Here is a 56,052-nt window from a genome sequence, read left to right on the forward strand (position 1 = left end):
TGGATGAATCAGAAAAACAGGTACAGGTTCTTTCTGCCTGATTTTAAAAGTTACTCTTAAGAACAGGCTCTATCTCTTATGGGGGTAGGGCCTGTTTGTTATTTGGGCAGGTTTTTCCAGCTCTCCAAGGCACGCAGGCGGCCCAGTTTAAGGTCCACAATCGGGGCCGGATACTTTAAGTGCTGCGTGCTTTTCCACGGTGTGTGAATGGTTTTGTTATCCAGCGCCGCCAGTTCCGGCACCCATGTGCGAATATACTGGCCTGCTGGATCATATTTTTCAGATTGCCCCACCGGGTTGAAAATACGAAACCACGGTGCGGCATCAATGCCCGTGCCAGCGCCCCATTGCCAGTTCATGGCGTTTACGGCGGCATCTGCATCCAAAAGCTGGGCGTAAAACCAGCGTTCGCCTTCTCGCCAGTCTGTTAGCAGATGTTTGGTTAAAAAGGAGGCCACAACCATGCGCACGCGGTTGTGCATCCAGCCCGTGCGGGCCAGTTGGCGCATTCCGGCATCCACCAGCGGAAACCCCGTTTGCCCTTGCTGCCACGCAGCCAGGTCTGCGGCATCTGCGCGCCACGGCATGTGGTCAAATTCCGCACGCAGGTTGCGGGTGGCAAGGTCGGGCGTGGTGAACATCTGCATCCACGCAAAATCACGCCAGCCCAGTTCTGCCAAAAACTTTTCGGCAGCGGTGGCTAGGTGTGGGTTTTGGTGTTCAGCATGGCGTATGGCGTGCCAGATCTGCCGTACAGAAATCTGCCCCACCCGAATATAAGGTGAAAGCAGAGATGTACCATGCGGGGCATCTGCTCTATCGCGCTGTGTTTCGTAATCTGCCAGTGCATTTTCTATAAACCGGTGCAGGTTGGCGTGGGCGGCTTTTTCTCCACTTGTCCAGCCGGGAGGCAGAGCAGGGGGCTTTGTGCCAACACGGTGCAGGCGCATACCATCGGGCAGCGTAAGGGTGCGGGCGGGCGCATAGTTTTTGCCGCGCATATCTGGAGCAGGCAGTGGGGGCGGCGGTTCTGGCAAATTCCGCGCTGCGCGCCACCATGCTGTAAACACACGGTAAGGCTGGCCGGCCTGTGTGCGTATGGCCCAGGGTTCAAACAACAGGCGGCCCGTGCAGGAATGTACGGTCACGCCCTGTTTTTTCAGGCTGGCATGCACATCCGTATCTGCGGCAATGCCGGGAGCATCGTACCGGCGGTTCCAGAACACATCTGTGGCATGTACGGCCTGCGCCAATGTGGGAACAGAAAGCCGCGTTGGCCCGGAGAGCATAAACAGGGTTTGCCCCTGTTCGTGCAAACTGGCGGCCAGTTGGGCACAGGCCGCCTGTGCCCAATCTGCAATGCGGGTGCCAAAGGCATCCTGTAAAGCGGCATCCTGCACATATGCGCACAATACGGGTTGCCCGGTGGCACAGGCTGCGTGCAGGGCGGGGTTATCGGCCACGCGGTAATCATCTCGCAGCAGAACCAGAACAGGGGCGGGGGAGTGTGCATCAACCATATGTCATGTGGTGCCGGTATAGAGGGGCACATGCAATGGGGTGGGCTCTATTTTTGTAACGGTGCGGGTTCTGATGGTCGCTAGAGTGTGAAGGTACCAAGCTATAGCCATGCGCGTTGTTGGTGCCATAATGTATAACTGTAAACACGGCAGGAAAGGCGATTAGCCATGTCAGATTCTTTATCAGGCAGCTGCGGTGCCGGTGGGTGCGGCCCGCGTGGCCCGCTTACGCCAGAGCAGGAGCAGATTCTGTTTGGCCACGGAACGGAGTATCCCGGCTCCAGCCCGCTGAACCATGAAAAGCGCGAGGGTGCGTATCATTGCGCGGCCTGTGGGTCTTTGCTGTTCCGTTCTGCCACCAAGTATGAAAGCGGCAGCGGCTGGCCTTCCTTCTGGGCGGCAGAACCCAATGCCGTTGCTACGCATAAGGATACCAGCCACGGCATGGTGCGCACAGAAGCCCATTGCGCACAGTGTGAAGGGCATCTGGGCCATGTCTTTCCCGATGGTCCGCCCCCAACAGGCCAGCGCTATTGCATGAACGGTCTGGCGCTGGATTTCAGGCCAGATCCGCAGCGGGCAACATCTGCTGGTGGCGCCACTGCTATGGACCATACAAGCGGCTGGGCATCTTGAAAGCGTTATGCTCCCTGCTTACGTAAAGGGGCATGACAACACACGCTCTGGCTCATACCGGGTTTTCCTCTTTTCATAGTGGGCAGTCTACTAACGGGCAGCCCTCTGCGGATGCATTGCGCCGCCTTAAAAGGGTGCGGCGTTTTGCGTGGCTGCTGGATGCCGCCATCAGGCTGCCCGGCACCCGCGTGCGCGTAGGGGCAGATGCCATTGTGGGGCTGGTGCCCGGCGGTGGCAGCACGGTTATGGGCCTGCTTTCCTTTTATGTGGTGTGGGAGGCCTGGCGCATGGGCCTCCCACTCAAACTTCTGCTGCGCATGGTGGGCAATATTGCCATAGAAGCCGCAGTGGATGTGGTGCCCGTGGCGGGTGATTTGCTGGACATTGCCTTTAAGGCCAACATGCGCAACGTGGCCGTTATGGAAAACTGGCTGGGCGTGCCGCCCTCTGCCGCGACACGTAAGAAGAAATAAGCATCATTTTATAAAAATATGATTGTTTATAATAAGGGCTGCCCAGTGGGTGGCCCTTTTATGTATCTGGCACGTTAACAGGTAAAACAGGCAGGGTGGGCCGCCACGTTTAGCCTGCGTTGCAAGAAAAAAGGGTGTGGGCGGCGCCATTTTGCAGCACAACGGCACAAATGCCGGTGGTAGGCAGAAGGTGCAATGCGCCCTCCGTTCTTCCGCCCCGCAGGCAGGAGAAAACACGCCGTGCAACCGCCAGATAGCAGCGCCCCAACCCCATCCACCATAACGCCAGCCGCTTCTGCGCCCCATGTGCCAGAGGCACCGCAGCTTGCGGGGCTGGAGGCATCTGTTCACAAGCTGGAAAACACGGTGCGCCGTTTTTACCGGCTGGCAGTTATGGTGGTTACGGTTACGGCGGCAGGGCTGTTTGTAAGCTCCGGCGGTGCGGTGGTGATGGTGGTGTTTGCCTCTGCCCTTGTGGCGGTGGTGCTGCATGCCGCGGCGCGTGTTCTCTCGCGCTTGCTGCATATTCCGCAGTGGCTTTCCGTCATGCTGTTTGTGCTGGTGCTTGTGGGCGCGCTTTCCCTTGTGGTGCATGTGTCCGGCCCGGAACTGATGGTGCAGCTTTCGCACCTGCATGAGGCCTTAACCAGCGAGCGCGATGCCCTGCACAACATGCTGGACAGCAATCCGCTGGGCCATGCCGTGCTAGACCACTTTCCGCGTTTTCTGGGTGGCAACATGGTGCCCGATGGCCATGCGGGCACAGATAACGGCATGGATTTTGCAGGCTCCATGACCAACGTGCTCACCTCCACCTTTGGTTCGGTAGGGACCATGGTGGTGATTATTATTGCCGGGGTGTATTTTGCGCTTTCCCCCCACCTGTATGCCAATGGCATTTTGCGCATAACGCCTGTGGCTTACCGCAGCACCATGCGCACCGTGCTGCTCACAACCGGCCACGCCCTTACCGCCTGGGTGGCAGGGCAGATGCTGGATATGACGGTTGTGGGGTGTTTGACATGGAGCGGCCTTTCCCTGCTGGGTATGCCGCTGGCGCTGCCTTTGGGGCTGGTGGCGGGGCTGGCCAATTTTGTGCCGTATCTGGGCACGTTTATCGGGGCCGTGCCCGCGCTGCTGATTGCACTTTCCGTCGGCCCGCGTGAGGCCATGATGGTGGCGGGGCTGTATGCCGCCATCCAGACGTTTGAAGGGTATGTAATGTCTCCCTTCATTCAAAAACGCGCGGTGCGGATGCCGCCTGCGCTTACCATTCTTTCGCAAACAATTTTTGGTGCGTTTTTGGGCATGTGGGGCTTTATTTTTGCCTCCCCCATTACGGCAGTGCTTCTGGCTGTGGCCAGCCGCCTTTCCGCACCACTTCCGCCGAATGAAGAAGTGTAACTTTACCCCATGCGCGGGGCAAAACCGCTGTTTTTTACACTTTCCCACTGGTCATAACAGAACAGGACATGCAAGCTGATGGTGGCAAGAAGTTCCGCAGGAAGGAAACCCCGCATGTCTACCACGCCGGATGCGTATCAAAAATTTCGTCATCTCAGCCCGTTTGAATTGAAAGATGAACTCATAAAACTGGCCTCTGGCCGTGCCCAGCGCGCCATGCTGGATGCCGGGCGTGGCAACCCCAATTTTCTGGCAACGCTACCCCGGCAAGGGTTTTTTCAGCTTGGCATGTTTGCTGCGGCAGATTCTGCACTTACCTTTTCCTACATGGCTGAAGGCGTGGGCGGCGTGCCCCGGCGTGAGGGCATAGAGGCACGGTTTGAGGCCTTTTTGGCAGATAACCAGAACGTGCCGGGCATTTCCTTTTTGCGCCGTGCCGTATCCTATGTGCGAGACCAGCTTGGCCTGCCGGCAGATGAGTTTTTGCTGGAAATTACATCCGGTATCTTGGGGTGTGATTACCCCACACCGCCGCGCATGCTGCGTTATACGGAAAAAGTGGTACGCCATTATCTGCTGCACGAAATGGCAGGCGGTACCATGCCAGAAAGCACAACAAACCTGTTTGCGCTGGAAGGTGGCACGGCGGCCATTAGCTACATTTTTGCATCATTGCGTGAAAACGGGCTGATCAAGCCGGGTGATAAAGCGGCCATTGGTATGCCGGTGTTTACCCCGTATGTGGAAATTCCCGAACTGCGTGATTACCAGTTGCAGGAAGTGGCCATTAACGCCAGCCCGGAACAGGGGTGGCAATACCCGGATGAAGAGCTGGACAAGCTGCTTGATCCCTCCGTTAAGATCTTTCTGGTGGTCAACCCCAGCAATCCGCCATCCGTGCGCATAAGTGATGAAGGGCTGGCCCGCATTGCCGAGATTGTTAAAAAACGGCCAGACCTCATTATTGTAACAGATGATGTGTACGGCACGTTTGCAGATGATTTCCGCTCCATTTACGCCATCTGCCCACACAACACTATTCTGGTGTATTCCTTCTCCAAGTATTTTGGTTCTACGGGCTGGCGTTTGGGCGTTATTGCCATGCACGAGCAAAACGTGCTGGACGAGGCCTTGGCCGCATTGCCAGAAGCCGAAAAGGTGGAGCTGGACAAACGCTATGCCTCGCTTACGCCAGATGTGCGCGGCCTGAAGTTTTTGGATAGGCTGGTGGCAGATAGCCGCACCGTGGCCCTCAACCACACGGCTGGGCTTTCCACCCCGCAGCAGGTGCAAATGGTGCTGTTTGCCCTGTTTGCGCTGATAGACGGGCGCGATGCGTATAAAAATGCTCTCAAACGCCTGCTGCACCGGCGCGAACTGGCCCTGTATCGAGACTTGGGCGTAAAAGCCCCGGATGATGCTGGCAGCACGCATTATTACACGCTGATTGATCTGGTAAATGTGGTGACCCAGCTTTACGGCACGCGCTTTGCCCGCTGGTTGATGACGCGCATGGATTACCAGACAATCCTGTTCCGTATTGCAGAGGAAACAGGCGTTGTGCTGCTGCCGGGTGATGGTTTTGCCGTGAAACGCCCCTCGGCCCGTGCCTCGCTAGCCAATCTGAACGAGTATCAATACGCAGCCATAGGGGCCGCCCTACGCCGCATGGCCGGTGAGTATTATGACCGCTATCGGCAGGAAAAAGGGCTGAACAGCAAAGGCGAGTAACTTTTAGGGCCGCAGGAAAAAAGCTATTTTTACTGTGCAGCTCTAGAAAGATGACAAAATAAAAGAGGCCCTGCTTTTATAAACAGGGCCTCTTTTTGTATCTGAAAGGTTTAAGAACCTATCAGGCAGAATGTCTCTGCACGTTTTCCTGCACTTCTGCCGCAAGCGGATAGGAACCCGTTGCCTGAAGGGTGATGGAAAGCATGGCAATGTCGTTATGCTCTGTTTGTGCATCTAGCGGCAGGGTGGCGTTGCCGTTTGTCCATGCACATTCGGCCCAACCCGTATTATGCCAACCAGCCGGTTTGTTAGGCTGAAGATGCGCCGTAATAGGGGTTGCACGCTTGCGGGCAGTTACAAGCTGAATATCGGCTACAGCAACACCCAACTGGCGGCGATCATCCACAAAAGGCCCAATGACATCTGCCGGGCGGCTTGCGCGTGAAACAATCTGAACAGACCGTGTGCCCGGTGGCAGCATAAAGCTGTAATGCTGGTTGGCGCAGCGCACAGGCCGAATAATCGCACCTGTTTGCGTAACCAAGTGCAGGTTGGGGTCTGTGGTTAGTGTGCCGGGTGCGGCGGGTGTCTGGCTGCCAGCTACATGGCTTGCACGGTTTTTGAAGTTATCAAAAAGCGGTTTTACAAAATCAACATCCACACCCAATGGGGCAGTGGCATCTTCTTCCCATGTGCGTGTTTTGCTGTGCAACTGCACAACCTTGCTGTTCTGGCGGAAGCTGCGGTGGTTGCCTGTATCCAGATAGCTTTCTGTCAGCACACCATCAACAGAGATAACGGCATGTTCTGCTGTTTCCACATGGTAATATGGATAAGAGGTGATGGACTTATCGTAAAAGATGGAAGCACCGTTTACCAGCATACGCGCAGGCACAAACCGCCCGTTAAAGAACAGGCAATGTTCTGCCGTTACCAGCATATCCTTGTAAGGCGTGCCGTCTGCCAAAGCATCTTTTAGAATGCGTACGGGGTATCCGGCTTCATCATCCGGCAGGCTGGAATTTACAACCGTAAAAGCTTGCCCGGCCCACGTAACCTGCTGTGTGGTTTCTGTGTTGCTTTTCCAGTCATATACAAAAATATCTGTACCTGCCTGAATGTTTTCTACAGCAACAGAACCCTGCGGGGTGCGCACCATGCTGCCTGCCAGAAAACATGCGCCAGTATCGCTTTGTTCACCAAACAGAATGTAGCCATCGCTGTAGGTTACGGTAGGGGCGGGCTCTACATTGGCGGCGGAAGATGTTGCATAGCCTTTAATGGTCACAACCGTGGTGGTTTTACCATCAACGGTGGACTGGATAAGCAGATCATCTCCACTCACGGCAGTGGACAACGTATCATCATTATAAGATGTGCTGGAGGCAATCTTGATCTGGTCTCCATACACAAAGTTTTCGACATTCAGGGAATCCCCTGAAAGATCGCTTAAAGATGTGCTGCCAATAACAAGTTGCCCACCGGGGATGTTGTGGAAATCAATCTTGTTGCCACCATCAATATTGGCAATGCCGGAGAATATAACCGTGCCGCCTTCAATATTATAGCGCCCGGCATTGATGTTGGAATAATTGGTGCCGGCATCTAGCACGCCACCTTTGTAAATATTGTAAACAGCCTGATTGCCGTTGAAATCATGGCCAACGGATAATGTACCGTTGGTAATATTATAAACAGACTGGTTGCCATTGAATTCATTGCTGATGGTGAGCGTACCGCCATCAATGTTTACGGTGCCGCCTCCTGCGTTGGTAAGATCAGTTCCAACAGAAACAGTTGAATCACCCGTAATGTTAATGGTTGCGGCATTCAGATTGAGATAAGCTCCAATTTTCAGCAAAGCCCCATTGGTAACATTCAGAGTTGGGCCTGTGCCTAAACCAGATGTGGCGTTATCTGGCGGAGTGTCAAAATCTTGAGTGCCGCCGCCATTATAATTGAGCCAGCTTGTGTCGGAGGAAATGGTTGTTACGTCATCTGCCATGTTTTTAAGCCTTCTAATATGCTGGTGGCTTAAAACCAGCCAATTTGGATAAGAAGTTCCTAATTATTTTTGCACCAATACATTAATATTTTCTAAACAACAAAAGTTATATAAAAATTCACAAAAGTTAGGAATTTTCCTCTTTTTACTTAAGGTGTTTGTTAATCTTAAATAAATTTATGAAAGATACTTAAAATCTATCCGAATATTAGATATGTGATAAATGTGAATCAGGCATGATTTTTATAAAAACCCATATATCACAACGCGTTATAAAATATATATACACTTGTTTTATTGGTCTTATACATATGGTGTTGTCTGTATATTGCAAAATATAAAAAGCGGCCCAGATGATGGACCGCTTTTCTGAAAAGTTCTTTTTTAAAACTTTTAGATACTACCCTGAGTATTTACTCGTTATGGCCAAAAACCGGGCGCGTGCTTTCAAACAGGAACCACGTGCGGCGTTCGGTTTCATCAATCCAGTTTTCAATCAGGCTGGTTGTGGCCACATCTCCGGCATCGGATGCAATGGCATGCACGGCGCGCAGGCGCTTGGTAAGGGTAAGGTTATCTTCCCGCAGTTCTGCCAGCATGTCCTCTGGGGTCACGTACAGGGCATCGTTATCAGAAATTTTGGTTTTGCGGGCAATTTCCCCAACCGAGTGCAGGGTGGTGCCACCAATCTTGCGGGCGCGCTCGGCCATGGGGTCTGTCATGGCAAAAATCTGCTGGCTCTGTTCATCCAAAAGCAGGTGGTAATCCCGAAAATGGCGGCCGCTCATATGCCAGTGAAAGTTCTTGGTTTTAATATACAGGGCAAATACATCGGCCAGAACTTCAGACAAGCCACCTGCTACGGCCTTTACCTTATCGGCCTTCAGGTCTGTTGGCGTGCCAAGATATTCCTTGATATGGGCTTCTTTAGCTGCGGCTGCTTTTGCTGTGGTTGTGCTCATGGTCTGAACGAACCTCCTGTTTTCACTTTTTGGCAACACCACACTGGTTGCTGCCAAGTGCTGCCTTTACACGTGGTACGATAAAGGCATGGTGCAAGGCCTGACATGGAAAGATCACAATTCTCACATCCATGTGAATGTCAGGGTGCAACGTGTTCAGGGGTATCAAGTTCCGTGCGCAGGGGGCGGGTTAAAAGCTGCTCCTGCGCTTGTGGCAGCGTGATCCTGCCTTCCAGAAAAGCGGCAATGCAGGCGGTAATGGGCACATCCACCTTGCGCTGGTGGGCCAGCGCCAGAAGGGCATCTGCTGTGGTTACACCTTCTGCCACGCCGGGCAGGGTGGCCAGTGCGGTTTGGGTGGCGTTACCGCGGCCAAGGGCCAAACCCATCTGATAATTGCGCGATGCCTCACCCGTGCAGGTCAGCAGCAGGTCTCCCAACCCGGCAAGGCCAGCCAGTGTGGCGGGTTGTGCACCCAAGGCCACGCCAAGGCGGGTTATTTCTGCCAACCCACGGGTAATAAGGGCCGCGCGGGCGTTTTCTCCCAACCCGGCGCCAATGGTAATGCCCGCCGCCACGGCAATTACGTTTTTGGCCGCGCCCCCAAGCTGCACGCCGGTAATATCTGCGCTGGCATAAAGGCGCAGGCGCGGGGTGGAGAGCAGATCCACCAGTTTGCGCGCCAGCTCCATATTGGCGGAGGCCACAACCGATGCTGCCGGAAGGTCTGCCGCAACCTCGCGCGCAAAGTTGGGGCCAGAAAGCACAGCCCCCGGCACATCTGGCCGCAGCCGGTGCAGCACATCCAGCGGAAAAGCCAGCGTGCTGCGTTCTATGCCTTTGCAGCACAGCACAGCAGGCACGCCCGCAGGCACCAGCGGCAGAACAGAGGCCATGTGTTGGGTGGGAATAACCATAAGCGCGCAGGCCACATCTGCCGGTGGCGGCGCAGAGGAAACGGTTATGGAATCTGGTAGCGGAAAATCTGGCAGGCGCGGCATGGCGCCAGAGGGCAGGCGGGCAGGGTTACGCGCCCACAAATAAACCTGCGCCCCGGTGCGGGCGGCGTGCAGGGCCAGCGCAGTACCCCATGCGCCAGCGCCCATAACCAGAATACGGTGTTTCATTCTTTAAGCGGTGCCAGAACCCTAACCAGGGCGCAAGCACGATATAAGGCCGTAGCCTGTGCGCCTTAGGCAGACAGCGCCACACCAGCATTAGCCGGCACCATGTGGGCCGGAACTTCGGCCTTTTTCATGTGTTTCAGGCGGGCTTCACGCAGCAGGCAGACAACGCCTTTTACGCAGTTCCCACACTGGGCCTTGCAGTTGCGTGCGGCATAAATTTCACGCGGGCGGGTGGCCCCATCCGCCACGGCAGCTTCAACGTCTTTGTGAGTGAGACGATTGCAAGAGCAGACAACCATACGCAGCACCTTTGTGGTGGGTGATCGATTCTGTGTAAGACCTGATCACAAATAAGAATGAATCGCAATTATTTTTTTGCAAGAGGTTCTCATTTGCTTGTGTTCTGCCTGTGCATATGGGGATGGGGTGCGCCTATTTGGTGTGTGATTTTTGCAATGTTCGTATCAAATTTATGCATATGCACAAAAAAATAATAAATTTCATTCATATTAAAAATATAAGGAGCGCATCTTAAAAAAGCCTTTATTTAAAAAGCGAGGATGCGTGGATAAAAATATAACAAGAACATCGTATGTTCTCTTCCTGCTGTGCACGTTCTTTTTTATTTACAGAAACATGGAAGGCCTTGGGTATCTGCCCTTTGGTGATGAATCTGGCCATTTTTTAGGTGCCATTGCGCTGCACCGTGGGGATAGACTTTACCAGGACTATATAGATGCCCACGGCCCGCTGGTTTTTACGCTTTCATGGGTGGCGGGCCATTTTGTGGGGTGGTCTCAGGTCTGGTTGATGCGCCTGGTTTCCACCGCATGTGCGGCAGCGGCTGGGGCTGCGGTCTTTTTCTCTCCGCTGTTGCAGTTGAAATGGCAGCGTTATCTGGCTTCTGCCTTGTGGTTGGGGGCAGTGGGCAGCGTATGGGTGGTGCAGGGCCTTAATCTGGATGATTACTGGACAATAGGCGGGGCGCTGGCTGTTATTGCGCTGGCCATGCTGGCAGTGCCGCTTGCATGTGCTGCTCCTGTTTCGCGCATGCAGGCTTTTATGGGCGGGGCTGCCTTGGGGCTGCTGCCTTTTGCGGCTTATCCGTTCGGCCTGTTTTCCGCCGCGCTGGCTCTGGCTGTCTTGTGCGTGTTTCTTTCCGCCCCCCGGCAATATCAGGCCCCCGTTGTGGGTATGATGTTAGGGGGTGTGGCTGCTGTTGCCATCATGCTGCTCTGGCTGCTGGTATATGGTGATATTGGCGGCATGGTTGCGTTCCATTTTATCGCCAATCAGCAGTGGTACGCGCATTATATTCCAATGGACGTGAACCAGTTCTGGCAAAGCCTGCGTTTTTCTTTGGCTCCAGATCGTATTGTTCAAACAATAGCTGTGTGCATGTTGGCTGTGGGTGGCGCGTTGCTGCTGTTATACGGGCGGCATAGGGTGGCGGCGCTGTTTATCCTGCTTGGCATACTTAGCCTGCAGGCGCGTGGCAGTGTCGGGTTCCAGAACGGCTCATTCCTTATGGCGGCCTTGGGCCTTGGGGCTTTGCTGCTTGTGCGCGTGTTGGCATCCAAACCCAAAGTGATGGTTTTTGTGGCCGTTGCCTGTGTGGCATTAACGGTTGTTGGCGCGCGCCATGCGGTTTCATCCCCATTTGGGCAAACGGCGGCGCAAAGGCATGCGGTAGGCTGGCACCGCTTTAGGGAAAACCCCACCGTGGGCTTTGCAACACTTATTCGTAAATATGCGGCCCCGGATGAGCGTATTCTTGTTTTGCCGTATAATCCCGATGTTTATATTTACGCCAACCGCCTTTCCATGAAGAAATATCACGCCTACCTGCCGTGGGAGGCCGATTATGCGGCCCATCCGTGGCATGGATATACGCGCGATATTTGCGTGGATCTGTCAAAGGATGAACCCCCGGTTATCTATTATGATCACTGGGTTGTCTGGGGTGCGTATCCGGCAGAAAAGTTTATGCCCTGTTTTTTACAGGTGCTGGAAAAAGACTATACGCAGATGCCGGATGATAAGTTTGTATATGTCAGAAAAGATCGGCTGGCCGCGCAGCAGCCGTAAAGGCATGCGTTATTGTGCATGAGTCTTACCCCCTATCTCTGCCATGCAGGGTAGGGGGTATTTTTTGGCCGGTTCGGCTTACCCGTTGGCCTTGCCCGTTGCCGGGTGATCTGCCGGAACGGGGAAGATCCGGTCATACGCCATGTTAAATACAAACGCATACACCAGATAGAACACGGCAATGGACATGCTGAGCGAAAACGCTGTCAGCACGCTTTCCTGCAGGTACCATGCAATGGCGGGCAGCAGCACAACCTGCAATCCGGCTTCAAACAGCAGTGTGTGCACAATGCGTATGCGCACTGTTTTGTGCGTGGTGGCATAAAGCCGCGCCATTACGCGGTCGAACACCACGTTATAAAGGTAGTTCCATATTGTGGCGGTTATGGCGCTGCCAATGCCAATAACCCCCATGGAGGATTCGTGCAGCCCAAACAGTGTGCTGCCGGTGGGGATAACAATGGCCAGCGCGATAAGCTCAAACAGCAATACGTGGCGCACACGGTCTGCCGTGCCGCGCGTGCCCACAGCCGGGGCTGTTTGTGCGGTGTGATGATCTGCCATGGCAGAGGAGGCCGAAGCGGCCTGAAGGGAAGTGAATGTTTGCGTTGACATGCGGCGCAATCTATCGTCACCCCGGTTAAAGGAAAGATAAGAACCATCAGGAAAACAGATGGATGAATGTCTCGCTCGAACAGCTTGAAGCCTTTGTTGCCACAGCAGATGCGGGCTCATTTTCCGCAGCAGCCCGCCGTTTGGGGCGTGCGCAATCTGCTATCAGCACGCATGTGGCCAACCTGGAAGTAGATCTGGGGCTGGAATTGTTCCTACGCACCGGGCGCACACCTGTATTGACACAAGAAGGTGAACGCCTGCTGCGTGAGGCCCGGGTGGTGCTGGACCGGCGCGAACATCTGATAGGCGTGGCCCGCTCTTTAGAAAATCAGGTCGAAAACCGGCTGGTCGTGGCTATAGATGAACTGTACCCCGAATACGCCCTCGGCCCAGTTTTTGCCGAGTTTGCCGAGCACTTCCCCTACGTGGAAATGGAAATCCTTTTCCCGCTGATGGAGGATGTCGGCCAGCTTGTGCAGGAAGGGGCCGCGCATCTGGGGGTGATGTGGCAGCAAACACGTATGCCGCCAGATCTGGCGTTCCGCACCATCGGGCGGGTGCCGCTTAAACTGGTATGTGGGCGCAACCACCCCTTAGCCAAATGCGGCCCCGTAGCGTGGGAAGATCTTAAGCGGTATCGGCAGATCATGGTGGCCGCCCGTGGGCAGGAGCGTGAGCGCCAACATCTGCGCGTGGCAGGTGAGGTCTGGTGGGTGGAAAGCCACTGGGTGATTCTGGAACTGGTGAAGCACAATATCGGCTGGTCATTTATCTCAGACCATATTTTGGCGGCCTCTCCCGCAGCGCCAGATATTGTTACGCCGCCCCTGGCGTTTGATGCCGGAGACAGGCCCGTACCCCTGGCTGTGGTGTGGCATCACAAACGCCCGCAGGGCGCGGCAGCGCGCTGGTTACGGCAACGTCTATGTGCCTCGGAGTCTGTTTTATATAAAGGGCCAAAGGGCGGTTGATGAATATACGATCAATGGTAATGGATTGATATTTAATAAAATATGGAGCCGTTGTAACAAAACAACACTCCCACTTTAAACCACATGTTTTGTCTTGCGGACGAAATGAGAAACGCTATGATACCGAAACATTCCGGTATCGAGAGAAACAGTTCGCATGTCTCTTCAAAAAGTCCCTCCCTCCCTGCTGCGCGCTCTTCTGGGCAGTGCAGCCATTCTGACCATGGGAGGAACCGCCGCCAAGGCAGCGGAACCCGTATTACAGACCGAGCAGAGTGACGTTATTACCCTGCCACCTTATTCTCCCCACACCATTTTGGTGGAAGATGCGGTTTACACCCACAACAAGGATGGCCGCGTTTATGTAGTGGATGCCGATTCCGGCAAACTGCTGGGCATGGTGCAGGCCGCCTATAACGGCAACATGGCCCTTACGCCCGATGCCAAGCGCATTTACGTGGCAGAAACCACGTGGGAACGCGGCAACCGCGGCGCACGGAACGATCTGCTGGCCGAATATGATGCCAGCACGCTCAAGCTCACATCCGATGAAAAACTGCCCGCCCGCGCGCTGGTCACCCCTAAAAAGAACGACTTCGCGCTGAATGCCGATGGTTCACGTGCCTACGTGTATCAGATGAGCCCAAGCAACGCGGTGGAAGTGGTGGACAATACCGCCCATAAAGTTACGCAGACGGTAGAAATTCCCGGTTGCGCGCTGGTGTATCCGTGGGGCAATTCCGGCTTCTCCTCCCTGTGTGCAGATGGCACGCTGGCCAATGTCAGCCTTGGGGCAGACGGCAAGGTGGGCATGACGCACACTGCACCGTTCTTTGAACCCGACAAGGACGGCATTTTTGAACAAAGCCCCACTGTTGCGGCAGATGGTACGGCTTACTTCATCAGCTACAGCGGCATGGTGTACCCCACCAAAATGGGCGAAAACAGCACGGTAGAAAAACCGTGGTCCTTGCAGGAAGGTGCGGGGCTGAAAGCTGCGCCCGATTCCTCCAAGCCGTTTGAAGTGACATGGCGCCCCGGTGGCTGGCAGATTGCTGCCCTGCACAAGGCATCTCATCAGATGTATGTGCTGATGCACAAAGGCACGTTCTGGACACATAAAGATAACGGCACGGAAGTGTGGGTGTATGATACGCAAACCCACAAGCGCATCCGCCGCTATCCGCTTAAAGTGGCTAGCAACCTTGTAGGTGTCACGCAGGATGAACACCCGCTGATGTTCACCGCCAATGAAGATAACGGTGATTTCTTTGTGTCCGATGCGCTTACGGGCAAGCCCCTGCGCACCATGAAGGCCCTTGGCACATCCCTTATCTTTACGGTTGCGCCGGGTGAAGGATGAGCCTGCTGGCTGAAACAGCCCCGCTTGCTGCCCTGTGCGCAGGGGGCATTGGCACCATGTTTTTGGTGGCTGGTGTTTCCAAACTGCGTGGGCATGATGCGTTTTTAGGCACGCTGGCCTCTTACCGGCTTTTGCCCTCATGGTCATACGAAGGTGTGGCATGGGGCTTGGCCGGGGCAGAGGTTCTGGCAGGTCTGGCGCTGTTTTCCGGCTTTGCCGCCGGGTTTGGCGGTTTGGCTGCTGCGGCCATGCTGGTGGTGTTTGCGCTGGCCATGGGCATTAACGTAGCCCGTGGGCGCACCAGCCTGTCTTGCAGGTGCACACCCGGTTTGGTGTCTGAAACCCTGTCATGGAAGCTGGTCGCCCGCACCGTGCTGTGCGTGCCGCTGGCGCTGGCCCCATGCTTTGCATCTGGCGTTTCTGCCTTTGTATGGGGGCAGGGCGTTATGGCGGGTGTGGCGCTGTATCTGGTGTGGCTGGCACTGGTGGCCCTGCCGCCAGAACGCGTGCCCGGATCTGGCGGAGGGCAGGAAGCATGATGCTGTTTCTGTACATCTGGCAGGGGCTGCTAACGGTTCTGGCCCTTGGGCTTGCCGTTATGCTGGTGGCCTTGGCCCGCCAGATTGGTGTGCTGCACGAACGCCTTGCACCGCTGGGGAATCAGGAAGCCAAGCCGGGGCTGGATGTGGGGCAGATTGTGCCGCGTCTGGTTTTGCATACGCTACAGGGCCAGCCTTTTGTGGTGGGGGATACCCTGCCCGTAGGTGCCAAGCAGCTTTTGCTGTTTGTAGCGGCGGAATGCCCGGTGTGTAAGCGCGTTATCCCCATTGCACGGCAGGTGGCTGCCGAACGTGGGCTGGAGCTTATTTTTGTGGGCGATGGCCCCGAACCTGAACTGAAAAGCATGGTGGCGGCCCGCCCGGAAATGCAGGGTGTTCCCCTGATAACCGGCGTGGAGCTGGCCCTTGTGCTGCAAATTAACCGTATGCCAGCCATGGTACTGCTTGATGAACGCGGCACCATTCTGGCCAAAGACCTCGTGAATACCCGGCGTCAGATCGAAGGGCTGCTTGGCAACATTACCGCCACACCCCCGCAGGGTCTGACCGATACAGGAGCAATGTCTCATGCTGCCGTCTGAAAACAAGAACTCCGCAGAACAGGGCACCCTGTTTGACCGGTTGACCGAATCTCTGCTCCGCCGTTTTGCGGGCAAAACATCCCGCCGCGGCGTGGTGGCAAAGCTGGGCGGCGTGGCCGCTGCCGTGCCGCTGTTTCCGCTGCTGCCGGTAAGCCGCGCCAATGCGGCTTCTTCCTCCGCAGCCAAGGCTGTGGCCAAGGCTACAACGCCGTTTGGCTCCAAGGCGCAGGCCAAAGATGCCAATGCGTGCGATTACTGGCGGTATTGCGCCATTGATGGCAACTTGTGCTCCACCTGTGGTGGTGGCGTACATAGCTGCCCGCCGGGCACAGCGCCTTCTCCCACATCCTGGATTGGCAGCTGCTACAACCCGCAGGATGGCAACTCCTACATGATTGCCTATCGTGATTGCTGTGGTCAGGATTCCTGTAACGAAGTTACCTGCCTGAACACGGATGGAGACCAGCCTTCCTACCGCCCCATGGCCAATAATGACATCATCTGGTGCTTTGGCACGGGCACGTCTGAAATGTACAACTGCTCCACAGCTGCGGTGATCGGGAAAGCTTCCTGATCATGTTGCGTGCTGTTTTCCGCCTTGCCCTGCCTGCTGTTGCAGCGTGTGCAACACTGGCTTTGGCAGGCGGGGTGGCACGCGCGGCAGATGCCGTGCCGGGGGCCACAAGTTTAAACCCCACGCAGGTTGCCTATCTTTCACACTGCGGGGGGTGCCACGGTATTGCAGGCGTATCTGGCCCAACCTTTGTGCCTATGCTGCGTGATAGCGTAGGCAGCTTTGCCTGCACGGATGAAGGGCGGAAATATCTGGTGCAGGTGCCGGGTGTTTCCATGTCCCTCATTCGGGATGATCAGCAGTTAGCCGATGTCATGAACTTTGTGCTGATTGATCTGGGCGGCAAAAGCACGCCGTCGGGCTTTAAGCCCTATACAGCGGCAGAAGTGCATGAATGGCGCCAGCATCCGCTTTCCATGCCGGATTTTATGGCCAACCGCGCCCATGTGCTGGAGCGTTCTTTGGCAGCGTGTCATCGCGGCAACAATGGCGCGGCTGCAACAGTAAAGTAACACGGCAAGCCCTGTTCTGCAGGGCTGCTCTCGGCTAGATCACGGCTTAGGTGCCACAATTATTGTAAAACAGAAGCAAACCCGCCTCCTGCCGCGGTTGTTTGTGGATAATGGGAGTATCAGGGAGCATGCGTTTGCGCCACCGTTTGTCCGCCGGTATGTGTTTTGCCCTGCAACTGGCAGCACTGCCTGCATTTGCGCAGGAAAAAACCACCCCCGATGATGCCGAGCGCCCTTTGGCGGTGGAAGAAACAGCAGCAGAAAAAAAGCAGGCCCAGAAGGATGAGGTGAACCTGAAAAGCCCTTCCAGCCACTCATGGTTTGATGATGTTGAAGGCCATATTGTGGTAGAAGCCGGCGTAAACGGCAACCCATGGACCAAAACAGGCCGCAACTGGGCGCAGTCTTACGTAGATAGGGCCAACACAGCCACACTGAACCAGATTACCGGCACGCTCTCCCACCCGGTAACAGAACTGGGCGATGGCTACGGTCTGGGTTTTGTGTTCGAGGTTCTGTACGGCTCCGATGCCCGCTTTAACCCCACCATTGGTATGGGCGATGGCAACCTGACAGGCATGTACCAGTGGACGCCCACTCAGGCGCATATTGATGCCCACCTGCCGTGGCTGACCAAAGGCGGGATAGACCTGCAGATTGGCCAGCAATACGGGATTCAGGGTTTTGAAGGCACAGATGCGCTGGAACGGCCTTTTTATTCCTACAACTATTCATCCGATTACATTGTGCCGTTTGAAACCGTGGGTGTTCTGGCCACATGGCACATGACAGACCACGCAGCCCTTGTGCTGGGTGTAAACGCCGGTAACTCCACCACCTTTGGCCATGCCAAAAACAACAGCCGCCCCAAAGGGTATTTTGGCTTCCAGTTTACAGAACTTGCAGGTGGCAAGCTGGATGTTGCCGCCATTGGCTATTTTGGCCCGCAGCAGAGCGTGTACGCCATTGGGCGTGAAGCCAACCACGATATGGAATATATCGGAGACCTTCTGGCCTCCTACAAAATTAACGATAAAACCACCGTCACCCTGAACGCCACCTACTTCCATGATGATTACCTGCGTGATGATGTGTACGGTGTGACCGCCTATTTCGCGCATGATTTCAGCGATGAGCTGACGTTTAACGCGCGTGGTGAAATCTTCCGCGATAACAATGGCGGCGTGGTGGGCAACAACACATCCCCCATGTCTTACGTGAACGAACTGCGTGGCCAGAACTATCCGTATGATTACGCACCCGGCACCACCTATGGGGAACTGACGGTGGGTGTTACGTATCGCCCTGGTTTTCTTAAGCTGCCCAAAGGCTCTTTTTCCATCCGCCCGGAAGTGCGGCTTGATAAATCCCTTAACGGCACACGGCCCTTTAACCGTGTTTCCCCCACGGATGATCCAAACGTGAACTATGCCAATAACGGCATGAACAACATGTTCTGGTTCAGCTGTGATGCCATCTGGGCATTTTAAAAACCCGCTACGCCACTCCACCACCGGCACAACGCAGAGGACCAGCCCGTGCAGAACCTGATATACGCCAATGCTGCCCTTACTGTTGTGCTGCTTGCGGCCTGCATTGTTATGGGCCTGATGCTGCGCCGTATCCGCCGCCTGTTTCAGGAAATTGCGCCGGTGGGCGCGCTTACCAGCTCTCGCGGCCCGCAACCGGGAGATACCTGCCCGCCACAGCCTTTTCACACACTGGCAGGGGGCGTGTTGGCGCTGGCAGGGGGTGCCAAGCCACGGCTGGTGCTGTTTGTTTCTGCAACATGCCCGATCTCTCGCAAGGTTATTCCCATCGCACGCAACTTCTGCGGGCGTGAAAATCTGGAGCTGGTGCTGGCGGGGGATGATGCCCCAACCATTCAGCAGCACTTTGCTCAGCAAACCAACACACCTGCTGCTGCGTTTATCAATGATCCGGCGCTGGGCCGTGCCTTGCAGGTAGATAAACTGCCCGCCGCATTTTTGTTCGATCAGCAAGGCACGCTTATTGCCCGTGGGTTGGTGAACAACCGCGAGCATCTGGAAAGCCTGCTGAACGCGTGGGAGAGCGGGTTCAGCACGGTGCAAACCTACATGCAGCACACGCGCCGCAACCGCGCGTGATGTTGAATGTGTATTTGTAAAATATTTGGCGACCGTATTATAAATAATCGCAAATAGTTTTTATTGACTCTTCTGCTCATAACTTGCCAGATTTAAATTAAGTTCTGGAAAAGAGCAGGAGTGCCACCATGACCGACTCCTTTCATCTCCCCAAAATCTCTCTTGAAGGCCTGGAGAAGATTATTATCGCGTACAGCCATGTGCCCGATAACCCTACCTTGGATATACTTGCGCGCCTTACCAAAATGGGGTCTGCCGCCATTAGCAGAAACAATAAGTTTCTGATGGATATCGGTATTATTGCAGGTGCGGCAGACAAAACAGTTACCCCCTTGGGCCAAAAGCTGGGGCATGCGCTGGAATACGCCATGGGGGCCGATGCACAGGCATATTGGCGGAAGGCTATCTCCAGCAATTCTGCCCTCATGGCGCTGATGACCACGGAACACCTGCAAAGCGGCATGAGCGAAAAGGATTTATCCGCGCATATTCTTGATGTTTCGGTGCATAAAAAACATGCGCATACGCAAACAGGTGCGCGATGCCTGATAGATATTCTGCTGGAAAGCGGATTACTTGTGCAGGATAAAGACAAACTTACGGCCGCCCCGGCCAAAAGCACAGAACAGCCTGAACCTGCCGCCCAAGATCATGGGCAAATTTTCGGCCTGCAGGCAGAGGATTCCGCGCCAGATACCAAGGATAGCACACCACAGGCCACACTTACGGGGGTGCCACTTGCAGGGCAGACTACAATGCACCCGGAACTGCCTTCTATCATGTTGAATCTGACATTGCCGGAAACGGAAGATCTCACGGTTTATGAAAAAATCTTTCGTGCTCTAAGGGAAAACCTTTTGGGTTTGCCGCCTTTACCCTAAGGCGTGTTCGCTCTGTGCAAAGCTGGCATGAGCGCAGCCCTGTGCAACCTCTGCGCCGGGTAGGCGTTGGGGATAGCATGTGGCATGGTTTTACACGCAAAACCAGCATGTTACCGTTTAACGCCAGATTCAGGAGAGCACGTTTTGGGTATTCCCGATATCACACTGCACGATGGTCTTACTTTTCCCGTTATTACCTTTGGTACCTACAAGCTGAACGGTATAGCTGGCATGGAAGCAATGGTCAGCGCATTGGATGTAGGGTACCACGCACTGGATAGCGCCTTTAATTATGAAAACGAAGGGGCCGTAGGCCATGCTGTACGTCAAAGCGGCAAAAAGCGGGAGGACCTGCGCATTGCCTCCAAACTGCCGGGCCGCCACCATGATTATAACGAGGCGCTGACAACCATTGAGGAATCCCTCTACCGCGCGCAGCTGGATTATTACGATCTGTATTACATCCACTGGCCCAACCCCAAGGTTGGCAAGTATGTAGAGGCATGGCAGGCGCTTATTGAAGCCAAGAAACGCGGCTATGTGCGCTCTATTGCCGTGTGTAACTTCCTGCCCGAACATCTGGAAAAATTGCAGAAAGAAACCGGTGTTCTGCCATCCATCAACCAGATTGAGCTTTCGCCCTACTTCCCGCAGGATGATATGCGGGCGCTGCACAAAAAGCTGAACATTCTTACGCAGTCATGGAGCCCCCTTGGCCGTGCCAACAAGCTGCTGCAGGATCCGCTGATTCAAAAAATTGCCCAGCGGCTTAACAAATCCACCGTGCAGGTTATCCTGCGCTGGCATCATCAGCTTGGCTGTGTGCCTATTCCCAAAGCAGCCAGCAAAGAACATCAGATTTCCAATATGGATATCTTTGATTTCTCCCTGACAGAGCAGGACATGAAGGACATGGCAACCCTTGCCCGCCCAGATGGCCGCAGCCACGGGCAGGACCCCGCAACATACGAAGAGTTCTGATTTATCATGGAAGCACTCCGTCTGGCGCAGTTGCAGATTTTCTGCGCCGTGATGGAGGAGGGCTCGGTGGTTGCGGCCTCGCGCCGCATGCACTGCGTGGCATCCAACATTACGGCGCGACTCAAGGAGCTGGAACAGCTTTTGGGGCAGGATCTGTTTGCGCGTGAAAAGGGGCGGCTTATTCCCACGCCAGAAGGCCGCCTTTTTTACCATGAGGCAAAAGAGGTTGTAGAAAAAGCCCATAGCCTTGCAAACTTTTTTCAACCCGATGTGCCGCGTGGCATTTTGCGTATAGGCGCGCTGGATGTGGCCTTGGCACATTTTTTGCCTCAATACATGCCTGCCTTTATGGCCGCCCACCCGGATGTAGAAATACGCCTGCTGCGCCGTGCCAGCTATACGCTGGAACATATGCTGGATGATCAGGAACTGGATCTGGCCATAACAGATGGCCCCATTGTGCATCCACTTCTTGAAAGCCGCTTTGTTTTTACAGAAGAACTGGTGCTGGTGGCCCCGCAGAATATCCGCAGTTTGCAGGATATTCACTGGCCCAGTACCACGGTGCTTCTGTTCCATACAGATTGCTTTTACCGCAGCGCGTTTGAACGCTGGATGGCAGAGCAGGGCTTTGTTCCCCGCGCTATTCAAACAGTGGAATCTTACGATGTCATTCGGGCCTGCGTGCGCGATGGTATTGGAATTTCCTGTTTTCCCAAAAGTATTTTTGCGCATAAAGCACCGGATGATGTGCGTGTTCTTGCCGTGCAGGGGCTACGCCCGGCCCCGGTTTACTGCGTATGGCGGCGTAATGGTGCAAAACCTTTGCTGCACAGGTTTATCAACACCATTTGCCCAGCAGAGGCATACTAAAACCATTCACTTTTTGTAAATGGTTTACTGATATATCATTACTTTTAATGAACGTATGTGTGCGTCATACTGCAAACAGAATTTTAGAAAAAAGGAGAACATCTCATGGCTGATGTTAAACAGCAGGATCTGTTCATCAATAATGAATGGGTAAAACCCACATCTGGCAATTACACACCCATTAAAAGCCCCGCTACGGGGGAAGAAGTTGGCCAAGCCGCAGAAGGCAACCCGCAGGATGTAGATAAAGCCGTGGCTGCCGCAAAAGCCGCCTTTAAGGGCTGGAGCAGCAAACCTGCCAGCCAGCGGGCCGATTATCTTTACGCGCTTAAAAACCTTGTTGAGCGGGATAAGGAACGTCTGGCCACCATTATTACATCGGAAATGGGCAAACCCATTAAGGAAGCCCGCGCCGAGGTAGATTTTGCCGCTGGCCTGTTGCGCTTTGCTGCGGAAAATGCCCGTAGGCTTCAGGGGGAAATCATTCCCGGTGAGCGTGAAGGTGAAAAAATCCTGATCGACCGCGTGCCGCACGGCGTAGTAGGGGCCATTGCCGCATGGAACTTCCCGCTGGCTCTGTGTGCCCGTAAAATTGCACCAGCACTGGCTGCGGGCAACACCATTGTGCTCAAACTCGCTGATGGCACACCGCTTTCTGGCCTGGCACTGGCCGAACTGGTGCAGGAAGCCGGTATTCCCGCCGGTGTGGTAAATGTGGTTACGGGCAGCGGCCAAGGTGTGGGCGTGCCACTGGTGGCGCATAAGGATACCCCGCTTATTACCATGACAGGCTCTACCCCCGCGGGTAAGAAAATCATGGCAGCCGCAGCCGAACATCTTAAGGAAGTGCGGCTGGAGCTAGGTGGTAAAGCCCCATTTATTGTCATGGAAGATGCCGATATTCCCGCAGCGGTAGAAGCCGCCGTTACGGCACGCTTCTTCAATGGCGGGCAGGTGTGCACAGCCAACGAACGCACCTATGTGCATGAAGATGTGTATGACCGCTTTACCACGGCGCTGAAAGATCGCATTGCCAGCCTGAAGGTGGGTGACCCCATGGATGATGCCACAGATATGGGCCCCAAGGTAAACGAAACCGAGCTGGAAAAAGTGGATGGCATTGTGCAAAAAGCCATATCACAGGGTGCAAAGCTGGAACTGGGGGGCAAACGCCTAACGGGTGGCGCCTTTGATAAAGGCACCTTCTACGCCCCTACATTGCTGACAGACATTACCCCGGATATGGACATTGTGCAGGACGAGGTATTTGGCCCCGTACTCTCCCTTATCAAGGTGAAAGACTTTGATGAGGCCCTAACCCGCGCCAATGATAGCCGCTATGGGCTTTCCGCCTATCTGTTCACCAATGATCTCTCCCGTATTCTGCGTATGGGCCGGGAACTGGACTTTGGGGAAATTTACGTCAACCGTGGCTCGGGTGAAGAGCCGCAGGGCTTCCACCACGGGTATCGTGAAAGCGGATTGGGGGGTGAGGACGGCCAGCACGGGCTGGAAGCCTATGTGCGCACCAAAACCATTTACCTGAACGCGTAATATCCAAACTCTGCCACGCCACATACTTTAAGCGTGGCAGATACAAAAAACCGTGCCGGAGCAGAACGCACCCGGCACGGTTTTTTTGTGTTTTCAGGAAAGATTAGTCCTGATCTTTTTTAATCTGCTCAACCTGTTTTTCCAGATCATGCGGTTGGGCGGTGGTAAAGTGTGTCATCACAAACGCGGCAATATCTGCCAGATCACGGTTGCTGAGGCCACCACCTGTAAAGTGCGGCATAATCTGCACGCCTGTTGCAGTTTGCAGGCCGCTACCATTTACCAAAACCTGTATCAGGTTACGGCCATTATCCGCACCCAATGAGCGCCCGCCCGCAATGCTGGCAAAGCTGCTTTGCCGCCCGGTACCATCGGGCAGATGGCACCCCGCACAGGCTGATGCATAAAGCCGTGCGCCACGGCTGTTCTGTGGCAGGCTGGCATCTCCGCTGGCCACATTGCGGAAGGTTACGGCATCCTGCGGTGTGCTCACGGGTTTTGTGCTGCGCAGATACGTTACCATAGCCTGAATATCCGCCGGGGTAAGGTAGCGCAGGCTGTGGCCAATAACATCCGCCATATCACCAGATGCCGTGCCGTGGCCATCTGCATGGCCGGTGGAAAGATATTGCGCCAGTTCGGCATCTGTCCAGCCGCCAATACCGGTTTTGCGGTCGGACGAAATGTTATAGATGCGCCAGCCATTTAGCATATTGCCGCCAAATGCCTTGCTGGTGGAAAGCCCAAAGGTGAGCGTGCGCGGGCTGTGGCAATCTGCACAATGGCCTGCACCTTCCACCAGCCAGCGGCCACGGTTCCATTGGTCGGATTTTGTGGTGTCATCCGGGTAGGCAGAGGCCGGGCCGTTTACGATGTTCCAGAAAATCATCAAACTGCGTATGGAAAAAGGAAAACGCAGCTTGTTTTCTGGTGCCGCGCTGGCAGATGTAGGCAATGTGGCCAGATAGGCCCGAATATCACGCACATCCTGATCACTCAGGCGGGAATACGCAGGGTAGGGCATGGCGGGGTAAAGGTGCTTGCCGCCGGGGGAAACACCTTGTTTTACGGCAGCAACAAATTCCTCATCGCTCCATGTGCCAACACCATGCTGCTTATCTGCCGTAATGTTGGTGGAATACACCACGCCCATGCCTGGCAACTTGAATGCCCGCCCGCCCGCATAGGGCATGCCGCCGGGGGCTGTGTGGCAGACCTCGCAATCCGATGCACGGGTGAGGTACTGCCCGCGTTCTACCGGTGTGCTGCCGGGTGTGCCGTCTTCCGCAGCGTTGGCATGGGCCGCGTGTGTGGGCAGGCATAAGGTTGCCAGCAGCAGGGCTGCCAATGCGCCTGTGCCAGAAAGGGAAACACGTTTTGCGGATGGGAAAGAAAAAGCGTGTGTCATGGTCTTATTCTTTCCCTTCCGTGTTGCGGGCAGAAAGCAGGGGCAGGCTGCGGTAACGCCGCCCCTGTGCCGCCGCCATGGCGTTGGCCAGCAGCGGGGCTGCGGCTGCGGTGCCAACCTCACCAATGCCGCCGGGGTCTTCCTTGCTGGGCATCACCACCACATCAATGCGGCGTGGGGCCTCGTTCATGCGCATCACGCGCCATGTATTGAAGTTTTGCTGTTGTACACGCCCGTTTTCCAGTGTGATCTCGTTATACAGGGCGGCGGAAAAACCAAAAATCAGCCCGCCCTCTATTTGCGCAATCACCTGATCCGGGTTGATAACCTGCCCGCAATCCACGGCTGCGGTCACGCGGTGGATAATTACTTCATCCGGGCTGGGCATTTCAATTTCCGCAATGCTGGCCATGTAGGATCCAAACGCAAACTGCAGGGCCACACCGCGCGCCCGGCCTTTGGGCACGGGTGTGCCCCAGCCTGCATCTGCTGCCACACGTTCCAGCACTGCCAGCGCACGCGGGTTGTTCTGCACCATGGCGCGCCGATAGGCTACCGGGTCTGCCCCCGCGCGGGCGGCCAGTTCATCTATAAAACCTTCCACCACAAACAGGCCGCGCGTGCCACCTACACCGCGCCACCATGCGGTGGTGATGCCGGGGGCCTCGCGCCGGGCAAATTCCAGCCGATATGCAGGGTAGGTGTAGGGTGTTACCACCGTGGCAAGGGAGAGGTCTTCATCATACCCATCCTTTGTCAGTTCTGGCGGGTCCCACCGCGCCACCACGGCCGGGCCGACAATGCGATGTTGCAGTGCGGTGATATACCCTTTGTCATCCAGCGCGGCGGTGAGTTTATCAACATAGGCCGGGCGATATCTGTCCTTTGTAATATCTTCTTCTCGGCTCCAGATAATTTTCAGCGGGTAGGGCACCTGTTTTGCAAACTGCACGCATTGGGTGACGTATTCATGCTCCAGCCTGCGGCCAAACCCGCCCCCAATATACTGGCTGTGCACCGTAATCTTGCTGGCAGGCAGGTCAGTTATTTCGGCTGCGGTATCTCGCGCGCGCTCGGCCACCTGCGTGCCTGCCCATACATCGCACCCATCTGGCCGCACATGGGCGGTGCAGTTTATGGGCTCCATAGGGGAATGGGCCAATAAGGGCTGCTGATAGGTGGCTGTGTAGGTGGTGCCAGATTTGCCAATTACACCCGGCGCATCTGCCTTGGCGTTGGCCACAATGGCCGGGCCGTTTAGCCCTGCGTGCAGATCATCATAAATGGTCTGGGTGGTAATGGCCGCGTTTTTTCCAAAATCCCACTGAATATGCAGGGCTTTCAGGCTCTTGCGCGCGGCCCAGTAATGCTCTGCCACCACGCATACGGTATCTTTATTATCCGTTACCAGCACAGCATGTACGCCATTTATAGCCAAGGCGGCATTGCGGTTCATGCTGCGCACAGTGCCACCCTGCACGGGGCAGGCGGCCACGGTGCCAATTTTCATGCCCGGCACCTGCACATCCATGCCAAAGCGGGCGGTGCCATCTACCTTGATCTGGCTATCCAGCCGATGGTGCTTGCGGCCAATAAGCGTGTAATTGGCGGCATCTTTTAATTTTGGCTCCTTGGGCACGGGCAGTTTGGCGGCAGCTTCTGCCACATCACCAAATGGCACGGTGCGGCCAGTGGGCGTATGCACCACGGCCCCGTTGGCGGTTGTGCAGCTTTCTGGCGCAACGCCCCAGTGTGAGGCCGCGGCCTGTACCAGCATGGTGCGCGCTGCCGCACCGGCTTGGCGCAACGGCAACCATTCTGTCATGATAGAGGTGGAACCGCCGGTAATTTCCGCCCCGCCACCGGGGGGTGCGGCCTCTATCTGCACAGCAAAGGGGTCTATCCCCAGTTCTTCTGCCATCAGCATTACTGAGGATGTGTAAATACCTTGACCCATCTCGATATTTGGCAAAATAAGGGTGATGGTATTATCTGCGGCAATACGAATAAACGCATTGGGTGCAAAGGGGGTGGCAACATCTTCCACCAGCACGCCGGTGCCTGCCTGCGAGGCCTGAGCCGCGCGCCCGCGCGCTGTGGGCCACAGCGTTGCCAGCAACAATGCACCGCCCGCTTGCAGCACGCGCCTGCGGCTGGTTTTTAACCGCGTGGTGGATGAGGGGGAATGTGTGCTCATGCCAGTTCTCCCGCTGCGTGGTGAATGGCTGCGCGAATACGCATATACGTGCCACAGCGGCACATATTGCCAGACATGGCGCTGTCTATCTGTTCATCCGTGGGGTTGGGGGTGGTGCGTAGCAGGGCCACGGCGGCCATAACCTGCCCCGGCTGGCAGTATCCGCACTGCACCACATCCAGTTCCACCCACGCAGATTTGATGGCTCGTACAATCGGGTCTGCCATATCCAGCCCCTCTGGCGTGGTAATGGCGCGCTCTCCCACCAGCCCAACGGGCAGGTTGCACGCACGCACGGCCTTGCCATCTACATACACGGTGCAGGCCCCACACTGGGCAATGCCACAGCCAAACTTGGCGGCATTCAGGCCCAGAATATCGCGCAACACCCAAAGTAACGGCGTATCGGCATCAACGTCCACGCTGTGCGGCTGGCCGTTTATCATAAGGGTTGGCATGAGGGGGGCTCCTGCTAGGTGGTTTTTGGCGTATGAAAAACCAGCCTAACATTTTCGGAACGGAAACGGAATCTTATTGAATATATATACAGAAATACAGACAGCTATCTTGAGCCAATCTGCCCTTTGCGCCAGTGCAGCAGGGCTTGTGCGTGGCGCACAATCTCGCCCACAGGCAGGGGCAGGGTGGCGGGTGTATAGTGGTCTTCATGCGCAACGCCGGTTTCCACCTTGTCTGCCCAATACGGCAAACCACCCTGAATACACATGGCCAGAAAACACGGGTTGAGATGATGGCTGGGCACTAGTTCATACACTAGCGTGTCGGGCTGGCACCATGCCACATTGGCAAGGCCTGCCCCCAAAAAGCCCATTACCATATCGGCCTGTGCAAACAGGTCTATCTGTTGGGCTATGGGCAGGCGTTCGGGGCGCACGCGGGTAAAGCCGAGTGTGGTCAGCGCCTCGGCCAATTCGGCCTCGTTGGGCATATGGCGGTTTGTGGCTTCGCCGCGTTCCAAAAACAGGTAGCGCCCGCGTGTGGGCGTGGTGCTGGCGGTCTGACGCAACGCGGCATAAGCTGCAAGAGATGTTGCGGATGCCGTAAAATCCGTTTTGCCACGCACAAAATCTGTATACACCACGCGGGGGAAGGCATAGCGCGTGCCGGGGTGGGTGATCAGCCGTCGTTCTGGCGCAAGCCCTGCAAGGGTTACAAACTGTTCCTGCCACGGGGTAAGGGGTGGCAGCAAAAACACATCGTTCTGCCCAGCATGTTTTAGAAAATAGTAAAGGGCCGGAACCGTGTGTGCCACCCAGTGATAGTAATTGGTGTTCCAGTGGTCAAACCCGGCCCATGCGGTGCAATGGTGCTGCTCCACCGGTGTGTTGGTGGGGGCTGCGTGCCAGCGCTCTAATGCGGCAAGGCCTTGGGTGTAAACCGTATCATGCAGGGGGTGGCCTTCCCATGCAAACAGGGCCAGTGCGGGGTCAAACACTGCGGGGCCAAAGCTGTAGCGGTATATGGGTGGGGTATCTGTGTGCCAGTCTGTCAGCAGGCTGTGGGTGCCATCGGGCAGGGTGCCGCCAAAGGCAAAGTTTCCCCCCATGCGGGGTGAGGTTTCAATGAGCCCCCGGCCTCCAGCAGCCTGAAATACACAAGGAAAAGCAGAAAGAGACACAGACATGGCAGGGGGCTTTAGCGTTTGGCAAGGGTGTGCCAAGTATAGGGGTGGGGCTTGGGTTCAGGCAATAGGGCGGAACTTTGGCGCGCACAGTATGCAAGGTAGAGCGGATGCAAGACGGTTCCTATAACGAAGTACCAGTTATCAGAACACCGGTTTTCAAAACTCCAGCGGATGATCTGGCCTATTGGCAGGCCAACCCGGATGTGGCCGCGTGTGGGCTTTCTGCCCCCCAGCATTATGCCCAGCATGGCCAGCACGAAGGGCGGATGCAGGCTGCCAATCAGGATCTGGTGGCCGCCATGCGTGAACGCAAGCTGGAGCGCATTGCCTTCCGCCAGAACCCCGTAACACCGCGCACCTATGGCCAGCCCGCCAATTACATGACAGACGCCATAAGGCAGGAGTTCCATATTCCGCCTTTTCCGCCTATTTCGGCCCATAATTACGGTGGCTATATTGCGGGCCTGCAAAAAGAACACCCGGACTGGATGTTTTTGGATGTAGGGGCCGGGCTGCGTGATACCGTAACCGAGCAGATGGTGAATGTAGATGTGTTTCCCGCCCTGAGCACCGATGTGGTCTGTGTGGGCGAAAGCCTGCCTTTTGCCGATGCCCAGTTTGATTTTGTGCTGTGTGCCGCAACGTTGGAACACACCAAGCGCCCGTGGGAGGTTGCGGCTGAAATTTGCCGCGTGCTCAAACCCGGCGGCATTGTGCGCATAGATTATCCGTTTTTGCAGCCGGTGCACGGTTATCCATCACACTACTTTAACGCCACACCTGAAGGGAATATCAGTCTTTTTGAAAAATGGTGTGATATCCAGTACTGCATTGTGGAAGACCATTTTCATCCCATCCACGCCCTGCGCTGGATGATGGAGGACTGGAAAAACGGCCTGCCAGATGATGCCAAAGCCCAGTTTGGCAACATGCGGGTGGATGACTTTTTGTCCTCCCCCATTCCGGACATGATGCAGCAGCCTTTCTGCACAGAGCTCAGCCCCGAAGCCAAAAAGGTGATTTGTGCGGGTTCTACGCTGGAAGGTGTTAAAAAGCAGGGCCCGCAGTTTTATGGTAGCCTGCGCGAAGAACATCTGGCGCAGGAAGTGCAGCAGGCCCGGCGGGATGTGGAGATCATGCGGGCGTCCTCATCATGGAAGCTCACGGCCCCGTTGCGCAAGGTTGTTGGTCTGCGGCGCAAATAAGGGCCGCTGCCGCATTAACCGAAAAAAATAGGGAACACATAAAGCCACAGGCTCGCAATCAGCAAAGTGCCCGCAATAACCATAGGCAGCACAATAGTAAGCATCGGCCCAAAGCGTGAGGGCCGTTCTGGCGGTAGTCCGGCTGCCTGATTAACCTGCGCAACCCGGGCATCAATTTCTGCGTCTATGGGGTCTTCCTCTGTCCAGTCTTCTTCTGGCGTGGGGGAGGGGGCATTTATCATGTGTGAGCCTTGTGCTGAAGCGGAAAAGGGCAAGAGAAAGATGTAGCGTATGTTTATGTTGTATGGGGGAATTGATTAAAGAATATAAAGGCTTGATACGAGAAAAATATGAGGCAGCACCCAAAGGCATCTTCTCGTAATCTTGCGTGATCTGGGAATCAGCAAGAATGCTGCTGCTATTGTACAGAGAAAAAGATAAAAAATACCATCATGTTTTTATATTAACACAACAACATGATGGTATTTTTTTGATCAATTGAATTCAAATAAATTTTTCATTTCTTCAATTAAATCATTTTGTTTATCAGAAAAGTATTCGTTTAATATGTTATTGAACACACAGCTTGGAGACATATATTGATTTTTGTGTTTAAATTTTAAAATATTTTTTGATTCCAGCATATCAACCCCAATTTTTTTTGATTTATTTACAATATTAGAAAAATTAAAACAAAACATATAAGTGCCGTCATCCCACAGTTCTGTTTCTATAGAATCTTTTTGTGGAGTTTCGAGAAATACAAATGGACTAGTTAAATATTTTGACTTTGACATATAAAATATTCCGACATCACCTTTGTTTATTTTACTCGCCTTGGTTTCTAATGTTCTGATATTATTTTGATCTTTCTTTTGTGGAATTCCCCAAACATGATATTTTTGTCCAATCTGAAAGTTTTTCTCATTTGTTGATGAGAAAAGGAATAACTGCATAATTTTATCCTCAATTTAAGTTATTAATGCTTCTATCGCAGCAAGTTGCCGCGCAAAATCAATGTCGACTAATGTAAGGAATTTACCTCACAATAAGGTCTCATTCTTCTGGTAGGTTAGAATCGCTTTGGGCTTACTGGGCGTTATAAATCAGAGCAGACAGCACATTGCCTTCTGCAATGGTTTGCCAGTTCCTGTCATAGGTGCGGCCATTTTCGTAATATCCCAGTGTATTCCAGTTTCTGTCATATGCTGTGGCCCTATCGTTATCATCTTCAATATAACCGAGGGTTTGGTAGTTCCGGTCGTAAATGGTCTGGCGTGACATGGTGTTAAGCCTTTCTTTCAGAATTTGAGTTTTTTCAGGATGGTGCGGGCTCCAATCTCATTGGGAGGAGAGACGAGACCGCTTGTTTCCATACGATTCAGATAAGCGAGAGCCTGATCATAAGAAATATCCAGTTCTCGTTGCAGGAAGGAAGCCGAAGGCTTTTGGTGCTGCATTGTCAGCTTGAGCGCGCGCTCATAGATTCCTTCATCTGTAAGAATATCCTCTAGAAAAATGTATTGAGATGTAGAGGTGCAGTACAGAACATCTGCAATGATGGCTATCGGCACACCGCGTGCTTTCATGCTGATGTAAAGTTCCACCATGAAGTTGATGTAGTTGTTTTTGGCGGCGACAATCTTGCGACTGTTGGAATTGCTTATTGCGCAGAGTTCAAAAAAGCCTGTTTTCGGGATTGCCATCTGCCCCATGAGAAACTTTGAAAGAATATCTTTCAGATGCTGGCAAAGCTCAGATGTTGTTTTACTTTTTCGCTCCATAGAAATAATGTTTTTATGAAGGAAAGTATGAAAAGCCTTATTTTCACCGCCTTTAATACGATTTTGAATGAAGTTTTCATAATCTTTATTGTCACTTGGTTTTTTGTAGTATGGCATTTTTTAAACCCCTGCTTTGAATTCAGTGAAAATGCGAGATTTTCATGAATTTTAAAAGTATAAATTATATATATTTACAACATAATTTAAAAAATAAATTATTATAACTAATATAAGATGTTAATTGATTTTAATTCCATAAAATTCATAGAATTTAATAGAGTAAGCATGAGATGTATTCCTCATATACTTGGTGTTGATGATTTTTTTTATCAAGAAAAACCAATTTCGACAATGTTTAAATTTTTTTCATAAACTCAAAAAGTAATGCTTATTTTTATTCGTTTCTGAAACGGAATGTTTTGCGAGCAGCATATCGGAACTGGATACTGCAGAAGCAATAGTTCTGGAAATCATGGCTGCAGTATTGAAAAACCAAATACTGATAAACAGGAACCTTTGCGTATTACGTCTCGTGAAGCCAGGTGGGGTTTATAGTGTGCCATTACACTAAACCCCTTTCAGATTGGCCCTCAGAATGGACGATACAGCTAGGTGCTTTACCGTTTCTGCCCGGTTTCACGCAGCAGAAAGGTTAGCACGCCTGCCAGCACAATACCGGCCAGGCCAAAGCTAAAGCCTTCTGTAAAGTCCGCCCCGTTGAGTGGCCGCCCATGCCCCAGATGTTGCAAAAATGCGGCAAACAGCGGAGAGACAATGGCGCTCATAACAAACACCAAAAAGTTAATGGCCCCTGTGGCGCTGCCCTTTACATCATCCGCATTTACTTCCTTGATGATGATGTAGGGGATCATGGCCGCACCGGAAGAAAAGCCCAGCAGCAAGGCCAGCACATAAGGCGGAAAGGTGTTGCCCGGCAGGTAGATAATGGCCGCAACCGTAAGCGCCATAACAATAATGCCACCCAGCAGCACGGGTTTTCTGCGCCCGATCTTGTCCGTTAAATAGCCAAGGGCAGGGCAGCCAAACATCCAACCCACAGGCACCATGGCGGCCCGCATTACGGCCTCGTGGTACCCAACGTGCCAGCTTTGGGTTAAAAACGTAATGCCCCATGTCATGCTGCCCACGGTGGTCGGTAAAAACAGCAGCCCCGCACACAGCCCGCACAGATAGGACTGCGGGTTGGTGAGCACGCTTTTATACGGCGCAAACATGGAGCCAGAAGCCGGGGCCACATGCGTGGTATCTGCCTTTTTTTCCTGCGGGGTCATGACAAACAGAAAAACGGCTATAAGGGCAATAAGCAGCCCGGTATCAATCCAGTAAAAATGCCAGTTGATAACACCATGAATCAGCCATGCTACGGTAGATTGCCCCATGGCGCCACCCAGCATGCCCGCGCACTGCGTGGCCCCCACAGCCGTGGCCAAATACTTTTTGGGAAAACCCCGCGCCGCCAGATAAACCGCGCCCACAAACGCAAAAGCCGAGCCCGCACCCTGCATAAGGCGGCCAAGGCTTGCCATCCATTCTTCCCCCCAGCCAAACAGGCAGGTGCCCACGGCCAGCACCAGCGCCCCAAACGAGATGGTATATTTGGCCCCCCACCGGTCCACCGCCGCGCCCGAGATAATGGAGCAGAAGGAGTAGGTGTAATAATACAACCCGAGTAAGGACCCCAAACCCACCGTTGTCAGCCCGAAGGAGGAAACAAGCTCGCTCACCATAACGCTGGGGGCGGGGCGTGTAGAGTATTGCAGAAGATAAAAAACCAGGCACAAAAACCATGCAATAATATAGGGTGTCTGGCTTGAAGTTGTGGGCTTGCGTGTTGGCGGCGGCGGGGTGTTAATATTGGCAGGCATATTTATCTTCCACACTCTTTTACGTCATCAATAAGAAATATTCCGAAAATCTATATATGATTTTTCATTCCCATACACTGACAACACTTATCCGGTCTGACGTGATCTGCTGATAAGAGGCAACACAATTTTCAGAGACATCTTACCCCTTAACATAGACGTGTCTTGGCTGAAATTGATGTATGTCTTTTGGGGTGTGAGAAGGTGTTAGGGGCGCTGTACGCTCTCTATATACAAGAATTTTTAAAATATAGATTCATACTGTTCTGAAAATAGGTATCTAATATTAAATAGATATGCAGATTTCCTGCGCACTGTTGGGTTTGGCGTGCCAATGCCGCTATCTGTAGCGTTGATGCCCAGCATTGCTACGGCAGCGCGCTGCGTTCATGATGCAGCAGGGAAAAGATACAACAGGATGATTTGAGATGACTGATGATGAAGCCCGCATGCTGGTTGGCACCGAGCTAGACCCGCAAAAGCTTTATATGCAGGTTGAAGGGCTGAAAGACGTTTTAAAACTTGCCGTAAGCGGGCTGCCACCACAGAGTTTACAGAACTTGCGCGAAGCCCTTGAAAAAGTGTGCGCAGGCAGTGTGGAAATTCCCGGAATGGCCGAAGCATTAGAGATAGTAAAAGAACATTCAGCCGAAGCACCGCACCTGCAATAAGGCGCATGAATGTATCAAACAGGCCCTATCCGTAAAGATAGAGCCTGTTTAAAGATAATGTGAAAGCAGCAGATATTAGGCCGAATATGCTTTCAGCTCTGGTGTGTGCTGTGTGTTCACGCAGTAAGGTCCTGCCGCGCGAATGGTCATGGAGAGAATGCCCATTTTTCCATGCGTAAGATGCTCACCAAGTGGCAATACGGCATCCCCATTGGTCCATGCACAATCTGTCCAATCTGTAGCATGCCAGCCTTCGGGTTTTTCTTCCTGAAGGTGGGCTGTAATGCTATGTGCCTTTTTGGCGGAAAGCAGGCGCACATCCGCAACGGCTACCCCCATGTAACGCCGATCATCCACAAACGGGCCAATAGCATCTGCCGGGCGGCTGGCGCGGGAGACAATGCGCACAGAGTGTGTATTGGGTGGCAGCATGAAGCTGTATTGCTGGTTACCATGCCGCATTGGGCGGATGGTAGCACCTGTTTGTGTAATCAGGTGCAGATCCGGATCATGGGTTGTTTCCATTTGTCCGGCAGATGGCAGGCAACCAACAACGCTGTTTTCACGCGCTTGAAGGGCACGGAACAGGGGTTCAACAAAAGAACGCTCAACGCATAGCGGTGCGCCAGCATCTTCTTCCCAGCTTTTTGCGGCGCTATGGAGTGTGACAACCTTGCCTTCCTGACGGAAGGAGGAGCGGTTACCTGTATCCAGATAGCTTTCTGTCAGCATACCATCTGCGGTGATGACGGAATGCTGCTGTGTTTCCACATGGTAGTAATTGTAAGAGGTAATGGATTTATCGTAAAAAATGGAAACACCATTCACCAGCATACGTGCAGGCACAAAGCTGTCTTTAAAGAACAGGCAATGTTCTGATGTAATCAGCATATCCTTGTAAGGCACGCCATCACTAATGGCGTCTTTAAGAATACGCACAGGCCAGCCTGCTTCATCATCAGGCAGTTCAGCACGTACGTTAACGTGTGTAGTGCCAACCCACACAACCGGGCTTACAACTTCCTTATCATTGCGCCAGTCAAAGGTTACAACTTCATCCCCAATCCGGATGTCTTCTACAGCTACGTCACCACGAGGTGTGCAGATCATGCTGCCAGCAAGAAAGCAGGCGCCGATGTAGGTGTTGCTATCAGAAACAGTGATTTTCAGGGGATTTGTGTCATTGGTGGATGTGTTAACAACGTAATCACCGTTGTTAAGTGTAACACCTGACGCAGGAGAAACAGCGAATTGCCCGATTACATTGCTATTTGCATCTTTAAGCGTGACAATTTTTTCTGAACTATCTGTTCCAAAAAGACCACCATTTTCAATGGTGTAAGATGCAATCGTGCTTGTTGTATTCTGGAGCTCAATCGTATCCTTGGAGGGATCGTAATTTTGGAAAGTCGTTGCGTTTATTTGACCGCTCGCTAGAAGGCTGATCAGCGTTCCCCCACCGTTAATAATAACAGTGCCGCCCCCGGTGCCAAAATTGACTGTTGAGCCTTCTAAAACGCTAGCCAGTGCAGAGCCGGTATTTAATGTGCCCCCATATTCAACATTAATTGTTGAACCGTTTAAAACACCAGCAACAGAACTTCCGCTTGTTCCTGTAAGTGTGGCCGCGCCCCCAATAATATTAATGGTGGAGCCCGTAACAAGGTTTGCCAGACCAGAGATGGAAGTGGTGCCGCCAATATAATATGTGGAAATTTCTGCAGCACCCGCACCAATAATGAAGTTTCCTGTTGCACCAGGAGTGCTTACAAAAGTTTGGGCACTTAATGCGCTAATGAGAACACCAAAATCACCAGATCCTGGGGTAAGAACGTAACCACTTCCAAGAAGTTGGACTAAGACAAGGTCAAGGCCCGGATTAATGTTTGTCTGGTCTAATATAACGTTCCCGCTGGAATCAGTAATTTTCACATCCCAGTCAGTAATGCCAGATCCATATGGCTGCGAAACTGTCCATGTTGTTTCGACAATTTTGTTGCCGTTGGCATCCAGAATTGGGTTGCCCTGAGCATCCGTCTCATAAGTGTAATAAGTGCTCATAATATTAAACTCCGAAAATCTAAATGCCGCAAAAGTGCGGAGCTAGCCGATTCTGACGCCAAGATTCGCTTGTAAAATTTATTTCAACTACCATATTTGGTCAATAAAAACGCAAAAGTTAGATAAAAAAAATCATTAAAATATACAAATAAAAACGTATGTTATAACGATATATTATTGGATAAAAAATAAATTATATAGTTAATGTCGAAAAAATAACAATACACTCAATAAGTAAAAAAATTATGATTTAAATTTATATTTTAACTTTTGAAATTTAGATATGAAATGTTTTTCTGTTTTGGGTGGGTATGGTTAATCTCTATGCCAAAACTTTGATGGCATTACTAGCAATATTCAGCCTGCTGCCAGGGCAATGGTGGCGAGGACAACGCTCCCGCCATCACCAACCATGCTGCATGGCTATTTGAGAACTTCTGGCCTATCGGATCACGCGCACGATTGGCGTTGGCGCTGTTTCTCTATACCGGCCAGCGGCGGAGCGATGTCATTCGCGTGGGGCCTGCACGCGTGAAGAACGGCAGCATTGAAGTGGTGCAGATCAAGACGGGCAAATACCTGCTGATACCGGCCATAACACGCTCTCAGAAGTGGAGCGTTACACCAGAGAAGCCAATCAAAAATTGCTGGCTGAATCTGCATGGAAAAAGCTGGGAAGCATGAGCCCAGAACGGTCTAAAAAAGGCATGAAAAAAGAGGGGGGTGTGAAAACTTTGTGAAGAAAGTTTACACTTTCCACCAAAAAACCCAATAAAAACAAGAGGTTGAACAGGAGGGTGGTGGAGCTGAGGGGAATCGAACCCCTGACCTCCTCATTGCGAACGAGGCGCTCTCCCATCTGAGCTACAGCCCCGCCTGTTCCATAGATTTTTGGGTGTATAGGGCTTACCAATTTGCTGTCAAGCTGTATTGTAGGCGCCCAATGGCAGATATGCGGGCATGCCATAAGGGTGTGCCCGGTTTTTCAGCAAAGCAGGATTTGGCGTTCGTGTTTTTCGTTTTCATGCTGCTGATGCGGCTTCTGGAACTGTATAGCTGGGTGCTTCTGGCAGCCTGTATTTTTGTAAACCTGTATGCCTTTGGCATTCTGGATAGCCGCAACCAGATTGTCTGGAAAATAGGCGTGTTTCTGGAACGGATAACAGAACCCGTGCTGGCCCCCGTGCGGCGTATGCTGCCAATGCCGGGCGGCATGGACTTTAGCCCAATGGTGGTGCTGCTGATTATCCAGTATGTGCTACAGCCGGGGCTGGTCAGCCTGTTTCGTGCGCTGATGTATCATTAAATTAACGTGCGGCGGCTGGCGTTGGCCCGGTTTGTTAAAAACGGAGCAACCGCCATGCCACATCTTTTCCGCACATTGGGCCTGTTTTGCGCCACCATAGCCGCCACACCTGCTTTGGCGCAGGATACGCCGCCCGCTACGTCCGCCCAAATATACACCGGCAGCATGGCCGGTGGCCAAGGCACCCTTAAACTGGTGCAAACGGGAGATGAAACCTTTGCCGAGGTTGCTGTTGTAGGGGATACCTGCGCAGGCTCGGCCGAGGGCGCAGCCACCCGCCACGGCAACACATGGGTGGTAACAACAGACCCCGAATATAACGGCCAATCCTGCCGCATCACCTTCCGCATGGGGCCACATGGCGTGGTCAGCAGCGAAGAGCAGAACTGCGCGCCCTATCATAACGGGGCTTGCGCCTTTACCCACGCGCAACTGGCCCGCGTAGCGCAGTAAGGCCACGCTTTATACGCATGTGGGCACAAAAAAACCGCCGGGCCAATAAGGCTGCGGCGGCTTTTTTACAGCATGGCAGGTCAAAGCCCGCCAGCCCACATTAGTGGTGAGAAGAAGACGCGTTCGGGTCTTTTTCAATGTGGGTCAGGCTGTAGCTGCACATCACAATAACCGGAACAATAAAGGCGATAACAGCAGAGCTCATAGCTGCAACGTTCATGCCCAGGAAGTACAACATCAGATCCAGGCCCAGCAGCGCAATGCACAGAAACATGCCCATCCCAAAAACCCCTTATATAGTGTTCCGGCGGTAAAAGGGTTGCCGGGCCGGTGCCATATCCATGCATCTCAAGCCCCGCAGATTCCACCGGAATCATGCCAAATCAAAACAGCGTCACACTTACTCTTTTGCCCCGCGTGGTCAACCGCTATCTGGGCATGGCGTTGTGGCGGGTAATGCTGGTCTGCTTTTGTACGGGTTGTGGGTGGCTGTGGTGGCCCCAATGTTTAAGGTAGGCTTTACGCAAATAGGGAAAGAAATTTTATGTCTGAAAAAACAGAAAACCATACCCACCATCTGCCATCCGCCACGGATATCAGCCGTGAAATGGAGCAGGTAAAGCGGGAATACGATATTGCGCTGAAGGACCGGCCAGAACACGCAAAAGCTCTGGGTGAACGCCTGCGCAAGCTGGAAGCCCAGTTGCAGGAAGGCGCACGCGGCAAGGCATGAAGCCCCCATAACATATCGGGCGCGGGGTATATTCCCGCCACCCGTATGGCTTTAAACGCCCGGCCTTAGTGCTGGGCGTTGCTGTTTGGGGCAACCGTTGTGGCAGGGGTTGTTTCCTGCGCCTTGGCCGCCCAAGCTGCGGCCACGCTTTGCGGGCCTGTAAGTGTTTGTGCTGCCGGTGTGGCCTGCACCGCAGGCGTTGCGGCGGAAGAAGGCGTGCCAGCAGAATCCGCCTGTGGGTTGAGAATGCGCTGCGGGGCTGGCTGATCATAAACCGAATGCAGCGCACGCCTTTGGGCCTCTACGCTGGGTTCATGAAAAGCCGAAACCGGGCCAAACCCAATCAACCTGTCACGGAACCGGTTGGTGGAGGCCACGGGGGAGCGGATGCAGCCTTTTACAACCGTAGAGCACGCGCCATCCGTGCCAATCATGCGGTCATTATCACCGCTGTAATGCAGGTCATACACACGGCCATCCACCATCCGCAGGCTGGCCACGCAGGTTTTGCCCGCACCGCCAAAGGTGGTTTGTGTCATGTTCACAAATGTCTGGAGCGGAAACAGCGAGGAATCGTTGGTGGAAGGCATGTTGACCGAGCGCACGTACTGATAAACCGTGGTGTGCTCATCTATCTTCTGCGTTTTGTCGGGAATACCCGCGCAGGCCTGTAAGTCCTCATTTGTCATGCCAATTACGGCCAACTGGCCCTTATGGGCGGTGCGGCTATCTATATATCCGCAGCCTGCCAGCGTGGGCAGCAGCACCAGCGCGGCAAGCCCGCGTGCACGGTAAAACAGGGAGGCAACAGAGGCAGAAGAAGGCAGGGAAGGGCAGGGCAGAACGGTCATTACTCTTGTTCGTAAAAGGGTGGGGTGGCGTTCAGGGCGGCGCGTTATGGGCTTCGGCGCGGGCAATATCCAAATACAGCAAAACCAATAGCGGCAGGGGCCAGATAAAAGGCAGCGGCACATGCCACGCCATGGCCAAGGTGCCACACAGAGCCCCAGCCGCAAACCCCAACCAAGAAAGCCCCGGCAACAAAGCCGCCCCCGGTGGCGGGGGTTTAACAGTGCTGCCCGGCCAGCGCGCCGCCAGCGATGTAGCCAGTGCCGAGGCACATTTGAGCAGGTTGCTGGTGATCACAATGGTCTGGATAGCACTGCCAGAAAAGCGGGCTATCGTTTCCCCCTGCACGGCCATAAGGGCGGGCAGCAGCACAAGGGCCAGCGTGTGGTGCCACGGCGTAAGCATGGCAATTTGCGTGGCCCCCAGCAGCACGCCCACACAGGCTATGCCAATGGCCGCCTGCCAGCGCAAGCGTGCCAGAGTGGCCAGCATGGCCACCACAAAAAACGTGCCTAAAATACCCAGCAACATCAACGCATGCGGCCAAATGCCGCCAACAAGGGCGGCGGCCAGATGGGTTGTGTTGCCTGTCATGGCAGAGGCAAACAGCCCGCCCAGATATACAAAGCCCAGCGCATCTACATACCCGGCCAGAAGGTCCAGCACCAAAATGCGCCGCGCAGAAACCCGCACGGAGGAGGAAGTAGAAAGCTCAGCCATATTCACCCTTCAGCATACAGCGCCCTTACGTAAAATCCACCCGCTGCCTTTGTGCCCGCTGCGGGGGCTAAGGGCCATTCACAGGGGCGTAAGCCTGTATCTGCACAGAAATGGGGGTGGCCGTGGGTGTGGATATCATGCATCTATGCGCAAGTTTATGCGGCATGGCCCGTGCGGCGGGCCTTGCTGGCAGGTGGGGTTTTTCCGTATTCTGCGGCCAGACCAAAGCAAGGAACAAAGTAGATGTTGGGATTCCGTCCTGTTTTTCTGGCGTTGGGGGCCTGCACTGCCCTGTTGGCCGCGCCCCCGGCGGCTTATGCGGCGGAGAAGAACCCTCATTACGGGCTGCAAATTATGAAGATGCGCCCCGGCCCAGCCCCCATGACAGCCGCCACAGCCGCCCCCGGCATTTTGGATTACGATGGCATACCCACCGTATTGGGCACAAATGCGGCCAATGTGGGCGGGCTGATGTATTTTTGCTACCACAACAAGCTGATAACAGACACCACGGTTAAAAAACTGGGGCGCGAGCTGGCGGAACTGCCAGATGTCCGCAACTCGTCCGATTACGCATGGGGTGGCATTGGCATGCTGCGCCTTGGCCCGGACCAGATGTTTGATACCCGCACCCTGAACCGAGACCAGCGCGAGGCCGTGTGCTCCCGCACAGCCCTTATGGGGCCAGACCTGCTAAAGGCCGCCCGCAATGGTGATGCCGCACCGGGCATAGATAACCAGCGTGCCTCGGATGAAAAACCCAGATGGCCGTCTGAACCCCCGCCGCCTATCCGCGCACCAGTGGCCGCTGCTGCGGCTGTTCCGGCGGGTGTGGCTGCTACACACAGGGTTTCCGCGCCTGCGCGTGCGGTTTCTGCCCCTGTTGCGCATGTGGCGGCACCACGCCCGGCTGTATCAGCCCCGGCTTATGTGGCCCCGCGTGCCGTGGCGGCCACGCCGCATGTGGCCACACCTTCTGCGCCCGCGCCGCAGGTTGTTTCTGCGCCGCCACCGGCTGTTATGGTCCCCACACCTGCGCCAGCACCCAAGCCGGTGCCCTATACGCCGCTGCCCTCGCAGCAGGCCATTCAGGATGAAGTGGCCCAAAAGGCCGAAGCGCGGGAAGCCGCAGCACAGGCCGAATTTGCCCGTCAGGCTGCATCACAGGCAGGGGCGGTGCGGTAAATACGCGCCAACCACAGCCCAACACACAGGCAGGCCCGCTGGCAGCAATGCTGGCGGGCTTTTGCGTTGCGGGCCTTGCGGAATGGGGAATGTATGTCTGTTTTGATAGAACAGTTTAAACAAAGTTTTAAGTACACAGGCCGCCTGTCTGTTTCCGATTTTCGGAGGTGGAGCGCATGGCTGCTGCTGATATTTATACTTACATATATTGCACATTTATATGCAGTGCATGTGCTTGATAATTATGGAGGCTCTTCCATTAATGCCGTAACTGGCGTGTTTGTGTTTTATGCCACGCTTTTACTTGTATATGTGTTTCTCATGTTTGCCATTACGTCCGCTTTGATCAGGCGGCATCATGACATGGGCCGAAACGGCTGGTTTTCTGTTTTGTGGTTTGTTCCATATATAGGCGTGGGTTATTGGATTTACCTTTTATGCGCCAAAGGCACGCAAGGCCCCAACGCCTATGGGCCGCCCGCATAGCCCACCCTCCTATATTCTGCCTTGGCCCACATTCCGCCACTGTTTGCAGGTTAGTGTGGTGGTGTTGAACAAAGCTGCTGCCATATCTATTTGCTATAGAAGTTTGGCAGATGCCTGCCCCAAACCGGCAGGCGCTAGAAAAGACGGATAAAAGAATGCGTAAGATTGTAACCCTGGGCCTTGCAACCATTATGGCCGCCACCATTGGCAGCGCCGCAAACGCCAGCGAACCAGGCGGCTGCCTGAAGTACGGCGCAGCCGGTGCCGTGGGTGGCCATATGGCCAACCATCATGGTGTGTTGGGTGCGGCGGCCGGGTGTGCTGCGGGCATGTATCGCCGTCATGAATACCGTAAGGAAGCCCGCGCCAAGGCCGCGCTGTATGATAAGGAACACCCCGGCTCAAAGGGCACCTATCAGCAGAAAGCCACGGCGTATGATGTGGAACATTCCACCACACCGGGCACCATGCAGCCCAACCAGCAGCAGCCTAATGCTGCCCCGCAGGGTGGTGAAGCCCAGCCAGAAGGCGCACAGCACCTGTAATACGCTGCATTTTATGCCCGCTATGGGGGCCTGAAACGCAAAGCGGCCCCGCTGCCAACACCCCGGATACGGGGCAAGGCGGCGGGGCCGTTTTTTATGCGCGGGTGCTGGGCTTAGGTGTGGTTGGGGTCTGCGTGGTCTGTTTCACCATTGTAGGGAGATGTTAGCTGCGCGCGGGCTTCACCCTTGGGGTAGGCGGCGGTGTGCAGGTTGAGGTACATCTTGCCATCATGCAGGGCTTTTTCCTGCTCGGCAGTTAAAATGGCGGTGCCAGAAAACGGGCTTTTAAACGGGCCTTTCAGGGTGATCATATGGTCTGCTTCCTGCCCCGGATCTGCCGGACCATGAAAATGCGCTACCGTCACCGGGCCGCTCAGCCCATCCCACGTAATGGTATAGCGCAGCTCATGCGTGGAAGGAAAAAACACCGCATCCACCTTGCCGGTGGGGTGAGATGTGGCGCTGTGCTCGGTTGTAAAATCACCGCCAAAGCGTTCGCTGCGTTCAGCATGGGCGGTAGAAACCAGCGCGCTCACAGCCGCCGGAGCCACCGTAACCGCAAGCGTGACCCCCAAAGCCACCTTGCGAAACACTTTTTTGCTGGCTGAAATCATACGAAAGCGCCCTTTCAAACATAACAAAGATATCTGTGCGATATGCCTATAACGGCCCGCTTTGGCAGAGGTTCCGGCGCCATTACGCGGGCAGGGGCACGTATTTGCGCCACATGCTGCCAATATGGGGCGTGCGATAGGGTGTGTCAGGCCCGCTGCCTCTCACGCTCGCGTGATGGACAAAAGGCCTGACACACCCTGAAACTATTGTGCGAAAAGGTTAAAACACCTGCCGCAGGCGGATGGTTTTGCCGCCGGAGGTTTGCAGCACAAGGTGTGTGCCATCTGTTGTCCAGCCGGTTACGCTGTTCAGCAGTGGGCGGAAGGTGTTTGCAATGTCGTTCTGTTTGCCGGGGCAGGCCATTAGCGTGCTAATACCGCCTGCGGGCATGGGCGTTACGCTGCCCTTTGGCCCAAATACCAGCCCGCCCACATAGCGGTTGCAGCCATCCGAGCCGGAAATCTTGCCTGTATCGTTAATGTCCAGCGTGGGGGCAAACATGTCTGCCGCCGGGTTGGGGTTTTCATCCGTGGCGCTGTCATCCGTATCGGGCACAAAATTGCCGCCGCGCAGCCTGCGCCCATCCATGGCGGTCACCACCCAGCGCGTATCATTCAGGCTGTTGGGGGGCACCAGCACACCGCCGCACCCGTGCAGGGTTTTGGTGGCGGAGGTAAGGGTGACTGTATCTGTAAACACCTGCCCGGTCATGCTATCTGTGCAGGCAGATGCGGTGAGGGCGGCTTTTACGTCCGATGCCTCATAATACCGGGTGCCGTTTTCAGAATAGGCATGGCGGATCACGCGGGCCATGCGCGGGCCATCCGGTGTTTCAACAGAAAGCGCACCATCAGCCAACGTCATGTTCCAGAAGGGCTCGTTCCCGCGCGCTTCATACACCCCTTTGGGGCCGGTGGCGGCCACCGGGGTTTCCTTACCCTCTGGCGTTGTGGGGGTGCGGGGTTCTGCACAGCCAGCCAGCGCCGCACCCGCAGCGCACAGCGCAAAAAGGCCGGGGCGGAAAAAAGGGGCGGAAAAGCGCATGGCCGGGTGTCCTTCTACTTCAGTTGCCCCTTGGCAGCACAGGCACGCCGGGCGGTGGAAAATGCGTGTCTGTATCTGTGCCGCATAATGCCAGAACTGTTAAGGGGCATGTATGCCACAACCGGGCTGATGTCGGGCGTTTATGGGGGTGCTGAAGTATCTATTGGCGTTGAGAATCATTTGACACGAAAATAAGATAAGATATATCTAACAAAATCGTTTTATAAATAATTCCAACAAGAGTGCTTCATGTCTTCAACAAGTGATATCCCTGCTTCAGGATACAATATCCTTAACTTTGCCCACATCACCACATCAAACAACATATCCACTGTTTCTAATATTCAAAACAGTGTTAAGGTAACTTTTATTGATTCAACTCATTTCACTATTGATGGTACGGAATACACATACGATTATACTTGGGGTGGAAAAGGATCAACGCAAATAATATTGGGGGATACTACAGGTGGTTATTTTCTATTAACAGATGCAAATGTTAATATATCAAACTATACATATACAAACCATTCAATGAATGGAAATATTTCCAATTATTGGCAAGTAAAGGAAAAGGGAACGCACTCGCACATAAAACTTGATTACCAAGATCGTGGGTTTGACCCGTGCTTTCTTGCAGGCACAGAAATCTCGGTAAATGGCGCAACCCGCAAGGTTGAAGATCTGGCGGTGGGTGACCGGATTGATGTGCTTGTAAACGGTAAAACAGAGCAGAAAACCGTAACATGGGTTGGTAAATCAACCAGCGTTGCCGCGCCTTTTCTGCCGCTTGATATGGCAGGGTACCCGGTGCGCATTGTAAAGGATGCGCTGGCAGAGGGCGTGCCTTTCAAGGATATGCTGATTACCCCAGAGCACTGCCTGTATCTGAACGGCTGCTTTGTGCCGGCACGTATGCTCGTAAACGGCCAGTCCATCTTTTACGATCAGTCCTTCACGTCTTACGATTATTACCACGTTGAAACCGAAGATCACGCTATCATCACCGCAGATGGTGTTCTTACGGAAAGCTATCTGGATACCGGCAACCGGCGCAGCTTCCGCCAGAATGGTGATGTGGTGGCCATGCCCCGCACCCGTAATCTGACATGGGATGATGCCGCAGCCCCCCTGAATGTCTCCCGCGCTTTTGTGGAGCCATTGTTCCAGCAGTTTTGCGCACGTGCCCAAGGCATGGGCCTGCCGCTGCGCACAGAAGCACCGGTTGTGACACATGAAAGCAACCTGTATCTGACCGCAGGTAATGGCCGTGTGATCCGCCCACTGCGGACGGAAAAAAACCACACGCTGTTCATGATCCCCGCTGGTATTGAAACGGTTTATATCCACTCCAACACCAGCCGCCGGAATGAGGCGATAGGGCCATTTGTAGATGACCGCCGCACTCTGGGCGTTCTGGTGGGGAATGCCAGCATTTGCCACGGCAACACAACCCGCACCCTTACATCCTATCTGCATGATGAAGATCTGGCAGGGTGGAACAATGTGGAATTTTACCCCATGCGCTGGACAGCGGGTAATGCCTGCCTGCCTCTGGGCCACAGAGAACCGGGAACGGTAGCGCTGCTCGCGCTCCAGATTCTGGAAGCCGGGCCTTATATTGTCAGCAATGTAGAGCCGGAAGAAACCGCCCTGCGGGCCTGATGGCATCACCCTGCTCCATACTCTGGGGCAGGTTTTTTTTTATACAGTACTCTATGCCAGCCTTTGGTTGCCCGTGCGCTCAAAACAGGGGTGTTGGCCCCTTGAGCGCACGCTCTGCCTTTCAAAACAGGCAGAAAACACCCATTCCAAACCGCAGCCGCAAGCCACATAATGCCTAAGGGCAGCCGTGCATGCGCCCCGGTTGCATGCCTATGCACAGTATGGGAGGAGAAGGGCAGACCTTACCAAAGGATGCCCCATGCCCCAGCCCAGCGGATATGACCCCGAAGAAACTGCCGAAATTGGCACAGATGCCGGTTATGTTTATGTGCTGACAAACCCGGTTATGCCGGATTTGATAAAAATAGGCATTGCGCGGGATGTGGCCGCCCGCATGCGTTCCTTGTATCAATCTGGCGTGCCGGTGCCGTTTGAATGTTTTTATGCCAAGCACGTAGCCAGTTGTCGGCAGGTGGAAGCTGCGCTGCACAAGGCGTTTGACCCCCACAGAGTTAATGCCAGCCGCGAGTTCTTTCGGCTGGACCCCGAATGTGCCCGCGCCATTCTGGATGTGATACCTGGTGAGGAGCTGGATCTTTCAGAAGATGCCGGTGCACAAGATGAAAACGATGTGGCTGCCCTAAACAGGGAACAGCGCCGGGCAGAGCGGTTTAACTTTGGTATGGTGGATATTCGCCCCGGCGCAGTGCTGACATGGGTGCGAGACCCTTCCATAACCTGCACTGTATATAATGACAGGCAGGTGGTGTTTGAGGGCAATGTTGTTAGCCTTTCCGATGCAGCCAAAACATTGGCCGCACGGGCGGGATCTCAAAAGGTGGCGTTCCGTGGGCCACTTTATTGGAAGTATCAGGGTAAAACCTTGCAGGAATGGCGCACAGAGCGTGAAGATGCAGAATAGAGAAGCATGAAAATACAGGGTTACAACTTTTTTTGCGATATGCCGGATGATGCGCGCTACCTGCGCCGTGCCCAGCCGGATGAGCGGTTTATTGAAGAAAACATGATCTTCATTTTGCCAGACAGGCTGCGCAAGTTTCGGCGCAATTTGTGGCATGTGCGGCGCAACCCCGGCCCGGTGCATATTTATGTGCCGCTGTTCAGGGTGGAAACATTGCTGGAGAGTGACCCCCTGCCGCCAGAATACGGCCCCCCGCAGGATGTGTTTCCGTTTTATACCCACACCACCCGCAGGCGCGGCCGCGCGCTGGATTACTACGTGCTGTTTATCTTCCGCGATAAGGAATCCTACGTGCGGTGCAACGCCGCCTTGCCCGTGCCATAACGGCATGTACTACGCTTAGTCACACAACAGGAGTTTCAGCCATGGCCCAGCAGCGTTTTTTAAAAGTGTATTTTACACGGGCAGGGCTTTTGGCCGCCAGTGCAACTCTGGCCGCTCTGTTGCATGGCCCGGCACAGGCCGCCACCAAAGCGCCGGATGCAGATACAACGCTGCTGGACACCCTGCATGATAAAGGCCCCGTTGGCCCCGCGCAGGCAGGTATTACCCAAATAGACCGTAAAAGCGGGGTGATCGAACACTGGGGCTGGCAGTGCAATTTTAACAGCGCCACCAACAGGCCGTTTTTGTGCGGCGTGCAGCAGAACTTTCAGGTGAACGATGTTCAGCACCACGTGGTCAGCACCATTGGCAGCATGCAAATTGCGCGGGCCGTGCCACCCAACAGCACAGCGCGGCTTTCTAATGCCCCATACAGAATTATCGTGCGGGTGCCGCTTGGCCTTTCGCTGAACAAACATTCCTTTCTGGGGGTGGATAACGCCCCCCCCGTACCGCTGGAATGGCAATATTGCGATAATAAAGGCTGCGTAGGGCAGGCCACCTTTACGCTGGAACTGATGGACGCCCTGCGCCGGGGCAGCATTGGCCACCTGATGTTGGCCAAGCGTGATGCCGGGGTGCTCACGCTCAACTTCCCGCTTGGCGGGCTGGCTCCGGCGTTGGATGCAGCAGATGGCTGGGCCGATAAGGATGGCGGGGTGTCTCCTTAACGCCACAGTTGCAACTGCAATCTGTTCTCATGTGCAAATTTTAGAGAGCAGCCTTTCCGTGTTTTTCCCATATGGCGGAGGGGCTGCGTGTGCCCTTTTGCAAGTAATAAAGGCCGCCCCACAATGCAGCTTTTCAGCCCTTGTGTGGCGCTGTGTTGCGGGCGGTATATCTTGCCAAAGCCCCAGAATATTAAAAGATAGTTTATAAAATATCAGGCCCTGTTTTGGGGGCGGATACAGGCTGTGCACGCGCCTGTTTTGCACGGTATGGCCTGCGCATTTATGGCCCCCAAAATCTCCCCCAAAACCGCTTTATAACGGCAGAAAGCCGCAGAAATCTGACCGCCATTTAATCTTGCAAATGATTCTCAATGTTGGTAACTGCCCAAGCCTCAGATCAGCAGGAACCACGGGGTAAAAACGGGTATGCACCGCAACAAGGTTATTTTTTGTGCGCTTCCCCTTACATTTTTCATAAGCGGTAAGGTTCTTGCAGCAACCCGGACACCCACATTCGGGCAGTCTCAACAGGTTGGGGCAACGGCAGCAAAACAGGGCAAGGCCGCCAACAAGGCGCCAACATCCGCCGTGCATGTTGAAGGGGTGGAGGTGCGCGCGCGCAGGGCGTCCACCATGGCGTCTTCCGCCACCAAATCCAACACACCGCTTATTGAAACAGCGCAGTCTGTAACAGTGATTACGCGCGATGAAATGGATGTGCGCGGTGTGCTCAGCCTTAATCAGGCCATCCGATACGCGGCGGGCATTACGTCCGATCTGCGCGGCGGGGGCGTGGGCACGCGGTATGATCAGTTCATGCTGCGCGGCTTTACCGTGCCCACCTTTTTGGATGGGCTGAAGGTGCAGGATAGCCCCACCGGTTACGCCACACCGCAAACAGATACCTCCCGCCTGGATAGGGTGGAAGTGTTAAAAGGCCCGGCATCCGCCCTGTATGGGCAATCCAGCCCCGGCGGGCTTGTGGCCCTTTCCAGCAAACTGCCGATAGACAAACAATTTTACGGAGATATTACCACCACAGGCGGCAGTTTTGATCTGTACCGTGTGGATGCCGATGTAGGCGGTTATGCCACCAAGGATGGTTCCGTGCAGTATCGGCTATATGGCACGGTGAATGGCCAGCACAGCCAGCTTGCCCGCACGGGCAGCCGCCGTTTTTCCATAAGCCCCGCCTTTACCTTTGGCGCCAAAGGCCCCACCACGCTCACCCTGCTGGGCAATTATCAGTATGATCCCGAAAACGGCACCTATGGCGGCGTGCCGCTTGTGGGTTCCCTCAAGCGTGCCTCATACGGTTACCTGCCACGAAACTTTTATGATGGCGACGTGCCTTTTGAAAAGTTCAACCGCAGGCAGGGAGGCATCACCTATATCCTGAACCACAAGTTTAATGAGGACTGGAGCTTTAGCACCCGTGGCCGGTACGATGATGTCAAAACCATATACCGCAGCGTGTATGATAACGGCTATTACGATTCAGACCCCACAATGCTCAGCCGTTCTGCCTTTGGCACCAACGAGCACACGCATAATCTGGCATTTGATAGCCAGTTCAAGGGCCATGTGCGCACCGGGCCTGTGACGCATGACATGATGTTCGGCTTTGATTACATGCAGCAAAGCGCCACAGAAGCAGGTTATTATGCCTCTGCGCCCTCTCTGAACGTGCTGCATCCTGATTACCACATGACCATGCCAGACATGGGCAGCCCGTATATGAACTACCGCACGGATTCACACCAGATTGGCATGTACGCGCAGGATGAGCTGCGCTGGAAAAAGCTGATTATTACAGGCAGCTTGCGGAATGACTGGTACCGTTCCCACCAGATAGAATCTGTAAGCCATTCCAGCAGCAATGAAAGTCCGCGCCAGATTACATGGCGCGCTTCTGGCCTGTATCACTTTGATTTCGGGCTTGCGCCTTACATCAGCTATTCCACATCCTTCCAGCCGCAGTCTGGCATTGTGTCCAACAATGGTGGGCAGAGCTTCCGGCAGGCAGATCCCTCCTTGGGCAAACAGCTTGAAGGCGGCGTGAAGTATCAGTTCCCCGGCACATCCGTGCTGCTTACGGCTGCGGGCTTCCATATCGAGCAAACCAACGTGCTGGTGGCAGTGGGGAATCTGGGTTACAATGTGCAAAGTGGCAAGGTGCATTCAGATGGTTTTGAATTTGAAGCCCACGCCCAGCCCTATAAAAACCTGATGATTACCGCTGCCGTAAGCGTGCAGAAGGTAAAGGATGATTCCACCGGCAAGCCGCTTATGCAGTCTGGTAAAGGCAATGCCTCTCTGTTTGCCTATTACACCATGCCCAAAGGTGTGATGAAGGGTTTTGGCTTTGGTGGCGGCCTGCGTTATTCCGCCCCAAGCTATGGGGGGCAGGCCTCCTACGGCAGCGTGCATGTGCCGCAATACACGGTGTTTGATGGCTCCATCGGGTATGATCTGTCCAACCTTTCACCCTCCCTGCGTGGGTGGAGCGTGGCGGCCAGCGTGCGCAACCTGTTTGATAAAAAGTATATCGGCAACTGCATGGCCTATGCCTCTTACGGGCAGGAATGGTGCTATTATGGAGAGCGCCGAAATGCCCAAGGCAGCATTGGCTTTAAGTGGTAAGCCAAAATTTTTGTAAAACAGGCCAACCTGCCTGACACATTTAAAAACCCCGCCCACCGTAAACCAGTGGGCGGGGTTATTTTTTACCGTGTGCGCGGGGCCTTGCCCGGTTGCGCCGCTTTTACAGGTGGCAGTGCATTGGGGGCGGGAAACACCATTTGCGCCAAGCGGTTTTCATCCGCTGGCAGGGGGGTGTGCCCCGGCTCCGTGCCGTTTTCACGCAGCAGAAACGCTATTACATCTATGTTGTCCTGCGGGGGCAGGGTGCCCGGTGCCATCAGCGGCATGGCGTGGGTGATGTAAGCGTACAACTTGTTGAGCGATGTATTGGCCCAGCGCGCCACAAACAGCCCGCGCAAGGGCGGCATATCATGCGCGCCTTCCAGCGCTGCCCCGTGGCACATGGCGCAGGTGCCTGCGTAAATCTGCGCCCCGTGGTCTGCCTGCTCTGCGGTAAAGCTTGGGGCAGCAGGGGCAGGCGGTGCCGCAGGGGCGTGGCGCGGGGCGGCAAGGGCGGCGTGAGCCGTGGCCACCAGCCCGGTTGCGGCTAACAGGGCCGTGCAAAACCCTCTGGCCTTTTGGGCCTGTTTTGCAAAAATGGGGTGCTGTGCCATGCCGTTATCCTCTGCGGGGCCGAAAGCGGGAGAACAGATCTTCAAACACGGCCACGGCCTGTTCGGCCTCTGCACGGTTGGGCTGTTCCATACTGTTGCCCACGCCTTCCAGTTCCCCTAGGCCGGAAAGGTTGACGCCCTGCACCATCAGCCCATCGGATTTGGAAAGCATGGCAGCACCCTTGTAGCGCACGCCATAATTGGCAGCGGGTTGCGGTGGCAACCACGCCGTTTGCCCGCGCACGGGAATAAGAGATTTATCACCCCACAAATCCCGCGCTGCATAGCCGGTGCAGTTAAACACCACACGTTCGGGCAGGTCTGCCACCTCGGATGGGCTGTGGAACTCGCGTATCTCAATACGCCCACCTGCCTGATAGAAGTCAGAAAGCAGGGCGTGGCCGAACGCGCCAAAATTATAAATCATAATGGGCTTGCGCCGCGCATACGCCACGGGGAAGGGATTGTCCGCCCCGGCCAGAAGCTCGGCTGCGGGAATAATATCCTTTATCCTGTCTGCATATTTTGCAAATTCGGCCTCGCTCTGCGGTACGCCGGTAGAGGCATAGGAGCCTTTGCTAATGTCGGGCGCGGGTTCGGTATGGTCGGCCTCATCCGGCGGGGTGTCGGAGAGAAGGTAGTTGTCTCTAAAGTCCACCGGGTTGCCGGGCAGGCCCAGATATTCCCGATATGTTTGCCAGGAATACCGCGCCATGCGCTCCCACGTGGCGGCAAAATCTGGCGTGGCGGCGGTTATCAGCGCAATGCGTGAATCCGGTGTCCAACTGCCATTGGCCCGAACAGAGCGCGTATGCGGCAGCATGTCCCGCGCATAAATGGTTACGTTCATGCCCGCGCGCTGGGCGGTTATGGCGGTGGTGAGGCCAATAATGCCGCAGCCAATTACGGCTACATGCTTTTCCATCAGCGGGGCGGCGCGTTCCACCGCCATGGCGGCAGACCCCCATGAAAGAGACCACCCGCTGCCGCCGTGCCCATAATTGTGCACCACAATTTTATCTGCCACCGGCTCTATTTCCAGCCGGGGGCCAGCGGGGCGGAAGGGGCGCAGGCATACCTTAATGTCCATTATCTGGTCTGCATGCACGCGGGCGGGCGTTAGGGCTGGCACGGTGCCGGGCGGCGCGGTGCGGCCCATGGCCTGTGCGGCCTCTGGCACGCTGGCCCAGCTTTTGCGCCCGGCGGCCAATGCGCCGGCAGCCAGAGAAGCGGCAAAAAGGTTTCTGCGTTTCAAAAGGTCTGTCCTCTATACGGTTTCTGTTTTGTCGCGCAGCGTGGCGAGGGGGCAACATAGCAGGGCAAGGGGGTTTCCAAAACCCACATATCAGCCGGTGCGGCTGTGCTCTGCCGCCAGTTCGGCCAGTGTTTGCGGGTCATCATGCGCAATGTCATCTGCCAGCGCGTGCAGGGTGGTGGTGCAGTCCAGCACAGCCAGCGGGCCGGTGGTGAAGTAAAGCTGCGCCACAAGCGGGGCAATCTGCCCGGCGCAGTTTTGCAAAACTGTCACAATTTGGCGCACGGTGGCGGTATCCTGCGCAAGCTGGCGGGCCATATAGGCACGTGTGCCGGGCAAGGGCGGCCAGTCCTGCGTGTTGGGCAAAGGCTGCTTGCGCGGGGCGGAAGGCGCTGGCGGTGTGGGCATAATCGGCTTTCCTGCAAGGTGGGGTTTCTTGCACGGTTAGGCAGGACTATGGGGGTGGAAAAGATGCACCACACCCCGCCGTATGAGGAAAGACAAAGATGTTTGCAGTTCTTGGGGCCTCTGGCCATGTGGGCACAGCCGTTACGGAATATCTGTTGCAGCAGGGGCAGGCCGTAACCGTTGTGCTGCGTAACCCCCAAAAAGCTGCGGCATGGGCGCAACGCGGGGCCAGCGTGGCGTTGGTGGATGTGCACGATACAGATGCACTGGCGCAGGTGTTGCAAAAGGCGGATCGGGCCTTTGTGCTCAACCCACCGGCCAGCCCCGCGCTGGATACGGATAAGGCAGAACGCGCCACCGTGCAGTCCATCCTGCAGGCGTTACGCGGTGCAAAGCTGGAAAAAATTGTTGTGCAATCCACCTATGGGGCGCAACCGGGCACAGAGTGTGCAGATCTGGGTGTGTTGTATGATCTGGAGCAAGGTGCCCGGCAAACGGGTATTCCGCTGTGCTGTGTGCGTGCCGCGTATTACATGAGCAACTGGCTTTCTGCCGTGCCCGAAGCCCGCACATCCGGCAAGGTGAGCAGCCTTCTGCCCGCCACGCAGCCCGTGCCCATGGTGGCCCCGCAGGATGTGGGGCATCTGGCAGGCCAGCTTCTTATGGCCCCGGTGCAGGAAGTGGGGGTGTACACTATAGAAGGCCCCACACCGTACACCGCGCAGGATGTGGCACAGGTTTTTGCGCACATTCTGCAACACCCCGTGCGGGTGGAGGACATACCGCCCACCGCGTGGCTGGCATATTACAAGGCCAATGGTTTTTCAGACAAAGCGGCCCGATCTTACGCAAATATGACCGCAATTTTCATAAACCAGCGGTATGATCGCCCAGCAAACCCCGTAAAGGGTGTAACAGATCTGGCATCCTACCTTCGGGCAGAAATTGCAGGTTGCACCCCATAAACAGGCCCAAGGATGCGCGTGGCACATGCAGATACAAACGGTTTTCCTGCTTAGCGCGGCCAGTGTGCTGTGCTCTGTGTCGGCACGCGCGGCGGATAAATGCCCGGGGCTGACAACGCCAGAAATTGCGGACTGCCAGAAGCAGGTGCTGGATAAAGCGCAAAAGCAGATGGCGCGCTACATTGCCGCGGCAGAGGGGCGCATACGCCAATCGGCAGACCCAGAGCACGCTTTGGCGGATTTTCATACCGCGCAGCAGCATTGGGTGCAGTATCAGAAGGCAGAATGCAACGCCGCGTATGAGGCATGGTCTGACGGCACAATCCGCTTCAGCATGGCGCTCACCTGCATGCTACGTCTGACCCATAGCCGCACCATGGATATCTGGCAGATGTGGTTGACATACCCCGATAGCACGCCCCCCACACTGCCCAAGCCCGTTTTTACAAACGAAGGGTGGTAAGGTGGCTGCGTTTTAGCGCCGGTTCATGTTTCTGCGGGTGCGGATACGTGCGTGGCTCTGCCGAACTTCCCGAATAACGGCATAGCGCATCATGCTTTTTTCATAATTCTTGCGCAAAAGAACAGCGCCTATGCCAATTATCCCAATAGCGGCAACAGTCAGATACACTGAAGCAATCAGTGAGAATTGGGCGAAGGAAACCTGATGCTGCAAAAATGCCCCCGGCAGCAACATGCTCAGATGGAACAAGGGGGAGGCCACGCTTTTGAGCAGATAAGCGCACAACACGCCTTCCACCACAAAAGTTGCATACAGAAAGCGGCGCAACTGCACAGGCATTTTCTGCCATGCTGCCGATGGCCTGTTGTGAAATGTGAGGAGAGACTTCATGCGCTGAAACATAGCCCAATGCCTTTTGCTAGAGCGTGTTGCACTCAGTTTTGCATATCATCTGCCAATTAAGGCAAGAGCAAGGCCATGTTGCGGGGAAGGCTTGCGCGGTTTGCAAGTATTTGCAGGTAAAATATCAGTAAAGCCGATATAAAGAGCCAGCACATTTCTGCACTGGCCCCCTGTAGTGTTTTTAATATATCGGTAATTTGGGCGGGTTATGCCGTTTTGGCAGCCACATCCTGCGCGGTGTCGTCCAGCAGATAAGGCCCAGCCGCACGGATTTTAACGGACAGCATGCAAATGGCCCCCTGTGTATGCTGTGTAGGCAGGGGCAGGGCGGCGTTGCCGTTTGTCCATGCGCAATCTGTCCAGTCTGTTGCGTGCCAGCCTTCGGGCTTTTCGGCCTGCAAATGTGCCGTTACAGCCTGATGTTTTGCGGCTGATAGCAGGGTAACTTCCGCCACAGCCACACCAAGGGTGCGTCTGTCATCTACAAACGGGCCAATTGCATCTGCCGGGCGGCTGGCGCGGGAAACAATGCGCACCGCCTGCGTGTTGGCGGGCAGAATGAAGTTGTAAGTATCGTTCTTGCAGTTTGCGGGCCAGATGGTGGCGCCACGTTCTGTTACCAGGTGCAGTTCTGGCACGTGCGTGGTGTGCGGTGCCGTGTATGCGCCCTGCGGTGCGCGGGCCGCAATCTGGGTGAAGATGGTTTTTGCGGCATCCCAATCCACACACAGCGGGGCGGCGGCATCTGCCTGCCAGCTTTTGGGTGTGCCACCAAGCTGGATGACGTTGCCTTTCTGGGTAAAATTGCGGCGGTTGCCTGTGTCCAGATAGCTTTCTGTCAGCATGCCATCGGCCATAATCACGGCGTGGTCTGGGGTTTCAATGTGGTAGTAATTATAAGAGGTAATGGATTTATCGTAAAAAATGCTGCTGCCATTTACCAGCATACGGGCGGGAATAAACATGCCGTTAAAGAACAGGCAGTGTTCTGCGGTTAACAGCATGTCCTTGTAAGGCACGCCATCGGCAATGGCGTTGGCCAGAATACGCACGGGGTAGCCTGCCATATCATCGGGCAGGGCCGGGTTTACGGTGCAGTGCGCCATGCCAGCCCAGCTGAGTGTGCTAACGGAGGCCACACCATTGGCATAAGTCAGCACTTCATCCCCGGCGTGCAGATCCTGCACGGCCACCACACCTTTGGGGGTGGCAATCATGCTGTCTGCCAGAAAGCAGACTGTTGCTGAGCCATTTGCCCCTGGGGTGG

The 56,052-nt window shown here is 54.5% G+C and carries 59 protein-coding genes and 1 tRNA gene (1 of these 60 only partly in view); 33 read left to right on the plus strand and 27 right to left on the minus strand.

From position 1 onward, the window contains the following. Nucleotides 1–98: 98 nt before the first annotated feature. A complete protein-coding gene (locus tag APA10_RS07695; protein WP_003628840.1) occupies nt 99–1,520 on the minus strand; it encodes a cryptochrome/photolyase family protein in 1,422 nt (473 codons plus the stop codon). A gap of 168 nt (nt 1,521–1,688) precedes the next feature. Here APA10_RS07695 and msrB point away from each other — a divergent pair, with 168 nt between their 5' ends. From msrB to APA10_RS07715, 4 genes are all read left to right on the plus strand, one after another. Further along, entirely contained in the window at nt 1,689–2,156 is a 468-nt protein-coding gene (msrB, locus tag APA10_RS07700; RefSeq protein ID WP_003627097.1) for a peptide-methionine (R)-S-oxide reductase MsrB, read from the plus strand. Nucleotides 2,157–2,188: 32 nt separating this feature from the next. Next, nucleotides 2,189–2,629 (plus strand): DUF4112 domain-containing protein, encoded by a 441-nt coding sequence (locus APA10_RS07705; RefSeq protein ID WP_003628841.1) that lies wholly within the window; start codon nt 2,189–2,191, stop codon nt 2,627–2,629. A 195-nt stretch (nt 2,630–2,824) separates the two neighbouring features. Further along, nucleotides 2,825–4,033, plus strand: coding sequence for an AI-2E family transporter (locus tag APA10_RS07710; protein WP_050923449.1), 1,209 nt, complete (start codon nt 2,825–2,827; stop codon nt 4,031–4,033). A 114-nt stretch (nt 4,034–4,147) separates the two neighbouring features. Continuing rightward, complete coding sequence (locus APA10_RS07715) at nt 4,148–5,764, plus strand: bifunctional aspartate transaminase/aspartate 4-decarboxylase (RefSeq protein WP_003627107.1); 1,617 nt, start codon at nt 4,148–4,150, stop codon at nt 5,762–5,764. A 121-nt stretch (nt 5,765–5,885) separates the two neighbouring features. Here APA10_RS07715 and APA10_RS07720 read toward each other — a convergent pair whose 3' ends face one another. From APA10_RS07720 to APA10_RS07735, 4 genes are all read right to left on the minus strand, one after another. Continuing rightward, a complete protein-coding gene (locus tag APA10_RS07720) occupies nt 5,886–7,769 on the minus strand; it encodes a Hint domain-containing protein (protein ID WP_035367461.1) in 1,884 nt (627 codons plus the stop codon). A 413-nt stretch (nt 7,770–8,182) separates the two neighbouring features. After that, the gene (locus APA10_RS07725; protein ID WP_035365647.1) at nt 8,183–8,731 is read right to left on the minus strand and encodes a Dps family protein; all 549 of its coding nucleotides are present in this window, start codon (nt 8,729–8,731) and stop codon (nt 8,183–8,185) included. Nucleotides 8,732–8,871: 140 nt separating this feature from the next. Beyond that, complete coding sequence (locus tag APA10_RS07730; protein ID WP_003628848.1) at nt 8,872–9,858, minus strand: NAD(P)H-dependent glycerol-3-phosphate dehydrogenase; 987 nt, start codon at nt 9,856–9,858, stop codon at nt 8,872–8,874. A 65-nt stretch (nt 9,859–9,923) separates the two neighbouring features. Continuing rightward, on the minus strand, nt 9,924–10,157 hold the full coding sequence (locus APA10_RS07735; protein WP_035365651.1) for a (2Fe-2S)-binding protein: 234 nt from the start codon (nt 10,155–10,157) through the stop codon (nt 9,924–9,926). Nucleotides 10,158–10,494: 337 nt separating this feature from the next. Between APA10_RS07735 and APA10_RS07740 the strand changes: the two genes are divergently transcribed. Continuing rightward, complete coding sequence (locus APA10_RS07740) at nt 10,495–11,946, plus strand: hypothetical protein (protein WP_035365655.1); 1,452 nt, start codon at nt 10,495–10,497, stop codon at nt 11,944–11,946. A 78-nt stretch (nt 11,947–12,024) separates the two neighbouring features. Here the strand turns inward: APA10_RS07740 and APA10_RS07745 are convergent, their stop codons facing one another. Beyond that, on the minus strand, nt 12,025–12,561 hold the full coding sequence (locus tag APA10_RS07745; protein ID WP_003628855.1) for a PACE efflux transporter: 537 nt from the start codon (nt 12,559–12,561) through the stop codon (nt 12,025–12,027). Nucleotides 12,562–12,623: 62 nt separating this feature from the next. On the opposite strand from APA10_RS07745, the gene APA10_RS07750 reads away from it, so the two are divergent. The 12 genes from APA10_RS07750 to aldA all read left to right on the plus strand — a co-directional run bounded on the left by APA10_RS07750 (nt 12,624) and on the right by aldA (nt 23,540). Continuing rightward, on the plus strand, nt 12,624–13,532 hold the full coding sequence (locus APA10_RS07750; RefSeq protein ID WP_003626004.1) for a LysR family transcriptional regulator: 909 nt from the start codon (nt 12,624–12,626) through the stop codon (nt 13,530–13,532). Between the two features lie 157 nt (nt 13,533–13,689). Beyond that, nucleotides 13,690–14,895 (plus strand): amine dehydrogenase large subunit, encoded by a 1,206-nt coding sequence (locus tag APA10_RS07755; protein ID WP_003628857.1) that lies wholly within the window; start codon nt 13,690–13,692, stop codon nt 14,893–14,895. Beyond that, nucleotides 14,892–15,434, plus strand: coding sequence for a MauE/DoxX family redox-associated membrane protein (locus tag APA10_RS07760; RefSeq protein WP_003628859.1), 543 nt, complete (start codon nt 14,892–14,894; stop codon nt 15,432–15,434). The genes APA10_RS07755 and APA10_RS07760 overlap by 4 nt, the downstream gene beginning before the upstream one ends. Next, nucleotides 15,434–16,036 (plus strand): thioredoxin domain-containing protein, encoded by a 603-nt coding sequence (locus tag APA10_RS07765; RefSeq protein WP_174714294.1) that lies wholly within the window; start codon nt 15,434–15,436, stop codon nt 16,034–16,036. Before APA10_RS07760 ends, APA10_RS07765 begins: the two co-directional genes overlap by 1 nt. Then, entirely contained in the window at nt 16,023–16,610 is a 588-nt protein-coding gene (gene mauA / locus APA10_RS07770; protein ID WP_003625995.1) for a methylamine dehydrogenase (amicyanin) small subunit, read from the plus strand. The genes APA10_RS07765 and mauA overlap by 14 nt, the downstream gene beginning before the upstream one ends. Nucleotides 16,611–16,612: 2 nt before the next feature. Next, nucleotides 16,613–17,122: a c-type cytochrome gene (locus APA10_RS07775; protein WP_003628864.1), complete on the plus strand. Its 510-nt coding sequence runs from the start codon at nt 16,613–16,615 to the stop codon at nt 17,120–17,122. A gap of 110 nt (nt 17,123–17,232) precedes the next feature. Continuing rightward, a complete protein-coding gene (locus APA10_RS07780; RefSeq protein ID WP_012812483.1) occupies nt 17,233–18,612 on the plus strand; it encodes an outer membrane beta-barrel protein in 1,380 nt (459 codons plus the stop codon). Nucleotides 18,613–18,660: 48 nt separating this feature from the next. Then, the gene (locus APA10_RS07785) at nt 18,661–19,251 is read left to right on the plus strand and encodes a thioredoxin domain-containing protein (protein WP_003628867.1); all 591 of its coding nucleotides are present in this window, start codon (nt 18,661–18,663) and stop codon (nt 19,249–19,251) included. Between the two features lie 128 nt (nt 19,252–19,379). Then, nucleotides 19,380–20,132, plus strand: coding sequence for a hypothetical protein (locus APA10_RS07790; protein ID WP_003628869.1), 753 nt, complete (start codon nt 19,380–19,382; stop codon nt 20,130–20,132). 84 nt (nt 20,133–20,216) lie between these two features. Next, the gene (locus APA10_RS07795; protein ID WP_003628870.1) at nt 20,217–21,113 is read left to right on the plus strand and encodes an aldo/keto reductase; all 897 of its coding nucleotides are present in this window, start codon (nt 20,217–20,219) and stop codon (nt 21,111–21,113) included. A 6-nt stretch (nt 21,114–21,119) separates the two neighbouring features. Beyond that, nucleotides 21,120–21,986, plus strand: coding sequence for a LysR family transcriptional regulator (locus tag APA10_RS07800; RefSeq protein WP_003628872.1), 867 nt, complete (start codon nt 21,120–21,122; stop codon nt 21,984–21,986). 105 nt (nt 21,987–22,091) lie between these two features. Next, the gene (gene aldA, locus APA10_RS07805; RefSeq protein WP_003628874.1) at nt 22,092–23,540 is read left to right on the plus strand and encodes an aldehyde dehydrogenase; all 1,449 of its coding nucleotides are present in this window, start codon (nt 22,092–22,094) and stop codon (nt 23,538–23,540) included. Between the two features lie 103 nt (nt 23,541–23,643). Here the strand turns inward: aldA and APA10_RS07810 are convergent, their stop codons facing one another. The 4 genes from APA10_RS07810 to APA10_RS07825 form a co-directional block, all read right to left on the minus strand. Then, complete coding sequence (locus APA10_RS07810) at nt 23,644–24,948, minus strand: c-type cytochrome (RefSeq protein ID WP_003628876.1); 1,305 nt, start codon at nt 24,946–24,948, stop codon at nt 23,644–23,646. A 4-nt stretch (nt 24,949–24,952) separates the two neighbouring features. Then, nucleotides 24,953–27,145 carry a xanthine dehydrogenase family protein molybdopterin-binding subunit gene (locus tag APA10_RS07815; RefSeq protein WP_003628877.1) on the minus strand — a complete coding sequence of 731 codons (2,193 nt, stop codon included), beginning with the start codon at nt 27,143–27,145 and terminating at the stop codon, nt 24,953–24,955. Then, nucleotides 27,142–27,603, minus strand: a complete 462-nt coding sequence (locus APA10_RS07820) for a (2Fe-2S)-binding protein (RefSeq protein ID WP_003628878.1) — start codon at nt 27,601–27,603, stop codon at nt 27,142–27,144. The genes APA10_RS07815 and APA10_RS07820 overlap by 4 nt, the downstream gene beginning before the upstream one ends. 104 nt (nt 27,604–27,707) lie before the next feature. Further along, nucleotides 27,708–28,790, minus strand: coding sequence for a glycosyltransferase family 61 protein (locus APA10_RS07825; RefSeq protein ID WP_003628879.1), 1,083 nt, complete (start codon nt 28,788–28,790; stop codon nt 27,708–27,710). Between the two features lie 107 nt (nt 28,791–28,897). On the opposite strand from APA10_RS07825, the gene APA10_RS07830 reads away from it, so the two are divergent. Beyond that, nucleotides 28,898–29,995, plus strand: a complete 1,098-nt coding sequence (locus APA10_RS07830) for a class I SAM-dependent methyltransferase (RefSeq protein WP_003628880.1) — start codon at nt 28,898–28,900, stop codon at nt 29,993–29,995. A gap of 14 nt (nt 29,996–30,009) precedes the next feature. On the opposite strand, the gene APA10_RS07835 is transcribed toward APA10_RS07830, so the two are convergent. The 5 genes from APA10_RS07835 to APA10_RS07855 form a co-directional block, all read right to left on the minus strand. Continuing rightward, nucleotides 30,010–30,237: a hypothetical protein gene (locus APA10_RS07835; protein WP_003628881.1), complete on the minus strand. Its 228-nt coding sequence runs from the start codon at nt 30,235–30,237 to the stop codon at nt 30,010–30,012. Nucleotides 30,238–30,489: 252 nt separating this feature from the next. Beyond that, nucleotides 30,490–30,951 (minus strand): hypothetical protein, encoded by a 462-nt coding sequence (locus APA10_RS07840; protein ID WP_003628883.1) that lies wholly within the window; start codon nt 30,949–30,951, stop codon nt 30,490–30,492. Between the two features lie 133 nt (nt 30,952–31,084). Next, nucleotides 31,085–31,279, minus strand: coding sequence for a 4-fold beta flower protein (locus tag APA10_RS07845; protein WP_003628884.1), 195 nt, complete (start codon nt 31,277–31,279; stop codon nt 31,085–31,087). A 17-nt stretch (nt 31,280–31,296) separates the two neighbouring features. After that, entirely contained in the window at nt 31,297–31,896 is a 600-nt protein-coding gene (locus tag APA10_RS07850; RefSeq protein ID WP_003628885.1) for a DNA translocase FtsK, read from the minus strand. Nucleotides 31,897–32,396: 500 nt separating this feature from the next. Then, a complete protein-coding gene (locus APA10_RS07855) occupies nt 32,397–33,665 on the minus strand; it encodes an MFS transporter (protein ID WP_003628889.1) in 1,269 nt (422 codons plus the stop codon). 428 nt (nt 33,666–34,093) lie between these two features. Between APA10_RS07855 and APA10_RS07860 the strand changes: the two genes are divergently transcribed. Next, nucleotides 34,094–34,336, plus strand: a complete 243-nt coding sequence (locus APA10_RS07860) for a hypothetical protein (protein ID WP_003626175.1) — start codon at nt 34,094–34,096, stop codon at nt 34,334–34,336. Nucleotides 34,337–34,411: 75 nt separating this feature from the next. On the opposite strand, the gene APA10_RS07865 is transcribed toward APA10_RS07860, so the two are convergent. Continuing rightward, complete coding sequence (locus APA10_RS07865; RefSeq protein WP_003628891.1) at nt 34,412–36,397, minus strand: Hint domain-containing protein; 1,986 nt, start codon at nt 36,395–36,397, stop codon at nt 34,412–34,414. Nucleotides 36,398–36,859: 462 nt separating this feature from the next. Here APA10_RS07865 and APA10_RS15140 point away from each other — a divergent pair, with 462 nt between their 5' ends. Further along, nucleotides 36,860–37,081, plus strand: a complete 222-nt coding sequence (locus APA10_RS15140; protein WP_003628892.1) for a site-specific integrase — start codon at nt 36,860–36,862, stop codon at nt 37,079–37,081. Nucleotides 37,082–37,195: 114 nt separating this feature from the next. On the opposite strand, the gene APA10_RS07875 is transcribed toward APA10_RS15140, so the two are convergent. Then, a tRNA-Ala gene (locus tag APA10_RS07875) sits at nt 37,196–37,271 on the minus strand. A gap of 69 nt (nt 37,272–37,340) precedes the next feature. On the opposite strand from APA10_RS07875, the gene APA10_RS07880 reads away from it, so the two are divergent. Together APA10_RS07880 and APA10_RS07885 are read left to right on the plus strand one after the other, a co-directional pair. Beyond that, entirely contained in the window at nt 37,341–37,703 is a 363-nt protein-coding gene (locus APA10_RS07880; RefSeq protein ID WP_003628894.1) for a YggT family protein, read from the plus strand. 6 nt (nt 37,704–37,709) lie between these two features. Continuing rightward, a complete protein-coding gene (locus APA10_RS07885; protein ID WP_003628898.1) occupies nt 37,710–38,156 on the plus strand; it encodes a hypothetical protein in 447 nt (148 codons plus the stop codon). Nucleotides 38,157–38,256: 100 nt separating this feature from the next. Here APA10_RS07885 and APA10_RS07890 read toward each other — a convergent pair whose 3' ends face one another. Further along, entirely contained in the window at nt 38,257–38,436 is a 180-nt protein-coding gene (locus tag APA10_RS07890) for a hypothetical protein (protein WP_003626196.1), read from the minus strand. Between the two features lie 264 nt (nt 38,437–38,700). On the opposite strand from APA10_RS07890, the gene APA10_RS07895 reads away from it, so the two are divergent. Continuing rightward, entirely contained in the window at nt 38,701–38,889 is a 189-nt protein-coding gene (locus APA10_RS07895) for a hypothetical protein (RefSeq protein ID WP_003626200.1), read from the plus strand. Between the two features lie 65 nt (nt 38,890–38,954). Here APA10_RS07895 and APA10_RS07900 read toward each other — a convergent pair whose 3' ends face one another. Then, nucleotides 38,955–39,740, minus strand: coding sequence for a hypothetical protein (locus tag APA10_RS07900; protein ID WP_003628900.1), 786 nt, complete (start codon nt 39,738–39,740; stop codon nt 38,955–38,957). Between the two features lie 31 nt (nt 39,741–39,771). After that, the gene (locus tag APA10_RS07905) at nt 39,772–40,458 is read right to left on the minus strand and encodes a YoaK family protein (RefSeq protein ID WP_035365660.1); all 687 of its coding nucleotides are present in this window, start codon (nt 40,456–40,458) and stop codon (nt 39,772–39,774) included. A gap of 243 nt (nt 40,459–40,701) precedes the next feature. Here APA10_RS07905 and APA10_RS07910 point away from each other — a divergent pair, with 243 nt between their 5' ends. The 3 genes from APA10_RS07910 (at nt 40,702) to APA10_RS07920 (ending at nt 42,674) form a co-directional block, all read left to right on the plus strand. Further along, nucleotides 40,702–41,643, plus strand: a complete 942-nt coding sequence (locus APA10_RS07910) for a hypothetical protein (protein ID WP_003628904.1) — start codon at nt 40,702–40,704, stop codon at nt 41,641–41,643. Between the two features lie 93 nt (nt 41,644–41,736). Further along, nucleotides 41,737–42,129, plus strand: a complete 393-nt coding sequence (locus APA10_RS07915; RefSeq protein ID WP_003628906.1) for a DUF805 domain-containing protein — start codon at nt 41,737–41,739, stop codon at nt 42,127–42,129. A gap of 110 nt (nt 42,130–42,239) precedes the next feature. Beyond that, nucleotides 42,240–42,674, plus strand: a complete 435-nt coding sequence (locus tag APA10_RS07920) for a hypothetical protein (RefSeq protein WP_003628908.1) — start codon at nt 42,240–42,242, stop codon at nt 42,672–42,674. 113 nt (nt 42,675–42,787) lie between these two features. Here APA10_RS07920 and APA10_RS07925 read toward each other — a convergent pair whose 3' ends face one another. Both APA10_RS07925 and APA10_RS07930 read right to left on the minus strand, forming a co-directional pair. Next, nucleotides 42,788–43,288 (minus strand): CHRD domain-containing protein, encoded by a 501-nt coding sequence (locus APA10_RS07925; RefSeq protein ID WP_003626217.1) that lies wholly within the window; start codon nt 43,286–43,288, stop codon nt 42,788–42,790. Between the two features lie 220 nt (nt 43,289–43,508). Beyond that, nucleotides 43,509–44,333 (minus strand): META domain-containing protein, encoded by an 825-nt coding sequence (locus APA10_RS07930; RefSeq protein WP_003628910.1) that lies wholly within the window; start codon nt 44,331–44,333, stop codon nt 43,509–43,511. A gap of 534 nt (nt 44,334–44,867) precedes the next feature. Here APA10_RS07930 and APA10_RS07935 point away from each other — a divergent pair. From APA10_RS07935 to APA10_RS07955, 5 genes are all read left to right on the plus strand, one after another. Beyond that, nucleotides 44,868–45,998, plus strand: coding sequence for a Hint domain-containing protein (locus APA10_RS07935; protein WP_231111171.1), 1,131 nt, complete (start codon nt 44,868–44,870; stop codon nt 45,996–45,998). Between the two features lie 259 nt (nt 45,999–46,257). After that, a complete protein-coding gene (locus APA10_RS07940) occupies nt 46,258–46,920 on the plus strand; it encodes a GIY-YIG nuclease family protein (protein WP_003626225.1) in 663 nt (220 codons plus the stop codon). 6 nt (nt 46,921–46,926) lie between these two features. Further along, a complete protein-coding gene (locus APA10_RS07945) occupies nt 46,927–47,304 on the plus strand; it encodes a hypothetical protein (RefSeq protein WP_003626226.1) in 378 nt (125 codons plus the stop codon). 41 nt (nt 47,305–47,345) lie between these two features. After that, a complete protein-coding gene (locus APA10_RS07950; RefSeq protein ID WP_003628918.1) occupies nt 47,346–48,035 on the plus strand; it encodes an invasion associated locus B family protein in 690 nt (229 codons plus the stop codon). 426 nt (nt 48,036–48,461) lie between these two features. Next, entirely contained in the window at nt 48,462–50,678 is a 2,217-nt protein-coding gene (locus APA10_RS07955) for a TonB-dependent siderophore receptor (protein ID WP_003628922.1), read from the plus strand. 83 nt (nt 50,679–50,761) lie between these two features. Here the strand turns inward: APA10_RS07955 and APA10_RS07960 are convergent, their stop codons facing one another. The 3 genes from APA10_RS07960 to APA10_RS07970 all read right to left on the minus strand — a co-directional run bounded on the left by APA10_RS07960 (nt 50,762) and on the right by APA10_RS07970 (nt 52,955). Continuing rightward, nucleotides 50,762–51,292 (minus strand): c-type cytochrome, encoded by a 531-nt coding sequence (locus tag APA10_RS07960; RefSeq protein WP_003628923.1) that lies wholly within the window; start codon nt 51,290–51,292, stop codon nt 50,762–50,764. Between the two features lie 4 nt (nt 51,293–51,296). Continuing rightward, nucleotides 51,297–52,547 (minus strand): FAD-dependent oxidoreductase, encoded by a 1,251-nt coding sequence (locus APA10_RS07965; protein WP_003628924.1) that lies wholly within the window; start codon nt 52,545–52,547, stop codon nt 51,297–51,299. Between the two features lie 90 nt (nt 52,548–52,637). Then, nucleotides 52,638–52,955 (minus strand): hypothetical protein, encoded by a 318-nt coding sequence (locus APA10_RS07970; protein WP_003628925.1) that lies wholly within the window; start codon nt 52,953–52,955, stop codon nt 52,638–52,640. 98 nt (nt 52,956–53,053) lie between these two features. On the opposite strand from APA10_RS07970, the gene APA10_RS07975 reads away from it, so the two are divergent. Further along, a complete protein-coding gene (locus APA10_RS07975) occupies nt 53,054–53,920 on the plus strand; it encodes an NmrA family NAD(P)-binding protein (RefSeq protein ID WP_003628926.1) in 867 nt (288 codons plus the stop codon). A 25-nt stretch (nt 53,921–53,945) separates the two neighbouring features. Next, on the plus strand, nt 53,946–54,383 hold the full coding sequence (locus APA10_RS07980; RefSeq protein WP_003628927.1) for a lysozyme inhibitor LprI family protein: 438 nt from the start codon (nt 53,946–53,948) through the stop codon (nt 54,381–54,383). A gap of 12 nt (nt 54,384–54,395) precedes the next feature. Here the strand turns inward: APA10_RS07980 and APA10_RS07985 are convergent, their stop codons facing one another. Together APA10_RS07985 and APA10_RS07990 are read right to left on the minus strand one after the other, a co-directional pair. Beyond that, nucleotides 54,396–54,785 (minus strand): hypothetical protein, encoded by a 390-nt coding sequence (locus APA10_RS07985; RefSeq protein ID WP_003628929.1) that lies wholly within the window; start codon nt 54,783–54,785, stop codon nt 54,396–54,398. A 206-nt stretch (nt 54,786–54,991) separates the two neighbouring features. Continuing rightward, nucleotides 54,992–56,052 carry the 3' portion of a Hint domain-containing protein gene (locus APA10_RS07990; RefSeq protein ID WP_003628931.1) on the minus strand. 394 nt of this gene lie beyond the right edge of the window, so 1,061 of the gene's 1,455 nt are visible here — the last part of the coding sequence; the start codon falls outside the window, past its right edge; its stop codon occupies nt 54,992–54,994.

This window comes from Acetobacter pasteurianus subsp. pasteurianus LMG 1262 = NBRC 106471, from assembly GCF_000285275.1.
In the GTDB taxonomy this organism is placed as follows: Bacteria; Pseudomonadota; Alphaproteobacteria; order Acetobacterales; family Acetobacteraceae; genus Acetobacter; species Acetobacter pasteurianus.

Coding starts and splice junctions, on each gene's coding strand:
- APA10_RS07695 (WP_003628840.1), bottom strand. CDS start 1,520: ATGGTTGATGCACACTCCCCCGCCCCTGTTCTGGTTCTGCTGCGAGAT.
- msrB (WP_003627097.1), top strand. CDS start 1,689: ATGTCAGATTCTTTATCAGGCAGCTGCGGTGCCGGTGGGTGCGGCCCG.
- APA10_RS07705 (WP_003628841.1), top strand. CDS start 2,189: ATGACAACACACGCTCTGGCTCATACCGGGTTTTCCTCTTTTCATAGT.
- APA10_RS07710 (WP_050923449.1), top strand. CDS start 2,825: ATGCGCCCTCCGTTCTTCCGCCCCGCAGGCAGGAGAAAACACGCCGTG.
- APA10_RS07715 (WP_003627107.1), top strand. CDS start 4,148: ATGTCTACCACGCCGGATGCGTATCAAAAATTTCGTCATCTCAGCCCG.
- APA10_RS07720 (WP_035367461.1), bottom strand. CDS start 7,769: ATGGCAGATGACGTAACAACCATTTCCTCCGACACAAGCTGGCTCAAT.
- APA10_RS07725 (WP_035365647.1), bottom strand. CDS start 8,731: ATGAGCACAACCACAGCAAAAGCAGCCGCAGCTAAAGAAGCCCATATC.
- APA10_RS07730 (WP_003628848.1), bottom strand. CDS start 9,858: ATGAAACACCGTATTCTGGTTATGGGCGCTGGCGCATGGGGTACTGCG.
- APA10_RS07735 (WP_035365651.1), bottom strand. CDS start 10,157: ATGGTTGTCTGCTCTTGCAATCGTCTCACTCACAAAGACGTTGAAGCT.
- APA10_RS07740 (WP_035365655.1), top strand. CDS start 10,495: ATGGAAGGCCTTGGGTATCTGCCCTTTGGTGATGAATCTGGCCATTTT.
- APA10_RS07745 (WP_003628855.1), bottom strand. CDS start 12,561: ATGTCAACGCAAACATTCACTTCCCTTCAGGCCGCTTCGGCCTCCTCT.
- APA10_RS07750 (WP_003626004.1), top strand. CDS start 12,624: ATGAATGTCTCGCTCGAACAGCTTGAAGCCTTTGTTGCCACAGCAGAT.
- APA10_RS07755 (WP_003628857.1), top strand. CDS start 13,690: ATGTCTCTTCAAAAAGTCCCTCCCTCCCTGCTGCGCGCTCTTCTGGGC.
- APA10_RS07760 (WP_003628859.1), top strand. CDS start 14,892: ATGAGCCTGCTGGCTGAAACAGCCCCGCTTGCTGCCCTGTGCGCAGGG.
- APA10_RS07765 (WP_174714294.1), top strand. CDS start 15,434: ATGCTGTTTCTGTACATCTGGCAGGGGCTGCTAACGGTTCTGGCCCTT.
- mauA (WP_003625995.1), top strand. CDS start 16,023: ATGCTGCCGTCTGAAAACAAGAACTCCGCAGAACAGGGCACCCTGTTT.
- APA10_RS07775 (WP_003628864.1), top strand. CDS start 16,613: ATGTTGCGTGCTGTTTTCCGCCTTGCCCTGCCTGCTGTTGCAGCGTGT.
- APA10_RS07780 (WP_012812483.1), top strand. CDS start 17,233: ATGGGAGTATCAGGGAGCATGCGTTTGCGCCACCGTTTGTCCGCCGGT.
- APA10_RS07790 (WP_003628869.1), top strand. CDS start 19,380: ATGACCGACTCCTTTCATCTCCCCAAAATCTCTCTTGAAGGCCTGGAG.
- APA10_RS07795 (WP_003628870.1), top strand. CDS start 20,217: ATGGTTTTACACGCAAAACCAGCATGTTACCGTTTAACGCCAGATTCA.
- APA10_RS07800 (WP_003628872.1), top strand. CDS start 21,120: ATGGAAGCACTCCGTCTGGCGCAGTTGCAGATTTTCTGCGCCGTGATG.
- aldA (WP_003628874.1), top strand. CDS start 22,092: ATGGCTGATGTTAAACAGCAGGATCTGTTCATCAATAATGAATGGGTA.
- APA10_RS07810 (WP_003628876.1), bottom strand. CDS start 24,948: ATGACACACGCTTTTTCTTTCCCATCCGCAAAACGTGTTTCCCTTTCT.
- APA10_RS07815 (WP_003628877.1), bottom strand. CDS start 27,145: ATGAGCACACATTCCCCCTCATCCACCACGCGGTTAAAAACCAGCCGC.
- APA10_RS07820 (WP_003628878.1), bottom strand. CDS start 27,603: ATGCCAACCCTTATGATAAACGGCCAGCCGCACAGCGTGGACGTTGAT.
- APA10_RS07825 (WP_003628879.1), bottom strand. CDS start 28,790: ATGTCTGTGTCTCTTTCTGCTTTTCCTTGTGTATTTCAGGCTGCTGGA.
- APA10_RS07830 (WP_003628880.1), top strand. CDS start 28,898: ATGCAAGACGGTTCCTATAACGAAGTACCAGTTATCAGAACACCGGTT.
- APA10_RS07835 (WP_003628881.1), bottom strand. CDS start 30,237: ATGATAAATGCCCCCTCCCCCACGCCAGAAGAAGACTGGACAGAGGAA.
- APA10_RS07840 (WP_003628883.1), bottom strand. CDS start 30,951: ATGCAGTTATTCCTTTTCTCATCAACAAATGAGAAAAACTTTCAGATT.
- APA10_RS07845 (WP_003628884.1), bottom strand. CDS start 31,279: ATGTCACGCCAGACCATTTACGACCGGAACTACCAAACCCTCGGTTAT.
- APA10_RS07850 (WP_003628885.1), bottom strand. CDS start 31,896: ATGCCATACTACAAAAAACCAAGTGACAATAAAGATTATGAAAACTTC.
- APA10_RS07855 (WP_003628889.1), bottom strand. CDS start 33,665: ATGCCTGCCAATATTAACACCCCGCCGCCGCCAACACGCAAGCCCACA.
- APA10_RS07860 (WP_003626175.1), top strand. CDS start 34,094: ATGACTGATGATGAAGCCCGCATGCTGGTTGGCACCGAGCTAGACCCG.
- APA10_RS07865 (WP_003628891.1), bottom strand. CDS start 36,397: ATGAGCACTTATTACACTTATGAGACGGATGCTCAGGGCAACCCAATT.
- APA10_RS07880 (WP_003628894.1), top strand. CDS start 37,341: ATGGCAGATATGCGGGCATGCCATAAGGGTGTGCCCGGTTTTTCAGCA.
- APA10_RS07890 (WP_003626196.1), bottom strand. CDS start 38,436: ATGGGCATGTTTCTGTGCATTGCGCTGCTGGGCCTGGATCTGATGTTG.
- APA10_RS07895 (WP_003626200.1), top strand. CDS start 38,701: ATGTCTGAAAAAACAGAAAACCATACCCACCATCTGCCATCCGCCACG.
- APA10_RS07900 (WP_003628900.1), bottom strand. CDS start 39,740: ATGACCGTTCTGCCCTGCCCTTCCCTGCCTTCTTCTGCCTCTGTTGCC.
- APA10_RS07905 (WP_035365660.1), bottom strand. CDS start 40,458: ATGGCTGAGCTTTCTACTTCCTCCTCCGTGCGGGTTTCTGCGCGGCGC.
- APA10_RS07910 (WP_003628904.1), top strand. CDS start 40,702: ATGTTGGGATTCCGTCCTGTTTTTCTGGCGTTGGGGGCCTGCACTGCC.
- APA10_RS07915 (WP_003628906.1), top strand. CDS start 41,737: ATGTCTGTTTTGATAGAACAGTTTAAACAAAGTTTTAAGTACACAGGC.
- APA10_RS07920 (WP_003628908.1), top strand. CDS start 42,240: ATGCCTGCCCCAAACCGGCAGGCGCTAGAAAAGACGGATAAAAGAATG.
- APA10_RS07925 (WP_003626217.1), bottom strand. CDS start 43,288: ATGATTTCAGCCAGCAAAAAAGTGTTTCGCAAGGTGGCTTTGGGGGTC.
- APA10_RS07930 (WP_003628910.1), bottom strand. CDS start 44,333: ATGCGCTTTTCCGCCCCTTTTTTCCGCCCCGGCCTTTTTGCGCTGTGC.
- APA10_RS07935 (WP_231111171.1), top strand. CDS start 44,868: ATGAATGGAAATATTTCCAATTATTGGCAAGTAAAGGAAAAGGGAACG.
- APA10_RS07940 (WP_003626225.1), top strand. CDS start 46,258: ATGCCCCAGCCCAGCGGATATGACCCCGAAGAAACTGCCGAAATTGGC.
- APA10_RS07945 (WP_003626226.1), top strand. CDS start 46,927: ATGAAAATACAGGGTTACAACTTTTTTTGCGATATGCCGGATGATGCG.
- APA10_RS07950 (WP_003628918.1), top strand. CDS start 47,346: ATGGCCCAGCAGCGTTTTTTAAAAGTGTATTTTACACGGGCAGGGCTT.
- APA10_RS07955 (WP_003628922.1), top strand. CDS start 48,462: ATGCACCGCAACAAGGTTATTTTTTGTGCGCTTCCCCTTACATTTTTC.
- APA10_RS07960 (WP_003628923.1), bottom strand. CDS start 51,292: ATGGCACAGCACCCCATTTTTGCAAAACAGGCCCAAAAGGCCAGAGGG.
- APA10_RS07970 (WP_003628925.1), bottom strand. CDS start 52,955: ATGCCCACACCGCCAGCGCCTTCCGCCCCGCGCAAGCAGCCTTTGCCC.
- APA10_RS07975 (WP_003628926.1), top strand. CDS start 53,054: ATGTTTGCAGTTCTTGGGGCCTCTGGCCATGTGGGCACAGCCGTTACG.
- APA10_RS07980 (WP_003628927.1), top strand. CDS start 53,946: ATGCAGATACAAACGGTTTTCCTGCTTAGCGCGGCCAGTGTGCTGTGC.
- APA10_RS07985 (WP_003628929.1), bottom strand. CDS start 54,785: ATGTTTCAGCGCATGAAGTCTCTCCTCACATTTCACAACAGGCCATCG.